At 59.3% G+C, this 57671-nt stretch carries 44 protein-coding genes and 1 pseudogene (2 of these 45 running past the window's edge); 24 read left to right on the plus strand and 21 right to left on the minus strand.

What is annotated here, in order from left to right; translation table 11 throughout:
• The 5 genes from ccoN (ACYZT2_RS10895) to ccoN (ACYZT2_RS10915) all read right to left on the minus strand — a co-directional run.
• Positions 1-1116: the 5' portion of a cytochrome-c oxidase, cbb3-type subunit I gene (gene ccoN, locus ACYZT2_RS10895; protein ID WP_461972005.1), read on the minus strand. The gene continues 327 nt to the left of window position 1, outside the view; only the first 1116 of its 1443 coding nucleotides appear in the window; the start codon lies at positions 1114-1116; the stop codon falls past the left edge of the window.
• Between the two features lie 482 nt (positions 1117-1598).
• A complete protein-coding gene (ccoP, locus tag ACYZT2_RS10900) occupies positions 1599-2552 on the minus strand; it encodes a cytochrome-c oxidase, cbb3-type subunit III (protein ID WP_461972007.1) in 954 nt (317 codons plus the stop codon).
• Positions 2549-2752 (minus strand): cbb3-type cytochrome oxidase subunit 3, encoded by a 204-nt coding sequence (locus ACYZT2_RS10905; protein ID WP_461973067.1) that lies wholly within the window; start codon positions 2750-2752, stop codon positions 2549-2551. Before ACYZT2_RS10905 ends, ccoP begins: the two co-directional genes overlap by 4 nt.
• Before the next feature lie 21 nt (positions 2753-2773).
• Positions 2774-3382 (minus strand): cytochrome-c oxidase, cbb3-type subunit II, encoded by a 609-nt coding sequence (ccoO, locus tag ACYZT2_RS10910; RefSeq protein WP_461972009.1) that lies wholly within the window; start codon positions 3380-3382, stop codon positions 2774-2776.
• A gap of 10 nt (positions 3383-3392) precedes the next feature.
• Complete coding sequence (ccoN, locus tag ACYZT2_RS10915) at positions 3393-4817, minus strand: cytochrome-c oxidase, cbb3-type subunit I (protein ID WP_305448961.1); 1425 nt, start codon at positions 4815-4817, stop codon at positions 3393-3395.
• Between the two features lie 95 nt (positions 4818-4912).
• Here ccoN (ACYZT2_RS10915) and ACYZT2_RS10920 point away from each other — a divergent pair, with 95 nt between their 5' ends.
• The gene (locus tag ACYZT2_RS10920; protein WP_461972012.1) at positions 4913-5590 is read left to right on the plus strand and encodes an alpha/beta family hydrolase; all 678 of its coding nucleotides are present in this window, start codon (positions 4913-4915) and stop codon (positions 5588-5590) included.
• A 185-nt stretch (positions 5591-5775) separates the two neighbouring features.
• Here ACYZT2_RS10920 and ACYZT2_RS10925 read toward each other — a convergent pair whose 3' ends face one another.
• From ACYZT2_RS10925 to acnA, 3 genes are all read right to left on the minus strand, one after another.
• The gene (locus tag ACYZT2_RS10925; RefSeq protein ID WP_461972014.1) at positions 5776-7341 is read right to left on the minus strand and encodes a methyl-accepting chemotaxis protein; all 1566 of its coding nucleotides are present in this window, start codon (positions 7339-7341) and stop codon (positions 5776-5778) included.
• Between the two features lie 104 nt (positions 7342-7445).
• Positions 7446-8237, minus strand: a complete 792-nt coding sequence (locus ACYZT2_RS10930; protein ID WP_461972016.1) for a lysostaphin resistance A-like protein — start codon at positions 8235-8237, stop codon at positions 7446-7448.
• A gap of 227 nt (positions 8238-8464) precedes the next feature.
• Positions 8465-11206: an aconitate hydratase AcnA gene (gene acnA, locus ACYZT2_RS10935; RefSeq protein ID WP_461972018.1), complete on the minus strand. Its 2742-nt coding sequence runs from the start codon at positions 11204-11206 to the stop codon at positions 8465-8467.
• A 222-nt stretch (positions 11207-11428) separates the two neighbouring features.
• Here acnA and rlmM point away from each other — a divergent pair, with 222 nt between their 5' ends.
• Both rlmM and tusA read left to right on the plus strand, forming a co-directional pair.
• The gene (gene rlmM, locus ACYZT2_RS10940) at positions 11429-12502 is read left to right on the plus strand and encodes a 23S rRNA (cytidine(2498)-2'-O)-methyltransferase RlmM (RefSeq protein ID WP_258621080.1); all 1074 of its coding nucleotides are present in this window, start codon (positions 11429-11431) and stop codon (positions 12500-12502) included.
• Positions 12503-12661: 159 nt separating this feature from the next.
• Complete coding sequence (tusA, locus tag ACYZT2_RS10945; RefSeq protein WP_007907805.1) at positions 12662-12913, plus strand: sulfurtransferase TusA; 252 nt, start codon at positions 12662-12664, stop codon at positions 12911-12913.
• Here the strand turns inward: tusA and ACYZT2_RS10950 are convergent.
• The gene (locus ACYZT2_RS10950; RefSeq protein WP_461972021.1) at positions 12910-14319 is read right to left on the minus strand and encodes an MATE family efflux transporter; all 1410 of its coding nucleotides are present in this window, start codon (positions 14317-14319) and stop codon (positions 12910-12912) included. The two genes, tusA and ACYZT2_RS10950, sit on opposite strands and share 4 nt — an antisense overlap.
• A gap of 295 nt (positions 14320-14614) precedes the next feature.
• Between ACYZT2_RS10950 and pdxB the strand changes: the two genes are divergently transcribed.
• Positions 14615-15757, plus strand: coding sequence for a 4-phosphoerythronate dehydrogenase PdxB (gene pdxB / locus ACYZT2_RS10955; RefSeq protein ID WP_461972023.1), 1143 nt, complete (start codon positions 14615-14617; stop codon positions 15755-15757).
• Positions 15758-15944: 187 nt separating this feature from the next.
• On the opposite strand, the gene ACYZT2_RS10960 is transcribed toward pdxB, so the two are convergent.
• Complete coding sequence (locus ACYZT2_RS10960; RefSeq protein WP_253552515.1) at positions 15945-16124, minus strand: PA1571 family protein; 180 nt, start codon at positions 16122-16124, stop codon at positions 15945-15947.
• A 266-nt stretch (positions 16125-16390) separates the two neighbouring features.
• On the opposite strand from ACYZT2_RS10960, the gene ACYZT2_RS10965 reads away from it, so the two are divergent.
• Positions 16391-18169: an ABC transporter transmembrane domain-containing protein gene (locus ACYZT2_RS10965; RefSeq protein ID WP_461972025.1), complete on the plus strand. Its 1779-nt coding sequence runs from the start codon at positions 16391-16393 to the stop codon at positions 18167-18169.
• Between the two features lie 4 nt (positions 18170-18173).
• Positions 18174-18482 (plus strand): annotated as a pseudogene (locus ACYZT2_RS10970) (Fic family protein); the annotation flags it as partial.
• Positions 18483-18674: 192 nt separating this feature from the next.
• Here ACYZT2_RS10970 and ACYZT2_RS10975 read toward each other — a convergent pair.
• Positions 18675-20603 carry a transglycosylase SLT domain-containing protein gene (locus tag ACYZT2_RS10975; protein ID WP_253552521.1) on the minus strand — a complete coding sequence of 643 codons (1929 nt, stop codon included), beginning with the start codon at positions 20601-20603 and terminating at the stop codon, positions 18675-18677.
• Positions 20604-20816: 213 nt separating this feature from the next.
• Here ACYZT2_RS10975 and ACYZT2_RS10980 point away from each other — a divergent pair, with 213 nt between their 5' ends.
• Positions 20817-22736, plus strand: coding sequence for an ATP-binding cassette domain-containing protein (locus ACYZT2_RS10980; RefSeq protein ID WP_461972028.1), 1920 nt, complete (start codon positions 20817-20819; stop codon positions 22734-22736).
• A 149-nt stretch (positions 22737-22885) separates the two neighbouring features.
• On the opposite strand, the gene ACYZT2_RS10985 is transcribed toward ACYZT2_RS10980, so the two are convergent.
• Positions 22886-23323 (minus strand): universal stress protein, encoded by a 438-nt coding sequence (locus tag ACYZT2_RS10985; RefSeq protein WP_030128421.1) that lies wholly within the window; start codon positions 23321-23323, stop codon positions 22886-22888.
• Positions 23324-23427: 104 nt separating this feature from the next.
• Here ACYZT2_RS10985 and ACYZT2_RS10990 point away from each other — a divergent pair, with 104 nt between their 5' ends.
• From ACYZT2_RS10990 to ACYZT2_RS11020, 7 genes are all read left to right on the plus strand, one after another.
• Positions 23428-23865 carry a hypothetical protein gene (locus ACYZT2_RS10990; protein WP_461972030.1) on the plus strand — a complete coding sequence of 146 codons (438 nt, stop codon included), beginning with the start codon at positions 23428-23430 and terminating at the stop codon, positions 23863-23865.
• Positions 23866-24509: 644 nt separating this feature from the next.
• Positions 24510-26657, plus strand: a complete 2148-nt coding sequence (fadB, locus tag ACYZT2_RS10995; RefSeq protein WP_461972032.1) for a fatty acid oxidation complex subunit alpha FadB — start codon at positions 24510-24512, stop codon at positions 26655-26657.
• Between the two features lie 30 nt (positions 26658-26687).
• Positions 26688-27863, plus strand: a complete 1176-nt coding sequence (gene fadA, locus ACYZT2_RS11000; protein WP_008007076.1) for an acetyl-CoA C-acyltransferase FadA — start codon at positions 26688-26690, stop codon at positions 27861-27863.
• A gap of 98 nt (positions 27864-27961) precedes the next feature.
• A complete protein-coding gene (locus ACYZT2_RS11005; protein ID WP_007907781.1) occupies positions 27962-28198 on the plus strand; it encodes a DUF1653 domain-containing protein in 237 nt (78 codons plus the stop codon).
• Positions 28199-28312: 114 nt separating this feature from the next.
• Entirely contained in the window at positions 28313-30940 is a 2628-nt protein-coding gene (gene topA, locus ACYZT2_RS11010; protein WP_461972035.1) for a type I DNA topoisomerase, read from the plus strand.
• A 138-nt stretch (positions 30941-31078) separates the two neighbouring features.
• On the plus strand, positions 31079-31603 hold the full coding sequence (locus ACYZT2_RS11015) for a DUF6586 family protein (RefSeq protein ID WP_461972037.1): 525 nt from the start codon (positions 31079-31081) through the stop codon (positions 31601-31603).
• A 141-nt stretch (positions 31604-31744) separates the two neighbouring features.
• A complete protein-coding gene (locus tag ACYZT2_RS11020; protein WP_008007084.1) occupies positions 31745-31978 on the plus strand; it encodes a hypothetical protein in 234 nt (77 codons plus the stop codon).
• Positions 31979-32071: 93 nt separating this feature from the next.
• Here ACYZT2_RS11020 and sulA read toward each other — a convergent pair whose 3' ends face one another.
• Both sulA and lexA read right to left on the minus strand, forming a co-directional pair.
• Entirely contained in the window at positions 32072-32545 is a 474-nt protein-coding gene (sulA, locus tag ACYZT2_RS11025; protein WP_460146908.1) for an SOS-induced cell division inhibitor SulA, read from the minus strand.
• Between the two features lie 10 nt (positions 32546-32555).
• Positions 32556-33164, minus strand: coding sequence for a transcriptional repressor LexA (lexA, locus tag ACYZT2_RS11030; protein WP_007907770.1), 609 nt, complete (start codon positions 33162-33164; stop codon positions 32556-32558).
• A gap of 229 nt (positions 33165-33393) precedes the next feature.
• Between lexA and ACYZT2_RS11035 the strand changes: the two genes are divergently transcribed.
• From ACYZT2_RS11035 to ACYZT2_RS11050, 4 genes are all read left to right on the plus strand, one after another.
• Positions 33394-34101, plus strand: coding sequence for a TetR/AcrR family transcriptional regulator (locus ACYZT2_RS11035; protein ID WP_461972040.1), 708 nt, complete (start codon positions 33394-33396; stop codon positions 34099-34101).
• Between the two features lie 170 nt (positions 34102-34271).
• On the plus strand, positions 34272-35270 hold the full coding sequence (gene nagZ / locus ACYZT2_RS11040; RefSeq protein ID WP_461973069.1) for a beta-N-acetylhexosaminidase: 999 nt from the start codon (positions 34272-34274) through the stop codon (positions 35268-35270).
• Positions 35271-35282: 12 nt separating this feature from the next.
• Positions 35283-36020 (plus strand): S-methyl-5'-thioinosine phosphorylase, encoded by a 738-nt coding sequence (locus tag ACYZT2_RS11045; protein WP_461972042.1) that lies wholly within the window; start codon positions 35283-35285, stop codon positions 36018-36020.
• A 42-nt stretch (positions 36021-36062) separates the two neighbouring features.
• The gene (locus ACYZT2_RS11050; RefSeq protein WP_461972044.1) at positions 36063-39368 is read left to right on the plus strand and encodes a DEAD/DEAH box helicase; all 3306 of its coding nucleotides are present in this window, start codon (positions 36063-36065) and stop codon (positions 39366-39368) included.
• A 141-nt stretch (positions 39369-39509) separates the two neighbouring features.
• On the opposite strand, the gene ACYZT2_RS11055 is transcribed toward ACYZT2_RS11050, so the two are convergent.
• The 3 genes from ACYZT2_RS11055 to mfd are packed head-to-tail and all read right to left on the minus strand — an operon-like array spanning position 39510 to position 46250.
• The gene (locus tag ACYZT2_RS11055) at positions 39510-42200 is read right to left on the minus strand and encodes an SNF2-related protein (protein WP_461972046.1); all 2691 of its coding nucleotides are present in this window, start codon (positions 42198-42200) and stop codon (positions 39510-39512) included.
• An 11-nt stretch (positions 42201-42211) separates the two neighbouring features.
• Positions 42212-42790 (minus strand): CsiV family protein, encoded by a 579-nt coding sequence (locus ACYZT2_RS11060; RefSeq protein ID WP_461972048.1) that lies wholly within the window; start codon positions 42788-42790, stop codon positions 42212-42214.
• 10 nt (positions 42791-42800) lie between these two features.
• Positions 42801-46250 (minus strand): transcription-repair coupling factor, encoded by a 3450-nt coding sequence (gene mfd, locus ACYZT2_RS11065; RefSeq protein WP_461972050.1) that lies wholly within the window; start codon positions 46248-46250, stop codon positions 42801-42803.
• 362 nt (positions 46251-46612) lie between these two features.
• Here mfd and ACYZT2_RS11070 point away from each other — a divergent pair, with 362 nt between their 5' ends.
• The 3 genes from ACYZT2_RS11070 (at position 46613) to sthA (ending at position 50896) form a co-directional block, all read left to right on the plus strand.
• The gene (locus ACYZT2_RS11070) at positions 46613-48076 is read left to right on the plus strand and encodes a glyceraldehyde-3-phosphate dehydrogenase (RefSeq protein ID WP_461972052.1); all 1464 of its coding nucleotides are present in this window, start codon (positions 46613-46615) and stop codon (positions 48074-48076) included.
• 232 nt (positions 48077-48308) lie between these two features.
• The gene (locus tag ACYZT2_RS11075) at positions 48309-49295 is read left to right on the plus strand and encodes an FAD:protein FMN transferase (protein ID WP_461972054.1); all 987 of its coding nucleotides are present in this window, start codon (positions 48309-48311) and stop codon (positions 49293-49295) included.
• 206 nt (positions 49296-49501) lie between these two features.
• A complete protein-coding gene (gene sthA, locus ACYZT2_RS11080) occupies positions 49502-50896 on the plus strand; it encodes a Si-specific NAD(P)(+) transhydrogenase (protein WP_007907752.1) in 1395 nt (464 codons plus the stop codon).
• 42 nt (positions 50897-50938) lie between these two features.
• Here sthA and ACYZT2_RS11085 read toward each other — a convergent pair whose 3' ends face one another.
• Positions 50939-51661, minus strand: a complete 723-nt coding sequence (locus tag ACYZT2_RS11085; protein WP_461972056.1) for a glycerophosphodiester phosphodiesterase — start codon at positions 51659-51661, stop codon at positions 50939-50941.
• Positions 51658-52257: a PilZ domain-containing protein gene (locus ACYZT2_RS11090; RefSeq protein ID WP_461972058.1), complete on the minus strand. Its 600-nt coding sequence runs from the start codon at positions 52255-52257 to the stop codon at positions 51658-51660. The genes ACYZT2_RS11085 and ACYZT2_RS11090 overlap by 4 nt, the downstream gene beginning before the upstream one ends.
• 94 nt (positions 52258-52351) lie before the next feature.
• Between ACYZT2_RS11090 and ACYZT2_RS11095 the strand changes: the two genes are divergently transcribed.
• The 3 genes from ACYZT2_RS11095 (at position 52352) to ACYZT2_RS11105 (ending at position 55603) form a co-directional block, all read left to right on the plus strand.
• A complete protein-coding gene (locus ACYZT2_RS11095) occupies positions 52352-53602 on the plus strand; it encodes a lipoprotein-releasing ABC transporter permease subunit (RefSeq protein WP_461972060.1) in 1251 nt (416 codons plus the stop codon).
• A gap of 7 nt (positions 53603-53609) precedes the next feature.
• Entirely contained in the window at positions 53610-54293 is a 684-nt protein-coding gene (gene lolD / locus ACYZT2_RS11100) for a lipoprotein-releasing ABC transporter ATP-binding protein LolD (RefSeq protein ID WP_020700644.1), read from the plus strand.
• Between the two features lie 65 nt (positions 54294-54358).
• Positions 54359-55603, plus strand: a complete 1245-nt coding sequence (locus ACYZT2_RS11105; RefSeq protein WP_461972063.1) for a lipoprotein-releasing ABC transporter permease subunit — start codon at positions 54359-54361, stop codon at positions 55601-55603.
• 124 nt (positions 55604-55727) lie between these two features.
• Here the strand turns inward: ACYZT2_RS11105 and ACYZT2_RS11110 are convergent, their stop codons facing one another.
• A complete protein-coding gene (locus ACYZT2_RS11110) occupies positions 55728-57077 on the minus strand; it encodes a heavy metal sensor histidine kinase (RefSeq protein ID WP_461972065.1) in 1350 nt (449 codons plus the stop codon).
• Positions 57077-57671: the 3' portion of a heavy metal response regulator transcription factor gene (locus tag ACYZT2_RS11115; RefSeq protein ID WP_461972067.1), read on the minus strand. The gene runs 86 nt beyond the window's last position; only the last 595 of its 681 coding nucleotides appear in the window; the start codon falls outside the window, past its right edge — the gene reads right to left on this strand; it ends in the stop codon at positions 57077-57079. Before ACYZT2_RS11115 ends, ACYZT2_RS11110 begins: the two co-directional genes overlap by 1 nt.

A 57671-nucleotide genomic window follows, 5' to 3' on the forward strand; every position in this document is an offset into this window, starting at 1 on the left:
ACCGAACAGTTTCGGGATCATGTGGTAGATCGCGCCAATCGAAATCATCGCTACCCAGCCAAGAGCGCCGGCGTGTACGTGGCCGATGGTCCAGTCGGTGTAGTGCGACAGCGAGTTGACGGTCTTGATGGCCATCATCGGGCCTTCAAAGGTCGACATGCCGTAGAACGCCAGCGATACCACGAGGAAACGCAGGATCGGGTCGGTGCGCAGCTTATGCCAGGCGCCCGACAGGGTCATCATGCCGTTGATCATGCCGCCCCAGCTGGGTGCCAGCAGGATGATCGACATCGCCATGCCCAGGGACTGAGCCCAGTCCGGCAGCGCGGTGTAGTGCAGGTGGTGCGGACCGGCCCAGATGTACAGGGTGATCAGCGCCCAGAAATGCACGATCGACAGACGATAAGAGTAGATCGGACGTTCGGCCTGCTTCGGAACGAAGTAGTACATCATCCCCAGGAAGCCGGTGGTCAGGAAGAAACCTACCGCGTTGTGGCCGTACCACCACTGGATCATCGCATCGGTCGCACCCGAGTAAGCCGAGTAGGACTTGAAGAAACTGACCGGCAGGGACGCGTGGTTGACGATGTGCAGCATCGCCGTCACGACGATGAAGGCACCGTAGAACCAGTTACCGACATAGATGTGCTTGGTCTTGCGCTTGACGATGGTGCCGAAGAACACCAGACCGTAGGTGACCCAGACAATGGCCAGCAGAATAGCCAGGGGCCATTCCAGTTCCGCGTATTCCTTGGTGGTCGTGAAACCCATCGGCAAGGTAATGATCGCGCCGACGATCACCGCTTGCCAACCCCAGAAGGTGAAGGCCGCGAGGCTGTCGGAAATCAGTCGCGTTTGGCAGGTTCGCTGCACGACGTAATAGGAAGTGGCAAACAGAGCACAACCACCGAAGGCGAAAATCACCAGGTTGGTGTGCAGCGGGCGCAGGCGTCCAAAGCTCGTCCATGCCAGACCGAAGTTCAACTCCGGCCAGACCAGTTGCGAGGCGATGAAGACACCGAGCCCCATGCCAAGGATCCCCCAGACCACCGTCATGATGGCGAACTGGCGGACTACCTTATAGTTATAAGCAGTCGGACTGATTGCTGTGCTCATTCTAAGGTTCCACGGTTTGGGTGTTTTATTAGGAGTAAAAATCGGCCGCAAGTATGTAGAAAGCGGGGGGTCATTGCAACGCGCCATGACGTGGGTCAATGCTTTCAAAAGCTGATTCTGCGGCCTTTCCATGCGCTGCGTAAGGACAAAATTGCGCTCGGACAAAATGTCGCAACGGATGAAAGAGGCGAGGGGTTCAGGTCAGTTGTAACGGGGTATGTTCAAACACGACGATCGGGTAACAGAGGGCAACGGGGACGATAGCCGGTGTCTACCAGCCTTTGCGGCCTGTCATCGAGCAAATTCGTCGAACACATCGGGTTGAATCGACCTGGAACCGGCGCTGGTCAGCACGCATCGCAGGACAGCTTAAACCTGAATCCGGCGAACCGAAAGGAAAGACAAGGGAGGGTGCGACAATGCGTCGCAAAGGGGCAGTGAACTGCCGCATCCGGGTGAATGCGGCGTTGCGCGGGCGAGATTTATTCGCTTTTGCCTTCAGCCTGCAAACGTTCTGTATTCAGACCATGCGACAGGCTGTACACATAAGCAGCCAACAATTGCACCTTGTCGTTGCCGAGCAGTTCGTTCTGCGCCGGCATATGACCCTCGCGGCCATGACGAATGGTTTGTTCAAGCTGCGTCAGGCCTGTTCCATAGATAAAACCGGCCGGTTGCGTCAGATTCGGCGCTCCCATGGCTTCAGTGCCTTGGCCGTTTGCCCCATGACAGGCTACGCAGGTGGTGCTGTACGCTTGCTGTCCGGCGTGCAGATCGGCTGTGCTGCCTTCCGGCAAGGGCAGGCCGGCCAGTTCATGACGCACATAAGCAGCGACGTTCTTCACCCCGGCGTCGCCGAGGATTTCTCCCCAGGCCGGCATCGCGGCCATGCGACCGCCCATGATTGTCGTTTTGATCATTTCGGCATCGCCGCCCCAGCGCCAGTTGCTGTCGGCCAGGTTCGGGAAACCAAACGCGCCTTTGGCATCCGAGCCGTGGCACACCGAGCAATTGGACGCAAACAGGCGACCGCCCATTTTCAGTGCTAGCGGATCCTTGGCCACTTCTTCGATGGGCATGGCGGCAAATTTGGCGAAGATCGGCCCGAACTTCGCGTCAGCCTTGTTCATCTCCTTTTCCCATTCGTGGACACCGGTCCAGCCGTCCTCATAACCGGGCAATATGCCTTTCCAGTTACCCAGGCCCGGGTAAAGGATCAGGTAGCCGACGGAAAACACCAACGTGCCGGCGAACAGCATGAACCACCACTGCGGCAGCGGGTTGTCGTACTCCTCGATGCCGTCGAAGCTGTGGCCCATGGTCTGGTCGGTGCTGCCCTTGGTTTCCCCTCGGCGCGTACCGATCAGCAACCAGGTCAGGCCGATCAGGCTGCCGATGGTCAGTACGCAGATCCACGTACTCCAGAAGGTGGTCATGGCCGGGTACTCCTTGTGGCGGATGCTTGTTGGGTGCTGTTTTCGGATGGCGGCTCGTCGGCGAACGGCAGCAGGCGCGCTTCGGCGAATTCCGGATTGCGCTTGCCGTTGAATACCCACAGCGTCAGGCCGACGAAGGCCACGAACACCACGACCGTGCCCAGGCCGCGGATCATTCCACTGCTCATTTCGCTAATTATTTCAAAGGGCATGGACATGGCTCACCTCTTGCTCTTGATCGCAGTGCCGAGCACTTGCAGGTAGGCGACCAGCGCATCCATTTCGGTTTTGCCCTGGAGCGAGGCGACTGAGCCTGCGATGTCGTCGTCGGTGTACGGCACGCCGAGGGTGCGCATGGCGCGGATCTTGGTTTCGGTGTGGCTGCTATCGATCTTGTTGTCGACCAGCCACGGGTAGGCCGGCATCTTCGATTCCGGCACCACGTTGCGCGGGTTGTACAAGTGCGCGCGATGCCAGTCCTCGGAGTAGCGACCGCCGACGCGCGCCAGGTCCGGCCCGGTACGCTTGGAGCCCCACAGGAATGGATGATCCCAGACACTTTCACCAGCCACCGAGTAGTGGCCATAGCGCTCGGTCTCGGCGCGGAACGGACGGATCATCTGCGAGTGGCAACCGACGCAGCCTTCGCGGATGTAAATGTCGCGACCTTCCAGTTGCAGCGCGGTGTAGGGCTTCATGCCTTCCACCGGTTTATTGGTCACGTCCTGAAAGAACAGGGGGACGATCTGGGTCAGGCCGCCGATGCTCACGGCGAACACCATCAGCAACATCAGCAGGCCGACGTTTTTTTCGATTGTTTCGTGTTTCATGGCGGACTCCTCAGGCTATCTGCGCGGCAGCGGCGGCTTCGGCAGGCTGCGAGGCCCGCACGGTGCGCCAAGTGTTGTAAGCCATCAGGAACATGCCACTGAGGAAGATCGCGCCGCCCACCAGTCGCACGACGAAGCCTGGGTGGCTGGCCACCAGGGTTTCGACGAAGGAGTAGGTCAGCGTGCCGTCCTCGTTGACCGCGCGCCACATCAGGCCCTGAGCGATGCCGTTGACCCACATCGACGCGATGTACAGCACGGTGCCGATGGTCGCGAGCCAGAAGTGCGCGTTGATCAAGCCGATGCTGTGCATCTGCGTGCGGCCGAAGATTTTCGGGATCATGTGGTACAGCGCGCCGATGGAAATCATCGCCACCCAGCCGAGCGCGCCGGCGTGAACGTGGCCAATGGTCCAGTCGGTGTAGTGGGAGAGAGCGTTGACCGTTTTGATCGCCATCATCGGCCCTTCGAAGGTCGACATGCCGTAGAACGCCAACGAGACCACGAGGAAGCGCAGGATCGGGTCGCTGCGCAACTTATGCCAGGCGCCCGAGAGCGTCATCATCCCGTTGATCATCCCGCCCCAGCTCGGCGCCAACAGGATCAGCGACATCACCATGCCCAACGACTGCGCCCAGTCCGGCAGCGCGGTGTAGTGCAAGTGATGGGGCCCGGCCCAGATGTACAGGGTGATCAGTGCCCAGAAGTGCACGATCGACAAACGATAGGAATACACCGGACGCTCGGCCTGTTTCGGCACGAAGTAGTACATCATTCCGAGGAAACCGGCGGTGAGGAAAAAGCCTACGGCGTTGTGTCCATACCACCACTGCACCATGGCATCGGTCGCACCGGCGTACACCGAGTAGGACTTGGTGAAACTCACCGGCAGCTCAAGGTTGTTGACGATGTGCAGGATCGCCACGGTGATGATGAATCCACCGAAGAACCAGTTACCGACATAAATGTGTTTGGTCTTGCGCTGCATGATCGTGCCGAAGAACACGACGGCATAGGCCACCCAGACGATAGTGATCAGGATGTCGATCGGCCATTCCAGTTCGGCGTATTCCTTGGAACTGGTGTAACCCAGTGGCAGGCTGATGGCCGCCAGCAGGATCACCAATTGCCAGCCCCAGAAGCAGAACGCGGCGATTTTTGGCGCGAACAATCGGGTCTGGCAGGTGCGTTGCACCGAGTAGAACGAACTGGCGAACAGGGCGCAACCGCCGAAAGCGAAGATCACCGCATTGGTGTGCAGTGGGCGCAACCGGCCGAAACTGGTCCACGGCAGGTTGAAGTTAAGTTCGGGCCAGACCAACTGGGCAGCGAGAAAAACCCCGAGCCCCATGCCGACGATGCCCCACACCACCGTCATAATGGCGAATTGGCGGACCACCTTGTAGTTGTAGGCGGTACTGATAGAAGTGTTCATGGTTCCCCATCCACGGTTCAGCCGAAGTGAGGGCGTTTGCGCAAGGCAACGCTCCCCTCGTCTGGAGTTATAGGCAGACTAAAAGCGAGGCAAGCATGGACAAAGAGCACAAGGCCAGTATTGACGGGGATCAATGGGCGCAGTGTGTGCGGGATCATGGGTGGATGTGGGATGCCGCTTCAGGGCCGGCTTCGGCGACGCTGATTCTCGCTCACGGTGCCGGTGCGCCGATGGACAGCGACTGGATGAGCGACATGGCTGCGCGCCTTGCCGCACAGGGGGTCAACGTATTGCGCTTCGAGTTTCCCTACATGGCGCAGCGGCGTATCGATGGCGGCAAACGCCCGCCGAACCCGGCACCGAAACTGCTCGAGTGTTGGCGTGAGGTGTATGCCGTGGTGCGACGCCATGTCGCTGGACGCCTGGCCATTGGTGGCAAGTCCATGGGCGGGAGGATGGCGAGTTTGTTGGCTGATGAGTTGGGCGCGGAGGCGCTGGTGTGCCTGGGGTATCCGTTTTATGCGGTGGGCAAACCGGAAAAGCCGCGGGTTGAGCATCTGGCTTCTTTGAAGACGCGGACGTTGATTGTTCAAGGCGAGCGGGATGCGTTGGGTAATCGGGCGGCCGTCGAGGCTTACACGTTGGCGCCGAGTATCGAGGTGTTCTGGCTGGAGACGGGGGATCATGATTTGAAGCCGCTGAAGGCTTCGGAGTTTACTCATGAGCAGCATCTGGCGGCTGCGGCGGGGAAGGTTGCGGCATTTCTTCCTTGAGATTTATGGTGGCCGTGGTGGCCTCATCGCGAGCAGGCTCGCTCCCACATGGGCCTTGCGAATACAGGTCCACTGTGGGAGCGAGCCTGCTCGCGATGCCGGTCTGACGGGCAGCACCACTTTAAGGTTGGCAATAAAAAACCCGGAGGTTTTCACCATCCGGGTTTTCGTTTTGCTATCACCAATCAGCGATTAAACCGCTCCACCAACGAATACTGAGTATTCGCGGTTTTGGTCAGCTCTTCACTCAACAACGCCGAGTGCTGTGCCTGTTCCGAGGTCTGGTCAGCCAATTGCGAGATGTTGCTGATGTTGCGGCTGATTTCTTCGGCCACTGCACTTTGCTCTTCGGTGGCGGCAGCGATTTGCGTGGTCATGTCGGTGATGTTGGCCACCGCTTCGCTGATGCCCACCAGTGCCTGGTCCGCTTCCAATACCCGCGCCACACCTTCTTCGGCCTGACGATGCCCGGCTTCCATGGTTTGCACCGCGGTGCTGGCGGTTTGCTGCAGCTTGGCGATCAGGGCGTGAATCTGCCCGGTGGATTCGCTGGTGCGTTGTGCCAGTTGACGTACTTCGTCGGCCACCACCGCAAAGCCACGACCCATCTCGCCGGCGCGAGCCGCTTCAATCGCGGCGTTCAAGGCCAGCAGGTTGGTCTGGTCGGCGATGCCTTTGATCACATCGACCACGCCGCCGATTTCGTCGCTGTCCTTGGCCAGTTGCGTGACCGTCAGGCCGGTTTCACCGACCACCACCGACAGACGCTGAATGGCTTCGCGGGTTTCCCCGGCGATGTCGCGACCGCGACCGGTCAGGCGATTGGCTTCCTGAGTGGCGTCAGCGGTGCGCTGCACGTGGCTGGCGACTTCCTGAGTGGTGGCAGCCATCTGATTCACAGCGGTCGCCACTTGCTCGGTTTCGACGCGTTGACGTTCCAGGCCGGTGGAGCTGTTGTGCGCCAAGGCGTCAGACTGTTTCGCTTGTTCGGTCAGGTGCTCGGCAGTGTCCTGCAGACGAGTCAAGCAGGTTTTCAGGCGTGCTTCCTGGCTGAGGATCGACATCTCCAAACGTGCCTGGGCGCCACGACTGTCGGTGTACATCTGCGCGATCAGCGGGTCGGACGTGGTCTGCTCGGCCAGGCGCAGCAGACGCTTGATACCGCGCTGTTGCCAGCTCAAACCCATCAGGCCCAACGGCACGGAAAGGCCGGCGGCGAGGGCGAAGCCCCATTGGGATGTGAGGGTGGCGCCGATCATGAAGCTCAACTGGCTGACCAGAATGAACGGCAGCCAGTCCTGAAGCACCGGCAGCCATTTGTCTGTAGAGGGAATTGCAGACTTGCCCTGGTTGATGCGTTGGTAGAGCGCTTCGGCACGGCGGATCTGTTCGGCGGTGGGTTTGACCCGCACCGACTCGTAACCGATCACCTGATTGCCGTCGAACACCGGTGTGACATAGGCGTTAACCCAGTAGTGGTCACCGGTCTTGCAGCGATTCTTGACAATGCCCATCCATGGCAAGCCTTGTTTCAATGTGCCCCACATGTGCGCGAACACCGCAGCCGGGACGTCGGGGTGACGGACCAGGTTATGCGGCGCACGGATCAGTTCCTCACGAGAAAACCCGCTGATTTCGACGAAGGCGTCGTTGCAGTAGGTGATCACGCCCTTGGCATCGGTGGTGGAAATCAACCGTTGCTGAGCCGGGAAGGTCCGTTCGCGTTGTGTAATGGGCTGGTTGTTACGCATGGCTTTTTCAATCCGCAAGGCTTTGAGAGGTTGTCGGCAATGTCAGGAATTTATTGAAGTGTTTTTTTCATTAATCAGTAACGCGTCGCAAAACGACTGTTGCGTCAGCCGGCAAGCATCGGATAGGTGAACAGCCCGAAATGCAGCAGATTCAAACCAAAGTGGGTGGCGATGGCCGCGCCCAATCCGCCGAAACGGTAGGCCAGGCCATAACCGACCCCCGCCAGGCCCGCCAGCAGCATCCATTGCCAGCCAGCGCCCAGATGCACGAGGCCGAACAGCATTGATGCGAGCAACAGGGCAAGATTTTCGCCATAAGGCAGGTGTTTGAACTGCCGGCTCAGACCGCCCTGGATGTAGCCGCGAAACAGCGCTTCTTCCACCAGCGTCACCAGCAACAGATTGTTCAGCACCCACAACCAGGCTTGATCCGGCCATTTCGGGGCCCAACTGATCACGCCCAGCAACAGCGCGCCACCCAAGGCCAGCACGGCGCTTACGGTCAGGCCGAGGGCGGTGGCATAAACGGACAGCTTCAACGAGCGCCGGCCGACAATCCATGGACAAACCAGCAACAGCCAAAAACCGATCAGCGGTTTGTCCTGATTCAGGTACATCGCAAATGGCACGGCATCGTCGGTGAAGCGCTGGGGATCAATGGCGCGACCGTTGTAGAAACCGGGAAGCCAGTGCATTGCCAGTGCCACCGCCAGGAAGATGAACAAGCCGTGGCCGAGGAAGCGGCCGATGGGAATCTGTTGTTGGCGAACGGCGAAACCGGCAAACAGCAGCAACGCGAAAGAGATAGCAGCCAGCCAACCGAGATGGCCGTAGATCAAAGCCAAGCCGTAGCCCATGGAGAGAAGTGTCAGATAAGTCCATGGCAGAGCGATCATGTTAAGTCCTTGTGTCTGAATTCTGCAGGTTGCCTCGGTCCATTGTGGGAGCGAGCCTGCTCGCGATGGGGTCATCACACTCACATCTGTGTTGCCTGACACTCCGCTTCGCGAGCAGGCTCGCTCCCACATTGGTTATGTGTCGTACGATTGGGCGCGCGATTATAGAGACGTACACCGCCTAAACAAAAACACCGCCCGAAGGCGGTGTCGTTGTCGGCAGGCTGTTACGAGGCAATCAACTGCCGCAACACATAATGCAAAATCCCGCCGGCCTTGAAGTACTCCACCTCATTGAGGGTATCGATCCGGCACAACACCTCGATCTTTTCCTTACTGCCGTCTTCACGGGTGACGACCAGTGTCAGGTTCATCCGCGGAGTCAGTTCGACGCCAGTGAGGCCAAGGATGTCCAGGGTTTCCTTGCCGGTGAGGTTCAGGCTCTTGCGGTTCTGATCCAGCTTGAATTGCAACGGCAATACGCCCATGCCCACCAGGTTGGAACGGTGAATCCGCTCGAAGCTCTCGGCGATGACGGCTTTGACTCCTAGCAGATTGGTGCCCTTGGCCGCCCAGTCGCGGCTCGAACCGGTGCCATATTCTTGCCCGGCGATCACCACCAGCGGCGTGCCCGATGCCTGGTAACGCATGGCCGCGTCGTAGATTGGCAGCTTCTCCCCGGTCGGAATGTAAATCGTGTTGCCGCCTTCTTCGCCGCCGAGCATCTCGTTGCGAATCCGGATGTTGGCGAAGGTGCCGCGCATCATCACTTGATGATTGCCGCGACGCGAGCCGTAGGAATTGAAGTCCCGCGGTTCCACCCCTTGCTCGCGCAGGTATTGGCCGGCAGGGCTGTCAGCCTTGATGTTGCCGGCCGGGGAGATGTGGTCGGTGGTCACCGAATCGCCAAGCAGCGCCAGGACTTTCGCCCCTTCGACATCTTTGACCACAGGTGCAGGGCCGCCGATGTCATCGAAGAATGGCGGATGCTGGATATATGTCGAATCGTTGTTCCAGACATAAGTCGCCGCCTGCGGCACTTCGATCGCCTGCCACTGTTCGTCGCCGGCAAACACTTCGGCGTACTCCTTGTGGAACATCGCGGTGTTCACCTGAGTTACCGCGTCGGCGATTTCTTTAGTGCTCGGCCAAATGTCTCGCAGATAAACCGGCTGGCCGTTCTTGTCGTTACCCAATGACTCGCTGCTGATGTCGATGCGCACCGTGCCAGCCAATGCATAGGCGACGACCAGAGGCGGGGAGGCCAGCCAGTTGGTTTTTACCAGCGGATGCACGCGACCTTCGAAGTTGCGGTTGCCCGAGAGCACCGAGGCGACGGTCAGGTCGGCATTCTGAATGGCTTTTTCGATCGGCTCCGGCAACGGTCCGGAGTTGCCGATGCAGGTTGTGCAGCCATAACCGACTAGCGCAAAACCGAGTTCATCAAGGTACTGGGTCAGGCCCGCTGCCTTGTAGTAGTCGGTGACCACTTTCGAACCGGGGGCCAGTGAACTCTTGACCCAGGGTTTGCGCTTGAGGCCTTTCTCTATGGCTTTCTTCGCCACCAGACCCGCGGCCATCATCACGCTGGGGTTGGAGGTGTTGGTGCAGGACGTGATGGCAGCAATCACCACCGCGCCGTTTTTCAGCCGATACGTACGGCCTTCGTGATGGTAGTCCGTTTCGCCGACCAGATCAGCGTTGCCCACGGCAACGCCTCCGCCACCCTCACTTTCGAGGCGACTCTCTTCCTTGGTGGAGGGTTTGAATTGCAGGCCGAGAAAGTCAGTGAACGCTTGCGCGACATTAGGCAACGAGACGCGGTCCTGTGGGCGTTTCGGCCCGGCGAGGCTGGCTTCGACGCTGCCCATGTCCAGGGCCAGGCTGTCGGTGAACTCCGGCTCCTTGCCAGGCAGGCGCCACAGGCCCTGGATCTTGCTGTAGGCCTCCACCAGTTTCACGGTTTGCGGTGTGCGGCCGGACAGGCGCAAGTACTCCAGTGTCACCTCGTCCACCGGGAAGAAGCCGCAGGTGGCGCCATATTCCGGGGCCATGTTGGCGATGGTCGCGCGGTCGGCCAGCGGCAGGTCGGCGAGGCCGTCGCCGTAGAACTCGACGAATTTGCCGACCACACCTTTCTTGCGCAGCATCTGGGTCACCGTCAGCACCAGGTCGGTGGCGGTGATGCCTTCCTTGAGCTTGCCGGTGAGTTTGAAGCCGATCACTTCCGGAATCAGCATCGACACCGGTTGGCCGAGCATTGCCGCTTCCGCTTCGATCCCGCCGACGCCCCAGCCAAGCACGCCGAGGCCGTTGATCATGGTGGTGTGGGAGTCGGTGCCGACCAAAGTGTCCGGGAAGGCATAGGTGCGCCCGTCTTCGTCTTTGGTCCAGACCGTGCGGCCCAGGTACTCGAGGTTGACCTGATGGCAGATGCCGGTGCCCGGTGGCACCACGCAGAAATTGTCGAAGGCGCTCTGGCCCCAGCGCAGGAAGGCGTAACGCTCGTGGTTGCGCTGCATTTCGATGTCGACGTTCTGTTCGAAGGCGCTTGAACTGGCGTACTTGTCGACCATCACCGAGTGGTCGATCACCAGGTCCACCGGCGACAGCGGATTGATTCGCTGCGGGTCGCCACCGGCCTTGGCCATGGCGGCGCGCATGGCGGCCAGGTCGACCACGGCGGGGACGCCGGTAAAGTCCTGCATCAATACCCGCGCAGGCCGGTACTGGATTTCGCGATCGGAGCGACGCTCCTTGAGCCAGGCGGCAATCGCCTTGAGGTCGGCGCCGGTAACGGTTTTCTCGTCCTCCCAGCGCAGCAGGTTTTCCAGCAACACTTTCAACGACATCGGCAGCTTATCGAGATCGCCCAGGCTTTTGGCGGCTTCGGGCAGGCTGAAATAGTGATAGGTCTTGTCGTCGACTTGTAAGGTTTTAAGGGTTTTCAGACTATCGAGGGACGGCATTGAAATGACTCCTTTAAATCCGCACGGCTACGGACTGAGGGAACGAACTGAGGCTTAAACCTAGTCCTGTTTGATGCTTAAGGCTAATTACTGGACTCTATGGAGAAGTCCAAGGTTCCGAACTCGGCTATCATGCGCCGGTTTTCGTGACAGGCTTTGCTTCAACGCAAGTCTGGGCATCGCGCAGTGGCTGAATTCTTCGCCAACTGCCCAGGAGTAAGAATGAACACCCTCTTTATGCATTGTCGGCCGGGCTTCGAAGGTGAAGTCTGTTCCGAGATTTCCGAACATGCCGCGCGGCTGAACGTGGCCGGTTATGCCAAGGCCAAGACCGCCAGCGCCTGCGCCGAATTTATCTGCACCGAAGAAGACGGCGCCGAGCGCTTGATGCGTGGCCAGCGTTTCGCTGACCTGATCTTTCCGCGCCAGTGGGCTCGCGGGATCTTCATCGATCTGCCGGAAACCGACCGCATCAGCGTGATCCTCGCGCACATGGCGGATTTCCCGCTGTGCGGCAGCCTGTGGCTGGAAATGGTCGACACCAACGATGGCAAAGAGCTGTCGAACTTCTGCAAGAAATTCGAAGGCCACCTGCGCAAGGCGCTGATGGCGGCCGGCAAACTGGTGGAAGATGCCCACAAGCCGCGGCTGTTGCTGACCTTCAAGAGTGGCCGCGAAGTGTTCATGGGCCTGGCGGAATCGAACAATTCGGCGATGTGGCCGATGGGCATTCCACGCCTGAAATTCCCGCGTGAAGCGCCGAGCCGTTCGACCCTCAAGCTGGAAGAGGCCTGGCACCATTTCATCCCCCGCGACCAGTGGGACGAGCGCCTGCACAGTGACATGACCGGTGTCGACCTGGGCGCTGCGCCCGGTGGCTGGACCTGGCAACTGGTCAACCGCGGCATGCTGGTGACCGCCATCGACAACGGCCCGATGGCCGAAAGCCTGATGGACACCGGTTTGGTGCAGCACTTGATGGCCGACGGTTTCACCTTCAAGCCCAAGCAACCGGTGGACTGGATGGTTTGCGACATCGTCGAGAAACCGGCGCGCAACGCGGCGATGCTGGAAGAATGGATTGGCGAGGGGCATTGCCGGGAAGCGGTGGTCAACCTCAAGCTGCCGATGAAACAGCGTTATGCCGAAGTGAAGCGCCTGCTGGAGCGTATTGCCGACGGGTTCAAGGCGCGGGGCATTCGGGTCGAGATCGGCTGCAAGCAGCTGTACCACGACCGTGAGGAAGTGACCTGCCATCTGCGCCGGCTCGACGTAAAGAAACCCAAGTCCCGCTGATTCACACGGACCCATGTGGGAGCGGGCTTGCTCGCGAAAGCGGTGGGTCAGTCGACATCAATGTTGAATGTTAGTCCGCATTCGCGAGCAAGCCCGCTCCCACAGGTGACCGAACACCCGGCAATGCGCGACAATGCCGGCAAGTTTCAGGAGTAAATCATGAGTGAAATGATCGATACGCCGGTAGACGGCACCCTCGACGCCACCGGCCTCAATTGCCCGGAGCCGGTGATGATGCTGCACCAGCACATCCGTGACCTGGTGCCCGGCGGCCTGCTGAAGGTGATCGCCACCGACCCGTCGACCCGTCGCGATATCCCCAAGTTTTGCGTGTTTCTCGACCACGAACTGGTCGCCCAGCACGAAGAGGCAGGCACCTACCTCTACTGGATCCGCAAGAAACTCGCTTAACCCGCGGAACGACTGATGCGGATCCGCTTGCGTGCACTGCGCGTCAGGCGGATCGACAGCATCAGTGCCGCGCAACTCAAGCCGACGATCAAACCCTGCCACAACCCGCTCGGGCCACTCGGTGCGCCGAACCAGTCGGTCAGGCCCAAGGCGTAACCCACCGGCAAACCAATCCCCCAGTACGCGAACAGCGTCAGGATCATCGTCACCCGCGTGTCCTGATAGCCGCGCAGTGCGCCCGCCGCCGTCACCTGGATCGCATCGGAAAACTGGAACAGCGCCGAATACACGATCAACATCGCGGCCACCTGAATCACCGTCGGGTCGGCGGTGTAAATCGCAGCGATGGGTTCACGCAGCAACAGCATCATGCTCGCCGACAGGCACGCATAAGCCAGGGCGGTGCCCATGCCGACACCAGCGGCGAAGCGGGCTTCGCGTGGTTCCTCTCGGCCGAGTGCCTGGCCGACTCGCACGGTCACGGCCATACCGAGGGAGTAGGGGATCATGAACACCAGCGAGCTGAAGTTCAGCGCGATCTGGTGCCCGGCGACCACGGTGGCGCCGAGGCTGCCGATCAGCAGGGCGATCACGGCGAAGATGCTCGACTCGGCGAACACCGCAATACCGATCGGAAGGCCGATGCCCAGCAAACGCTTGATCACCGACCACTGTGGCCAGTCGAAACGGCTGAACAACTGACTCGACTGATAGGCCGGCGCCCAGCGCTCCCAGCCGGCCATGCCCAACGCCATCACCCACATCACGATCGCCGTGGCCCAGCCGCAGCCGACGCCACCCATGGCCGGCACACCAAGGTGGCCATAGATGAAGATGTAGTTCAGTGGAATATTCAGCGCCAACCCACACAGGCCAAGGACCATGGCCGGGCGGGTGCGACCCAGGCCATCACTGAAGCAGCGCAGCACGTGATAGAGCGCGACGGCAGGCAAGCCGCTGGCGATGCCGTGCAGATATTGCATGCACGGGCCGATCAGCTCGGGGTCGACCTTCATGATGTGCAGGATCGGTTCGGCGCTGAACAGCATGCCGGTCGCCATCAAACCCACCACCAGCGCCAGCCACAACGCCTGACGCACGATCGGGCCAATCTCGCTGTGCGTGCCGGCGCCGAAGCGTTGGGCGACTTTCGGGGTGGTGGCCAGCAGTGTGCCGGTCATCAGCAGAAACACCGGGACCCAGATCGAGTTGCCCAGCGCCACGGCCGCCAGATCTCGAGGCCCGACACGTCCGGCCATCACCGCATCGACGAAGCCCATGGCAGTGGTCGCCAGTTGCGCGATCATGATCGGCAACGCCAGGCCGAGCAGGTTTTTCAGCTCCAGGCGAACCCGGGCCGGGCGGGTGAGGGAAATAGCGGCGGGGCGGTCAGTCACGGAATTCAAGGCGAAACGTCCAAAAGGTTTTGATGCGCAGGCGGCGCATTCTACGCCTTGACGCAGTGGTCAGGAAAAGATCCTGTGTTAGGGATTTGTAATCTCTCAATCCTGCGCACACCCTGTGTAGGAGCTGCCGAAGGCTGCGATCTTTTGATCTTCTCTTTTGGCTTGAAAGGTTTGGTTAGCTTTATTTAAAGACAAGATCAAAAGATCGCAGCCTTCGACAGCTCCTACGGGGGATCGGTGCTAGTCGTTTGGTGTCATCTGCGCCTAAACTGCCGATCCGCCAAAGGAACCTGCCATGCTGATTGTTGCCGACGAAAATATCCCGCTGCTCGATGCCTTCTTCGCAGGTTTCGGTGAAATCCGCCGGGTGCCGGGACGTGCCATCGACTGCGCCACTGTCGAGCAGGCCGATGTGCTGTTGGTGCGCTCGGTGACCAACGTCAACCGCGAATTGCTCGAAGGCAGCAAGGTGCGTTTCGTCGGCACGTGCACCATCGGCACCGATCACCTGGATCTGGATTACTTTCAACAGGCCGGCATCACCTGGTCCAGCGCGCCAGGCTGCAATGCCCGGGGTGTGGTCGATTACGTGCTGGGCAGTCTGCTGACCCTGGCTGAAATCGAAGGTGCCGACCTGACTCAACGCACCTACGGTGTGGTCGGTGCCGGCGAAGTGGGCGGGCGGCTGGTCAACGTTCTGCAAGGTCTGGGCTGGAATGTGCTGGTCTGCGATCCACCACGGCAAGCCGCTGAAGGCGGCGATTACGTCAGCCTTGAGCAGATCATCGAGCAATGCGACGTCATCAGCCTGCACACTCCGCTGGACAAGCAAGGCCCTCAGTTGACCTGGCATCTGTTCGATAAAAAACGATTGAACCAACTCAAGCCTGGCACTTGGCTGATCAACGCCAGTCGTGGCCCGGTCATCGATAACGCCGCCCTGCGCCAGGTGCTGCTGGAGCGTGAAGACCTGCAAGCGGTGCTGGATGTCTGGGAAGGCGAGCCTGAGGTCGATGTGACACTGGCCGAGTTGTGTGTGCTGGCGACGCCGCACATTGCCGGTTACAGCCTCGACGGCAAACAGCGCGGGACGGCGCAGATCTATCAGGCGTTTTGCGACTTCCTCGGGCAACCGGAACAGGTTCACCTGAGCGACTTGCTGCCAGCCCCTTGGCTGTCGGCAGTGACGCTGAACGCTGACAGCGATCCGGCCTGGGCGCTGGCGATGTTGTGCCGTGGCGTGTACGACCCACGCCGTGACGACGCGGATTTCCGTCGCAGCCTTGTAGGTAATGTGAGCGAGCAGCGTGCGGCGTTCGATGCGCTGCGCAAACATTACCCGCTGCGGCGTGAGATTGATGGATTGAAGGTGCGGCTCGAGGGGGATTCGCCGGCGTTGCAGCGGATTGTGGCGGCGTTGGGTGCTTCGGCTGTCTGAATACCGCGTTGGCTTTATCGCGAGCAGGCTCGCTCCCACAATAGATCTTCAGTGAATATAGGTTTTCTATACGACCGAGATTAGATGTGGGAGCGAGCCTGCTCGCGATGGCGCGCACCACCATTTCCGGATAAGCACCCATAAAAAACCCGGCCATCTGGGCCGGGTCAAGAAGACGGTGGCTATATCACTCTTCTTCGGCAGGCTTGACCAATCGCTTCTCCAGTTCGCGGCAAGCGTCCTGGATCATGTTTTCAGTGATCGGTACTTCGTGCCCATCCTTATCAATAATCGAGCAACCCAGAGACTGGTCTGGTTGCGTGCGGATCACTGGAATCTTGTCATCGCTGCTGTTTTGCAAGGACATGGCCTGTCTCCTCATCAGGTTGTGTGCTTACTGTAAAACCGCCAAGTGACCGGGCTGTGACAACTCCTGCGATCTTTCAGGTCGGCATCTTCAGTCCATCAGAAATACCCGGACGTTTCCACCCGGACTTTAGACCAATAATCTCTAGCCACTAGTCTTGGCGGTCATAATTAACCTGACTCATTATGATTTACAGCGTTCAATCCCGTTGACCGGTGTAGGCTTGGTCGGGTCAAAGCCATTGGTTGCGCCTTCGGATGATCTTCATGCTCTCTTCCCGTCACCGCCGCGCCATTCGTCTGGCCAGCCGTTTCCTCGCACCTTATCGCTGGCCGGCCTTCGGCGCTTTGCTGGCGTTGATCGTCACTGCCGGCATCACCTTGTCCATGGGGCAGGGTATTCGCCTGCTGGTGGACGAGGGTTTCATGACCCAGTCGCCGCATTTGCTCAACCGATCCATCGGCGTGTTCATGCTGCTGGTGGTTGGTCTGGCGATTGGCACCTTTGCGCGTTTTTACCTGGTGTCGTGGATCGGCGAGCGCGTTGTCGCCGACATCCGCCGTCGGGTGTTCAATCATCTGGTCTACCTTCATCCGGGGTTCTATGAAGACAACCGCAGCTCCGAGATCCAGTCGCGGCTGACCGCCGACACCACGCTGTTGCAATCGGTAATCGGCTCTTCGCTGTCGCTGTTCCTGCGCAATGGGCTGATGGTGATCGGCGGGATTGTCTTGCTGTTTATCACCAACCCCAAACTCACCAGTATCGTGGTGGTCGCGTTGCCGCTAGTGGTCGCGCCGATCCTGATTTTTGGTCGCCGGGTGCGCACCCTGTCGCGTCTGAGCCAGGACCGGATTGCCGATATCGGCAGCTATGTCTCCGAAACCCTGAGTCAGATCAAAACCGTGCAGGCCTACAACCATCAGGTTCAGGACGAGCAGCGTTTTGCCATAACCGTGGAAGAGGCTTTCGATACTGCCCGCAAGCGCATCTTCCAGCGGGCCTGGTTGATTACTCTGGTGATCCTGCTGGTGTTGGGCGCGGTCGGGGTGATGCTCTGGGTCGGCGGCATGGATGTCATCGCCGGGCGGATTTCCGCGGGTGAACTGGCAGCGTTCGTCTTTTACAGCCTGATCGTCGGCGGTGCCTTCGGCACATTGAGTGAAGTGATCGGCGAGCTGCAGCGAGCGGCGGGGGCGGCGGAACGAATTGCCGAGTTACTGCGTTCGGAAAACATCATCCAGCCACCGACCCAGGGCCTGGTGACTTTGCCTGAACGGGTGAAGGGCGATCTGGTGCTACACGATGTGCGCTTTTCCTACCCGTCGCGTCCACAAAGCTATGCCGTCGATGGTCTGAATCTGACGATCAACGCTGGCGAAACCCTTGCATTGGTCGGGCCGTCCGGTGCTGGCAAATCGACGGTGTATGACCTGCTGTTGCGCTTTTACGACCCCATCGAAGGACGCATCCTGCTGGACGGTGTGCCGCTGACTCAACTCGATCCTCTGGACCTGCGTCGCTGCTTCGCCCTCGTCTCGCAAACCCCGGCGCTGTTCTTCGGCAGCATCGAAGAGAACATTCGCTACGGCCACCCGACGGCGACTCTGGCTCAAGTCCAGGAAGCCGCGAAAATCGCCTATGCCCACGACTTCATCGAGCAAATGCCCAACGGTTACCAGACTCACCTCGGCGACGCTGGTCTCGGTTTGTCCGGCGGGCAACGCCAACGCCTCGCCATCGCCCGGGCGCTGTTGGTGGATGCGCCAATCCTGCTGCTGGACGAAGCCACCAGCGCCCTCGACGCCCAGAGCGAGCACCTGATCCAGCAAGCCCTGCCCAGCCTGATGAAAAATCGCACCACACTGGTCATCGCCCACCGACTGGCCACGGTGAAAAACGCTGACAGGATCGCAGTGATGGACCAAGGGAAACTGGTGGCGGTGGGGACGCATCAGGAGTTGATTGCGAGTAATGCACTGTATGCCCGGCTGGCGGCGTTGCAGTTCAATGACGGCAAGGCCGAAACCGATCTGCGAGTGTAGGAGTTGGCATCCGTTGATTGTCTGTTGCGTATTTCATTACGAGTTTGAATTCATCCATCCATTCGCTGATGGCAACGGGAGGATGGGGCGCCTTTGGCAGAACTTGATACTCAGTCAGTGGCGTCCAATGTTGGCCTATTTGCCGGTCGAATCGGTGATTCAAGAGCAGCAGAACGATTATTACGCAGCATTATCGGCTGCTGACCAATTTGCCGAATCAACTCCTTTTGTCGAGTTCATGCTGCAAGCATTGAGCGTCGCTCTTGGGGACGAACTTGGTAAAAAAACTGCGACATGGTCAAGGCCGGCGTAGGAGCTGCCGCAGGCTGCGATCTTTTGATCTTTCTTTTGAACAGTGAACAAAAATGCCCGCATCGATTGATGCGGGCATTTTTTTGGTGCTTTTAAAGAAGCGAAGATCAAAAGATCGCAGCCTGCGGCAGCTCCTACAGGTACCCGATGAAAGCTTGGTGGCGTTTCACCGGGCGGGACGGGATTAGAAGCTTCATTGATCGTCGAAATACCGCTCATGCCAATCCACCAACGGTTGTGGTGAGTTGAGTTTCTGGCCGTAGATCACCGAGTACGACAACACGTTTTGCACGTACTGGCGGGTTTCGTCGAACGGGATGCTTTCCACCCACACATCGAAGCTCAGGTGATCGGCGCCACGCAGCCATTGGCGTACGCGGCCGGGGCCGGCGTTGTAGGCGGCGGAGGCGAGGACGCGGTTGCCGTTGAACTGGCTGTGGACCTGGCTCAGGTAAGCGGCACCGAGCTGGATGTTCTTGTCCGGATCGAACACTTGCTGCGGTGACGCGAGGGGAATGCTGAACTTGCGCGCGGTTTCCTTGGCGGTGCCGGGCATCAGTTGCATCAGGCCGCTGGCCCCGACGCCGGAGCGTGCATCGGCCATGAAGGCGCTTTCCTGACGGGTGATGGCGAATACCCAGCTCGAGTGAAGTCCACGGACCTTGGCTTCACGGACCAGAGTTTCGCGGTGAGCCATCGGGAAGCGGATATCCAGGTCGTCCCAGTACTTCGCCTGACTGATGGTGCGGATCGCCGGGAAATACCATTTCAGGTCGTAAGCCAGTTTCGCCTGGGCGACCATTTCGTCACGGCTGAAGTGCCGGCTGACGTGGTACCACTCGCGACGACCGTCGACAATCTGCCCGCGAGCATGGAATTCCAGGGCGCGTCGTATGCCGGGGGTATTGCGTACCTTGTTGATCAGCGCCTGACTGAGCACCAGCGGTTTGTTGTTCAGCGAATAGGGGGATTGCGAGCGGTCGGCCGCCAGGAAGCCATAGAAGTCACGCTCGTTAGCCAGGTTCTTGTAAAGCGTCTGTGCTTCCGGATTCTGTGGCTGGGCCAGCTCCAGGCTGCGAGCCTGCCAGTAACGCCAGCGGTTGGTGGTGGCCAGGTCCTGGGGCAGGCGGCGGGTCAATTGATAGGCATCGTCCCAACGGGCCAGGCGCAATAGCAGGCGCAGGCGCCATTCGGAAACGGTGTTGTCCCGCAGTTCCGGGTCGTATTTGGTCATCACGTCCAGCGCGCGGCTGTCGAAACGACGAGCCAGGGTCAGCCCTATTTCCCGGGCAATCGCGACTTTTTCGTCACGGGAGAAGTGCATGCTGCTGGCGTAACCATCGAGCAGGGCCATGGCCTTGTCCGGATCCTGACGAGCCAGACGGCGCAGGCCGAGGCTGACGATGTCCGACATCGGCTCATCGGCCGGGGTGAAACGCGACGGCTGATTGAGCAACTCGGGTTTCTGCGCCACATCCACCAGCAGGCGACCGCGCGGGGCGAGAGTCGTCAGGCCATTGATCAGGCTGTTGGCGAGCGGATAGTTGCGCGCCTGGGCGGCGAGTTTGGTGCGCTCCCAGCGTTTCTGTTCGGTCAGTTGACCCTCGGCGGCCCACATGCCGAACAAACCATCGCAGGCGTCGGGCTGGGTTTTGCCGGTCAGCCAGAGCTTGTCAGCGTTGGCGTAGCCTTCGGTCTTGCGGTTATGGCTGATCTGATACTGCGCGTTCAGGCAGTCCAGTTCGGTGAAGTTGAGTTTGGGGTCATAATATTTGACGAAGGTTGCCCAATCGCCGCGTTCGGCCAGCCAGCGCAGCCAGCGCAACTTCATCCAGTTGGCTTGCGGCAGGTCACCGTGTTCGGCGAGGAATTTCTCGATTTCGGCGTTGCTCGCGGTTTTCAGACGCGCGGTCAATTCGTCATAAGCCAGATAGGGCTCCAGCGGATAATCGCGCAGGGCCTGGCTGTAACGAAAATAAGGGCCGGAATCGCCTTTGGCCAAGGCACGCTTGGCTTCATCGTAATACTGACGTTGGGTGGACAGGTCCACCGCCTGGGCGGATTGAGCGACAGCCGCTGTAAGAAGCAAACACGAAAAAAGATTGAAAAGGCGACTGCGCATGAGACGTCCGGGCAGAGAAATCATGACAAGTGCCAGCAAGCGCGGCACTGAATTGTCTGTAGCTTAGCCTTTTGCCAGCAAGGGGCGAAAGCTTTGCCGAGCTGTTGGCACAAGTTCGCAACAATTGTTGTGCAGAGTGCTTCGACATTGAAATTGCCGGCCTTCTGAAGCCTCAAGTCAGGTAGAATGCGCGCCCGGTTTTTGGAGAAGCTCATGACCCTGCTCAAATTCAGCGATGTGTCCCTTGCTTTCGGCGCTATGCCGTTGTTGGACAAGGTGTCCTGGCAGATCGCCCGTGGTGAGCGGGTGTGCATCATCGGCCGCAATGGCACTGGCAAGTCCAGCATGATGAAGCTCGTCAAGGGCGACCAGAAGCCTGATGACGGCTCTGTTTGGCGCGCACCTGGCCTCAAGATTGGCGAATTGCCGCAAGAATTGCCGGTAGCCGACGAGCGGACCGTGTTCGACGTGGTTGCCGAAGGCCTGGACGGTGTCGGCGAGCTGCTCGCGCAGTATCACCACCTGAGCCAGAACATCGTCACCGACGCCGATCTGGACAAACTGATGCACGTCCAGCACGACCTCGAAGCCCGCGACGGCTGGCGTTTGCAGCAGCTGGTCGACAGCACCTTGAGCCGCTTGCAACTGCCGGCCGACAAGACCCTCGCCGAATTGTCCGGCGGCTGGCGTCGCCGCGTCCTGCTGGCGCAGGCTCTGGTTTCCGAACCGGATCTGCTGCTGCTCGACGAACCGACCAACCACCTGGACATCGGTGCAATCGCCTGGCTCGAAGAAGCGCTGAAGGATTTCCAGGGCGCCGTGCTGTTCATCACGCACGACCGTTCATTCCTGCAGAACCTCGCGACCCGCATCCTGGAACTGGATCGTGGCGGCCTGATTGACTGGAACGGCGACTACGCGAGTTTCCTCGTGCACAAAGAGGCGTCTCTGGCTGCTGAAGAAACTGCCAACGCGCTGTTCGACAAGAAACTGGCCCAGGAAGAAGTCTGGATCCGCCAAGGCATCAAGGCTCGCCGCACCCGTAACGAAGGCCGCGTCCGCGCCCTGAAAGCCCTGCGCGTCGAACGCAGCGAGCGTCGTGAACGCACCGGCAAGGCCAACATTCAGTTGGATACCGCCGACAAGTCCGGCAAGCAGGTGATGGTCCTCGAGAACGTGAGCTTCGCTCACCCGGGTGGCCCGTTCCTGATCAAGGATTTCTCGATGGTCCTGACGCGCGGCGACCGTATCGGTCTGCTTGGCGCCAACGGTACCGGCAAGACCACGCTGCTGAAGCTGATGCTCAGCGGTCTGCAACCGACCAGCGGCAAAGTGGAAGAGGGCACGCGCATCGACGTGGCCTACTTCGACCAGTTGCGCCATCAGCTGGACCTGGAAAAGACCGTGATCGACAACGTGGCCGAAGGTCGCGATTTCATCGATATCGATGGTCAGAGCCGCCATGTGCTGAGCTACCTCGGCGACTTCCTGTTCAGCCCGCAGCGTGCCCGCACGCCGGTCAAGGCGCTGTCCGGTGGTGAGCGTGCCCGTCTGTTGCTGGCCAAGCTGTTCAGCAAACCGGCGAACCTGCTGGTACTCGACGAACCGACCAACGACCTGGACGTGGAAACCCTCGAGCTGCTGGAAGAGGTCTTGCTGACCTTCAACGGCACCGTGCTGATGGTCAGCCACGACCGGGCATTCCTCGACAACGTGGTCACCAGCACCTTGGTCTTCGAAGGCGAAGGCAAGGTTCGCGAATACGTCGGTGGTTATCAGGACTGGCTGCGTCAGGGCGGCTCGCCGCGCCTGTTGGGCGTGACCGAGAGCAAGTCCGGCAAGGCCGATCTGAGCTCGGCAGTTGTGACCGCCGAAGCTGCGCCAGTTGCTGCGGCAGTCGAAGCGCCGGTGGCAAAGAAGAAGCTCAGCTACAAGTTGCAGCGTGAGTTGGAAATGTTGCCGAGTCAGATCGAAGCCATGGAGCAGCAGATCGTGGTGGTCGAAGCGCAGATGGCGGATGCCGGCTTCTATCAGCGTCCTGCTGCTGAAACAGCTGCGGTGATCGCTCAGCTTGAGCAGTTGCAGGCTGAGCTCGACGTGATGGTCGAGCGCTGGGCCGAGCTGGATGCCTGATTGATCTGGCAATAAAAAAGCCCGACCTCGGTAACTCGAGTGTCGGGCTTTTCGTAGGAGCTGCCGAAGGCTGCGATCTTTTGACTTGTTTTTAAGGGCAAGATCAAAAGATCGCAGCCTTCGGCAGCTCCTACAGGGGTTTCGTGTTGTCAGCTTTTGATCAGGCGCACCGCCAGCACATCGCAAGGCGCGCCGTGCAGTACGTCATTGGCGGTGGAGCCGAGCAACAGCGCCAGACCGTGTCGGCCATGACTGCCCACCACGATCAGGTCGCACGTTTGCTCCTTGGCGAGGTGGTGAATCTCCTGACGCGGCTGGCCGTAGGTCAAGTGACTGTATTCCTTGGAAAGTTCCGGGTATTTCACGATCAGGCGCTCAAGGCGCTCTTTGGCCTGATCGAACTGTTGCTGTTGCAACTGGGAAAGGTCCATCGGCACGTCGCCGCCAAAGGCCATGGCCATCGGTTCGACGATATGCACCAGGGACAGCTTCGCGCCATTGCTCACCGAGAGTTCGCGAGCTCGGTGGATTACAGGATCGCACTCTTCGGTTAGATCTACAGCGACCAGAATATGGTGGTAGGGCATGAGGTGCTCCTCCTGAGGATTGGAATATTGATAAGTATGGCGGGTTTCAAGCGCATTGGTTTCAAAGTGACTCAATGGGCTCATCAAGAATCGGGAGTACACATATGACGGTCTGGATAGTGGTGTCAATCCTGCTGGTGGTCTTGAGCCCGCTGGCCTGGTTGCGACCCTCTCGTGCTCAGAGCGGGCGCATAGCCCTGCGCATGGAGGCGCGGCGCATTGGCCTTGCCATGCAGCTGGCGCCCCAGGAATGGCCACATTGGCTGAGCCAGGAGCCACCAAGCCCTTGCGCCCAGTACCATCGGCCGCGCCGTGGCACGCGCCCGGCGTGCTGGAGTTACTGGCAGAAGGCGCCGGGCGTGTGGGTCAATCAGTGGCAGGAGGTCTGTGAGGATGGAATGTTGCTGAATCATTTCGAAAAATTGCCTGCCAACGTCTATAAGGTCGAGGCAGACAAGCAAATGATTGCCCTGTATTGGGGCGAGAAGGGCGAGGCATCTGTTTTGCAACAAATCGACACCACCCTCAAAGCACTCGCCTGAACCCGATCCGTAGCAGCTGCCGAGCCTGCGAGGCTGCGTCCGGCTGCGAAGCAGTCGTAAATCGGGCGCCGTGGGTACATGAGGCTGATCGCGTGCTCAGGGTTTACGACGACTTCGTCGCCGGACGCAGCCTCGCAGGCTCGGCAGCTGCTACAGGTTTTGCAGGCAATAAAAAGCCCGACATCATCATCGGGCTGAGGTTGGCCAGGCAGGCCGGTAATTCTGTAGGGCTGATCTTACGCTGGGGCATTCGTCAAAGCGTTCAAATTTTTTCTTCAAGGTCCCGCCAGCGTAGCTTGTTACGGTAATTAGGGCGACTTTTCTAACTATTGATTCTATGAATGGCCTCACATGCATGAGCGTGTTGCAGGGCTTCGTCGTACGGAAGTGACCGGAAAGTCGCGTTTCAACCAGTATTTTGGGCGATTGACAATTGCCGGAAATTCCGTGAAGGTGACATACCCAAATCAAACGGGCGTATGAATTGAGCGTTTGTATTACAGAGCGCTCCTACAGAATCCCGACTATCGCGTTGGCGGGTGTGCCGGGTGAATTGGCGTAGCATCGACGATAAGCGTCCTTGCCGAGCCAGTTGCCTGCGTCCGACGTGTACTGTTCAGCTTCCATATCGTGGAGATCAGTTGATGATTTACGAAGGTAAAGCCATCACGGTTAAGGCTCTTGAAAGTGGCATCGTCGAATTGAAATTCGACCTCAAGGGTGAGTCCGTCAACAAGTTCAACCGTCTAACCCTGAACGAACTGCGTCAGGCTGTAGACACCATCAAGGCAGATGCTTCGATCAAGGGTGTGATCGTCAGCAGTGGCAAGGACGTGTTCATCGTCGGCGCCGACATCACCGAATTCGTCGACAACTTCAAGCTGCCGGATGCAGAGCTTGTCGCTGGTAACCTCGAAGCCAACAAGATTTTCAGCGATTTCGAAGACCTCAACGTCCCGACTGTCGCCGCGATCAATGGCATCGCACTGGGCGGCGGTCTGGAAATGTGCCTGGCGGCAGATTTCCGTGTCATGGCCAATACCGCCAAAATCGGTCTGCCGGAAGTCAAACTGGGCATCTACCCAGGCTTCGGCGGTACTGTGCGTTTGCCACGCATCATCGGTGCCGACAACGCTATCGAGTGGATTGCCGCCGGTAAGGAAAACCGCGCTGAAGACGCGTTGAAAGTCGGTGCCGTCGATGCCGTGGTCGCCCCGGAGAAATTGCAGGAAGCGGCTCTGAACCTGGTCAAAGCCGCCATTTGCGGTGAGTTTGACTACAAGGCCAAGCGTCAGCCCAAGCTCGAAAAGCTCAAGCTAAACGCCATCGAACAAATGATGTCGTTCGAAACCGCCAAGGGTTTCGTGGCCGGTCAAGCGGGCCCGAACTACCCGGCACCGGTTGAAGCGATCAAGACTATCCAGAAAGCCGCGAACTTCGGTCGCGACAAGGCGCTGGAAGTCGAAGCCACCGGTTTCGTCAAACTGGCCAAGACCTCTGCCGCGCAGAGCTTGATCGGTCTGTTCCTGAACGATCAGGAATTGAAGAAAAAGGCCAAGGCCTACGACGAAATCGCCAAGGACGTGAAGCAGGCTGCCGTATTGGGCGCCGGCATCATGGGTGGCGGTATCGCTTATCAGTCGGCCTCCAAAGGTACGCCGATCCTGATGAAAGACATCAACGAGCACGGCATCGAGCAAGGTCTGGCCGAAGCCGCCAAGCTGCTGGTGGGCCGCGTTGATAAAGGTCGCATGACCCCGGCGAAAATGGCCGAAGTGCTCAATGGCATTCGTCCGACGCTGTCCTACGGTGATTTCGGTCACGTCGACCTGGTCGTCGAAGCCGTTGTCGAGAACCCGAAGGTCAAGCAAGCCGTTCTGGCCGAAGTCGAAGACAAGGTCAAAGAGGACACCATCCTCGCGTCCAACACCTCGACCATTTCCATCACCTTGCTGGCCAAAGCCCTCAAGCGTCCGGAAAACTTCGTCGGCATGCACTTCTTCAACCCGGTGCACATGATGCCGCTGGTTGAAGTGATCCGTGGCGAGAAGTCCAGCGAAGTGGCCGTTGCCACCACCGTTGCCTACGCCAAGAAAATGGGCAAGAACCCGATCGTCGTCAACGACTGCCCGGGCTTTCTGGTCAACCGCGTGCTGTTCCCGTACTTTGGCGGTTTCGCCAAACTGGTCAGCGCCGGTGTGGACTTCGTTCGCATCGACAAGGTCATGGAAAAATTCGGCTGGCCAATGGGCCCGGCGTACCTGATGGACGTGGTCGGCATCGACACCGGTCACCACGGTCGCGACGTGATGGCTGAAGGCTTCCCGGATCGCATGAAAGACGACCGCCGTTCGGCCGTCGACGTGCTCTACGAAGCCAAGCGCCTGGGCCAGAAGAATGGCAAGGGCTTCTACGCCTACGAGACCGACAAGCGCGGCAAGCAGAAGAAAGTCGCCGATCCTTCGGTACTGGAAGTGCTCAAGCCTATCGTGTTCGAACAGCGCGAGGTCACTGACGAAGACATCATCAACTGGATGATGATCCCGCTGTGCCTGGAAACCGTGCGTTGCCTGGAAGACGGCATCGTCGAAACCGCCGCCGAAGCCGACATGGGCCTGGTCTACGGTATTGGTTTCCCTCCATTCCGTGGCGGTGCGCTGCGCTACATCGACTCGATCGGTGTTGCAGAGTTCGTTGCCCTGGCTGACCAGTACGCTGATTTGGGCGCGCTGTACCACCCGACCGCGAAGCTGCGTGAAATGGCCAAAAACGGTCAGAGCTTCTTCGGTTAAGCGCCCACACTAGAGCGAGAGTGAAAGTATATGAGCTTGAATCCTAGAGACGTCGTGATTGTCGACTTCGGTCGTACGCCGATGGGCCGTTCCAAGGGCGGCATGCACCGCAACACCCGCGCCGAAGACATGTCGGCGCACCTGATCAGCAAATTGCTGGAACGCAACGTCAAGGTCGACCCGAGCGAAGTCGAAGACGTGATCTGGGGCTGTGTGAACCAGACCCTGGAGCAGGGCTGGAACATCGCCCGCATGGCGTCCCTGATGACACAGATCCCGCACACCGCGGCCGGCCAGACCGTCAGCCGTCTGTGTGGCTCGTCGATGAGTGCTCTGCACACCGCTGCGCAAGCGATCATGACCGGTAACGGTGACGTGTTCGTGGTGGGTGGCGTCGAGCATATGGGTCATGTGAGCATGATGCACGGTGTCGATCCGAACCCGCACATGTCCCTGTATGCGGCGAAAGCCTCGGGCATGATGGGCCTGACCGCGGAAATGCTCGGCAAAATGCACGGCATTACTCGCGAACAACAGGACGCCTTTGGCGTGCGCTCCCACCAGCTCGCCCACAAGGCGACTCTGGAAGGCAAGTTCAAAGACGAAATCATCCCGATGCAGGGCTACGACGAGAACGGTTTCCTGAAACTGTTCGACTACGACGAAACCATTCGTCCGGAAACCACCCTGGAAAGCCTGGCGGCTCTGAAGCCAGCGTTTAACCCGAAGGGCGGCACCGTGACAGCCGGTACTTCGTCGCAGATCACCGACGGTGCTTCGTGCATGATCGTGATGTCGGCGCAGCGTGCCCAAGACCTGGGCATCCAGCCGATGGCGGTGATTCGTTCGATGGCAGTGGCAGGTGTGGACCCGGCGATCATGGGCTATGGTCCAGTACCGGCAACGCAAAAAGCACTGAAGCGCGCGGGTCTTGGTATCAACGATATCGACTTCTTCGAGCTCAACGAAGCTTTCGCCGCACAGGCGCTGCCAGTGCTGAAAGATTTGAAAGTGCTCGACAAGATGAACGAGAAGGTTAACCTGCACGGCGGCGCGATCGCCCTGGGTCACCCGTTCGGTTGCTCCGGTGCCCGTATCTCCGGCACTTTGCTGAACGTGATGAAGCAGAATGGCGGCACCTTCGGGGTGGCTACCATGTGCATTGGTCTCGGCCAAGGCATCTCCACCGTCTTCGAACGCGTTTAAGCGTTTCGCTGATGGAAGCCGGGGCCAAGTGCCCCGGTTTTTGTTTTTCCGGATTTATTTTGTTTTTATTTTGAAAAAATTTCAGTGAGGGCCAAAGCATGCCGATACAACCTGGGCTCTACGAACATTACAAAGGTCCGCAGTACCGCGTATTCGCTGTTGCGCGGCATTCGGAAACCGAAGAAGAAGTGGTCTTCTACCAAGCCCTGTATGGCGATTACGGCTTTTGGGTGCGTCCCTTGAGCATGTTCCTGGAGTCGGTCGAGGTTGACGGCGAACAGGTGCCACGCTTTGCTTTGGTGCAAGCCGAACCGAGCGTTTTTCCTCAGCCATAAGGGGAGTGCGCGCAGAACCCTGCGCTTGACCTCACCTTGTAGCCACTATATATAGCGGTGCCGCGTCAGGCGCCAACCGCCTTTCACTTCTAGAATTCAGGAATTTTCTGATCCATGGGCAAATCGCTGGTCATTGTGGAATCCCCGGCTAAGGCCAAGACCATCAACAAGTATCTGGGTAACCAATACGTGGTGAAGTCGAGTATCGGCCATATCCGAGACCTGCCCACCAGCGGTTCGGCTAGCGCCAGCAAAGAGCCTGCCGCCAAGCGCGGCAAGGCCGCCGCAGGTGAAGGTCCGGTGCTCACGCCGAAAGAGAAAGCGCGCAAGCAGCTGGTCTCGCGCATGGGTGTCGATCCCGATCATGGCTGGAAAGCCAAGTACGAGATCCTCCCGGGCAAGGAAAAAGTTATCGAAGAGCTGCGCCGGCTCGCCAAAGATGCTGACACCATCTATCTCGCAACCGACTTGGATCGCGAGGGGGAAGCCATAGCCTGGCACCTGCGCGAAGCCATCGGTGGTGACGACAGCCGCTACAAGCGCGTGGTGTTCAACGAAATCACCAAGAAAGCGATCCAGGAGGCCTTCTCCAAACCGGGCGAGCTGGACATCGATCGAGTAAACGCCCAGCAGGCGCGTCGCTTCCTCGATCGCGTGGTGGGTTACATGGTTTCGCCACTGCTGTGGGCCAAAGTCGCCCGTGGCCTGTCCGCCGGTCGCGTGCAATCGGTTGCCGTGAAGCTGGTGGTCGAGCGTGAGCGTGAAATCCGTGCGTTCAACCCGGAAGAGTACTGGGAAGTTCATGCCGACCTCGGCACCTCCAAGGGCGCGACCGTGCGTTTCGACGTGGCCCGCGAGAAAGGCGAAGCCTTCAAACCGCTGAACGAAGCCCAAGCCATGGCCGCGCTGGAAAAGCTCAAGGCTTCCAGCTACAGCATCGTCAAGCGCGAAGACAAACCGACCAGCAGCAAGCCGTCTGCACCGTTCATCACTTCCACCCTGCAACAGGCCGCGAGTAACCGCCTGGGCTTCGGCGTGAAGAAAACCATGATGATGGCCCAGCGTTTGTACGAAGCCGGCTACATCACCTATATGCGTACCGACTCCACCAACCTCTCGGCCGATGCCGTGACGATGGCGCGTACCTATATTGAAGGCGAATTCGGCAAGAAGTACCTGCCGGAAAATCCGAACGTCTACAGCAGCAAGGAAGGCGCACAAGAGGCTCACGAAGCGATTCGTCCGTCCGACGCCAATACCGAGCCAAGCAAGCTGTCGGGCATGGAGCGTGATGCCGAGCGGCTTTACGAGCTGATCTGGCGCCAGTTCCTGGCCTGCCAGATGCTACCGGCGCAATACCTGTCGACCACGGTCACCGTCGGTGCCGGTGACTTCGAGTTGCGTGCCAAGGGCCGCATTCTGAAGTTCGACGGTTACACCCGCGTCATGCCGCAAATTGCCAAGCCTGGCGATGACGACGTGCTGCCGGACATGGCCCAGGGCGACGCGATGAAGCTGATCAAGCTTGATCCGACCCAGCACTTCACCAAACCGCCGGCGCGTTACTCGGAAGCCAGCCTGGTTAAAGAAATGGAAAAACGCGGCATCGGTCGTCCTTCGACCTACGCGGCGATCATTTCGACCATCCAGGACCGCGGCTACGTGGCGCTGCACAACCGTCGTTTCTATTCGGAAAAGATGGGCGACATCGTCACCGAGCGTCTGGCCGAGAGCTTCTCCAATCTCATGGATTACGGCTTCACCGCCGGCATGGAAGAGAACCTCGATGACGTGGCTCAGGGCGAACGCGACTGGAAAAACGTGCTCGACGAGTTCTACGGCGACTTCAAGAAAAAACTCGAAGTGGCTGAAAGCGCCGAAGGCGGCATGCGCGCCAATCAGCCGGTGATGACTGATATTCCGTGCGTGTTGTGCGGTCGTCCGATGCAGATCCGTACTGCTTCGACGGGCGTATTCCTCGGTTGCTCGGGCTACAGCCTGCCGCCGAAAGAGCGCTGCAAAGCCACCGTCAATCTGGTGCCGGGCGATGAAATCGCCGCGGACGACGAGGGTGAGTCCGAGTCGCTGGTTCTGCGTGGCAAGCATCGCTGCCCGATCTGCAGCACGGCCATGGACGCTTACCTGCTTGACGAGAAGCGCAAGCTGCACATCTGCGGTAACAACCCGGATTGCTCTGGCTACGAAATCGAAGAGGGCACCTATCGCATCAAAGGCTATGAAGGTCCGAGCCTGGAATGCGATAAGTGCGGCAGCGAGATGCAGCTCAAGACCGGCCGTTTCGGCAAGTTCTTCGGGTGCACCAACGCCACGTGCAAGAACACTCGCAAGCTGCTGAAAAGCGGTGATGCGGCGCCGCCGAAGATGGACCCGGTGAAGATGCCTGAGCTCAAATGCGAAAAGGTCAACGACACCTACATCCTGCGCGACGGTGCTTCCGGCTTGTTCCTTGCGGCCAGCCAGTTCCCGAAAAACCGCGAGACCCGTGCTCCATTGGTCATGGAGATCGTGCCGCACAAGGATGAGATCGATCCGAAATACCATTTCCTTTGCGAAGCGCCGAAGAAAGATCCGGACGGCCTTCCTTCGGTGATTCGTTATAGCCGCAAAACCAAAGAGCAATACGTGCAGACAGAGGTTGACGGTAAGCCGACTGGCTGGAAGGCGTATTACGACGGCGGCAAGTGGACGGTTGAAGACAAGCGTCCATCAGCCAAGGCTTAAAGGCTGTACACAAAAGGCCGCATGACAACCCTCGGGTTTTCATGCGGCCTTTTTGTTTTGGGCTTGCGGGAAGCTCAGGTGATCCACGACACTGTCTGGCCTGTGTGAAGCAATTATTTCGTTGTGGAGGCTGCCGTCATGGCCCACGAACTCTATACCCGTACCAACCAGAAGATTTATTTCGCCGGCCTGTCGCTGGAAGCGCTTGCCAAGGCTGAAGAGGGGCGGGCGATGAACGCCCTGGCGCTGATTCAGGCCGGGCGCGAATCGGCGTTGTTTCACTTGTACGGTGCGCTGTTGGGGCTGTGCCATGAGATCGCCGGATTCTATCGCCTGCCTCAGGCCAATGCGCCGCGGGCAGAGATGCTGCTGACCCGCGAAGTGCTCGAAACCATCGCTATTCCGGAAATGGCCGAGATGGTCGAACTGGCCCAAAACCCTGAAACCTGGCTGGCCAAATTGCTGTCGGCACATGCCGCACTGTTTCAGCCGCCTCGCGCTCCGCACAAGCCCAAGGGCGATGTGACGCAGCCGCTAATCCAGGCCGTTAATCTGGATGAAGAAGAGGCGCCGCAAGAGCTGAGTCGGGAAGAGCTGGAGAGCTGGCGTCAGAACCTTAAAGGTCTGGCGATTCGGTTTCGCGAAGGGTTGAACGAGTGCTGAAGAATTGAGTGTTTAGAGAAGGGTCCGCTCAAGGAAGAGTACTGTCAGAGATTTCCCTTCATGATGGCATCTGGTCAAGATCCCGAGCGAAGCTTGGCTGATGTCTATATAATTCCCGCCTTTCGTGGAGAACAGACCTTTATGCCAACGTCCTTTCTAGAAATTGTCGAGTTACCAGACGGCCGAATCGAGCTGCGCAGGGCCGAGGACGAGGGTTCTCTGGTTACTTTGGATTTCTCCGAGGATGCCAAGGTTTTCCTGCAAGGCCAGCATGTGGAAGTCGCCAAGGCGATGTTGAGCGTCGGTGTTCAGATGGCAGGACGCCTGGTTGAAGGCGAATTTGATAAGGAAGAGGGGTCACGGGTTCTTCACTGATCCCGCCCGTCGGATTCTTCGGATACCTCTACAGATCGGCTTCTCTATCCCTGGAGAAGCCCCGCGCTGTTCAGCGCGCACAGTGTTTGTCAGTTAACCCAGTCGAATATTCAGACTTTGCGCATCCCCGATACGGGCGGCGCTGATCAACTGTTGCCGCGACGGTGTGCTCAGCGGGTTAAGCCAGCTGACGACCGTATGGCTGCGGCCAAGTCGCAAGGCTTCGCAGGTCAACTGCTGAGCGCTCTGCGTGCCGCGCGGTTGCAGGAGCAGAATGCGCTCACGGTTCAAACCGGCGTCGCGTAACCAGGCTTGTGTCAGGCTGGCGGGCGGGGCGATCAGTGTCAGCCAGCGTGCATCCTGATCCTGACTCAGTTCCCTGAGAATCGGTGCCAGAAGGTTCAGGCAGTTCCCGGCCGCGCCGCGCAGTGATAGCTCGCTGAAGACTTCAGGCTCGGCGCTCCAGGGCGATTCGACCACGTCTTTCAGGATCGGCGCCAATGGCTGTGCCATGAACGCCTCGAACAACGGCAGTTGGGCTTGCTGTGAGGTATGTGGGAACTGCATAAAGCCTCCTTTAGCGGCGAATCACGCCGACACTCAAGCCTTCGATAACCAGTTCCTGATCTTTCAGGTTGACTTCGATAGGGGCGAATTCAGGGTTCTCGGCAATCAACCAGACCTTGCTGCCGTCGCGCTTGAAGCGCTTGACGGTCACTTCGTCACCAATCCGCGCCACGACGATCTGGCCGTTACGGGCTTCACGAGTGGTATGGACGGCCAGCAGGTCGCCGTCGAAAATACCGACGTCCTTCATGCTCATGCCATGGACCCGCAGCAGATAGTCAGCGCGGGGATGGAAGAACGAAGGGTTGATGTTGCAGGATTCTTCGATGTGCTGCTGGGCGAGGATCGGCGCCCCGGCAGCCACCCGGCCGATGATCGGCAAGCTGGATTCGTCGGCCTTGGCTTCGAAACCGGGGATGCGAATGCCACGGGAAGCGCCCGGGGTCATTTCGATCGCGCCCTTGCGGGCCAGTGCCTTGAGGTGTTCTTCCGCCGCATTGGGCGACTTGAACCCCAGTTCCTGAGCGATTTCCGCACGGGTCGGCGGGTAGCCGTTGTCTTCGAGGCAACGTTTGATGAAGGCCAGAATCTCTGCTTGGCGTGGCGTCAGCTTTAGCATATTGATCGCTCTGTCTTTTTATACAGTGACTGGGATTATATACAGTGTACTGGTCTTGGCAATGCCCCTTTTTTTGTCGGCCGCTGGACGGTCATTTTGCTCGCTGATGGAAGCGGCATTGTTGTATGGTTAAATACCTGACCGACCATTCCCAAAACGAACCGCCAGACTTGACAAGGCCTGGGCTGAAACGTATGTTTCAAACAAGTGTTTGTCAGGCGGAGTAGCCATGGCCCAGTCGGAAACCGTTGAACGCATTCTCGATGCTGCCGAGCAGTTGTTCGCGGAAAAAGGTTTTGCTGAAACCTCATTGCGTCTGATCACCAGCAAGGCCGGTGTCAATCTGGCGGCGGTGAACTATCACTTCGGGTCGAAGAAGGCGCTGATTCAGGCGGTCTTCTCGCGTTTTCTCGGGCCGTTCTGCCTCAGTCTCGATAAAGAGCTGGAGCGCCGTCAGGCCAAGCCCGAGAACAAGCCGACCCTTGAAGAGCTGCTGGAGATTCTTGTCGAGCAAGCTCTGGTGGTGCAGCCACGCAGCGGCAATGATCTGTCCATCTTCATGCGTTTGCTGGGGCTGGCGTTCAGTCAGAGCCAAGGGCACTTGCGTCGTTATCTGGAAGATATGTACGGCAAGGTGTTTCGCCGCTACATGATACTGGTCAACGAGGCCGCGCCGCGCATTCCCCCGATCGAACTGTTCTGGCGTGTGCATTTCATGCTGGGTGCCGCGGCGTTCAGCATGTCGGGGATCAAGGCCTTGCGTGCGATTGCCGAGACCGATTTCGGCGTCAACACCTCCATCGAACAAGTGATGCGTCTGATGGTGCCGTTCCTGGCCGCGGGCATGCGGGCCGAAACCGGCGTCACCGACACTGCTATGGCCACCGCGCAGTTGCGTCCGCGCAGCAAATCGGCCCCGGTTGCCGCCAAGGTTTAACCGCACACGGGTGGGCGCGGCAGCTGACATCCGCTAAGCTAGCCGCCCATGCCGACTCTCGTTCTGAACCCGCTCCTCATTGATATCGCCGACCTGCCGGGCCCAGCCCATGGCGGCGAATTCGCGCGAGCCGGGTTTATCGTAATCAAGGAATCTCTATGACTGCTGGCCTGCAAGGCTCGTTGATGGTGGACGTCGCCGGTACCTGGCTGACGGCCGAAGATCGCCAATTGTTGCGCCAGCCCGAAGTGGGCGGCCTGATCATTTTTGCCCGCAACATCGAACACCCGCGCCAAGTGCGCGAGTTGAGCGCTTCGATCCGCGCCATTCGTCCCGATCTGCTGCTGGCGGTGGATCAAGAGGGCGGTCGGGTTCAGCGGCTGCGTCAGGGCTTCGTGCGACTGCCCGCCATGCGCGCCATCGCCGACAATCCGAATGCCGAATACCTGGCCGAGCAGTGTGGCTGGATCATGGCGACCGAAGTGCTCGCGGTCGGTCTCGACTTGAGCTTCGCCCCGGTGCTGGACCTGGATCACCAGCGCAGTGCGGTGGTCGGCACCCGTTCGTTCGAGGGCGATCCCGAGCGGGCAGCGTTGCTCGCCGGTGCATTCATCCGCGGCATGAACAGCGCCGGGATGGCCGCCACCGGCAAGCATTTCCCCGGACATGGCTGGGCCGAGGCCGATTCCCACGTCGCGATTCCCGACGACGAGCGTAGCCTCGACGAAATCCGTGTCAACGACCTGGTGCCGTTCGCGCGATTGAGCAAACAACTGGCCGCCGTCATGCCGGCCCACGTGATTTATCCGCAAGTCGATTCCCAGCCTGCTGGCTTCTCCCGTCGCTGGTTGCAGGACATCCTGCGCGGCGAGCTGCAGTTCGATGGCGTGATCTTCAGCGACGACTTATCCATGGCCGGTGCCCACGTGGTCGGCGATGCCGCCAGTCGTATCGAAGCGGCATTGACTGCCGGTTGCGACATGGGCCTGGTGTGCAACGATCGCGCAGCTGCCGAGCTGGCCTTGAGCGCCGCCCAGCGTTTGAAGGTCAAACCGTCGGCGCGTATTGCGCGGATGCGTGGGCAGGCGTACGCCAGCACCGAATACCGTCAAGATCCACGCTGGCTGGCGGCCATCGGCGCACTCAAAGAAGCTCAGTTGATCGATTAAGGACTTTCTTTTATGACGGTTTACGCGATTATCGGTGGCACCGGCCTGACTCAACTCGAAGGTCTGAGCATTCGTCAGTCATTGGCGGTGGACACGCCTTACGGCGCGCCTTCGGCCGAGGTACAGATTGGTGAGTATGCCGGCAAGGAAGTGCTGTTTCTCGCGCGTCATGGGCACCCACACCGTTTTCCGCCGCATCAGGTGAACTACCGCGCCAACCTGTGGGCCTTGAAACAGGCCGGTGCCGAAGCGATTCTCGCGGTCAACGCCGTGGGCGGGATTCACACCGTGATGGGCACCGGACATTTCTGCGTGCCACATCAACTGATCGACTACACCAGCGGTCGCGAACACACCTATTTCGCCGATGACCTGGAACAGGTCACACACATCGACTTCAGCTATCCCTACAGCGAACCCCTGCGTCAGCAATTGATCGCGGCGTTGGCGGCTGAAGGGGTTGGCTACAGCAGCCAAGGCGTGTATGCCTGCACCCAGGGACCACGACTGGAAACCGTCGCTGAAATTGCGCGGCTGGAACGTGACGGTTGCGACATCGTTGGCATGACCGGCATGCCGGAAGCGGCACTGGCGCGTGAACTGGAACTGGATTACGCCTGTCTGGCGCTGGTGGTGAACCCGGCGGCGGGCAAGTCAATAGCGGTGATCACCATGGCCGAGATCGAGCAGGCGTTGCATAACGGGACAGGCAAGGTGAAGTCGACGTTGGCGCGGGTGTTGAAAGGCTAAGACGTAACCCCACGTAACCCAATTATCAGAAGCGTTGAATTTATGCCGACAATCATTGAGCAACTTCATCAGATACCGTGGGCGGAAGGATTCAGTCGTCGCGCGCTGGATAAAGCACATAACTACGCCCATGAAAACCGGGTAAAGATACTCGAGCTTGATGATGTGATGGTTCAAGCAACCTGCAAAGGTTCCGAAAATTACATCTACGAACAATTCATTTATCTCGTCGAAAACCCTTATGGCGAATTTGAGCTTGATTGCACCTGCTCATGTCCCGTAGTGATCGATTGCAAGCACTGCGCAACGGTCATTTATCATCTGCAAGACCTTCCTGTGGAGTCGAGCGAGAGCTCTGCGCCGGTTAGCCTGAACCGCGATCTGGAACGCTGGCTCAATGACATTCCGCGCGAGACTTCAGATAGCGATGGAGCTGCGCAAAGCACCGGCACGTGTTGGGTGTACAAACTCAAACCCACGCCCACCGCAGGCAAGTGGCTGCTGGAAATTTGCAAGGCTCGTCAGCTCAAGGACGGCCGCTTGCAGGACATCAGATCTGTGTTTTCGCCGTCAGATGCACTGATGCGAGAGCCGGGCTATCTATCAGAGCTTGACCTGCGAATCGCCAGATTGCTGGTCGCAGTCCACTCCTCCCATTCTCATTACAGTGGGTACCCCTTGCAAGGCAGCAGCGGGGCCGAAGTCCTCGAGTTGGCGTTGAAAACTTCACGGCTGTTTCTCGATTTCGAGCAATTGCAGCCCTTGGCGCTTGGAATGAAGAGGTCTGCGCAGTTTGTCTGGGCTGAGCAAGGCAACGGCAGTTTCCGTCCGCAGTGGCGTAGTGATGAAGCCCCAGAGGAGACGATTCTGGCGCTGGAGCCTTTGTATTACCTGGACCGTGAAAGGATGGAGGTTGGACCGCTGCTGAGTGAGCTGGACAACAAACTGGCCAGACACTTGTCATTGGTTCCCGACATCCCGGCGCGGCAGGCGATGCAATTCAGTCATCGCATGAGCGCCGTGACTCGAGTAGCACCCTCGCCGCACGCGTTGACCGAGCGGATCGTCGATGACATTGAGCCCCAAGCCTTCCTGACGCTTGCCACTACCAAACGTTATACGAAGTGGAAGTACGAACCCGAGCACCGCGCAGCGCTGGCGTTCACTTACAACGGCCACATGGCCGCGGACAAAAAATCCACGGAGGTATCGGTGCTTTTCGGCACCGAAACCCAGCGCATTCAACGAAAACCGGCTGCCGAAAAAGCCCTGCGTCAGGCCTTGCAAAAACAAGGCTTCAAAAAGGCCACTCGTAAAAGTGATGCGTTACCTGATAACGCAGGCGAAATGTTCGACTTGCCGGATGAATCGGCATGGCTTGCTTTTGTGCAGTCTGGAGTGCCAGCGCTCAGAGACGCCAACTGGCAGATCAGTATCACTGACGGCTTTCATTTCAATTTGCAGTCTGTAGAAGAGTGGTATGCCGATGTCGAGGAATCGCCGGGCCGCGAATGGTTCGATCTGCAATTGGGCATCGTGGTCAATGGCGAGCGCCACAGCTTGTTGCCGATTCTGCTGCATTTGTTACGCAATCAGCCACAGTTGATGAACCCGGCTGAGCTAGCCCGCCGCGACGATAACGATCAGGTATTGATCGATCTCAATAGTGGGCAGTTCGGAGCGAAACCAGGTACGAAAGTCGCCCTGCCTCTCGGGCGGGTCAAGCCATTGATGGCTACGCTGGGTGAGTTGCATTTGAGTGTGAACAGCGGTAACTCGCTGCGCCTGAATGCTCCTGATGCGGCGCGCTTGAGTGAGCTGGAAGGGCTGCCACTGGTATGGCAGGGCGGCGAGCGTTTGCGCACTTTCGCGAAACGCTTGCGTGAATCGACTCATGCCCACGTTGCTGCTCCAGAAGGCCTCAACGCGGAACTGCGGCCGTATCAGCTCGAAGGCCTGAACTGGATGCAGACCCTTCGCGAGCTGGAAGTCGGCGGTATCCTTGGCGACGACATGGGCTTGGGCAAAACTCTGCAAACCCTGACTCATTTACTGCTGGAAAAACAGGCGGGACGTCTCGACTGCCCGGCACTTGCCGTGATGCCTACCAGCCTCATCCCCAACTGGCTCGACGAGGCGGCACGCTTCACTCCGCAGCTCAAAGTCCTGGCGCTCCATGGTGCCGCTCGGCAAAACGACTTTGCAAACCTTGCAGAATACGACCTGGTGTTGACGACTTATGCGTTGCTGCCGCGCGATCTGGAGGTTTTGCAGCCTCAGGTCTGGAGCGTGCTGATTCTCGATGAGGCGCAGAACATCAAGAACCCGCTCAGCAAAGCGGCTCAGTCGGCTCGACAATTAGAGGCTCGGCAGCGTTTGTGTCTTTCTGGCACGCCACTGGAAAATCACTTGGGCGAGTTGTGGTCGCTGTTTCACTTTTTACTGCCCGGTTGGCTCGGCGACAGTAAAACCTTCAATCGCGATTACCGTACCCCAATCGAGAAACACGGCAACAGCGAGCGGATGCAACACCTGACGGCCCGAATAAAACCCTTCCTGCTACGCCGCAAGAAAGAACAGGTCGCTACCGAACTGCCCCCCAAAACCGAGATCGTGCATTGGGTCGACCTTAGCGATGGGCAGCGGGATGTGTATGAAACCGTGCGTGTGGCGATGGACAAGAAGGTGCGTGATGAAATTGCCCGTAGCGGCGTCGGGCGCAGTCAGATCATCATCCTCGACGCTTTGCTCAAGTTGCGTCAGGTGTGCTGCGATCTGCGACTGATCAAAACGCCTCTGACGGCAAAAGTCCTTCGTTCGGGCAGCGGAAAACTGCTTAGCTTGATGGAGATGCTCGAAGAGTTGCTCAGTGAAGATCGCAAGATTTTGCTGTTCTCGCAATTCACCTCGATGCTGGCGTTGATTGAGCAGGAACTGCAGCAGCGCGGTATCGGCTACTCGTTGTTGACCGGTGACACCACGGATCGGCGCACTCCGGTAAAAGAGTTCCAGAGTGGCAAGGTGCCGTTGTTCCTGATCAGTCTGAAGGCCGGGGGGACCGGCCTCAACCTGACGGCGGCGGATACGGTGATTCACTTCGATCCGTGGTGGAACCCTGCGGTAGAAAATCAGGCGACCGACCGCGCCTACAGAATTGGCCAAGACAAACCGGTGTTCGTTTACAAAATGATTGCCCGCGGCACGGTGGAAGAAAAAATACAGGCGCTTCAACAGGAAAAGGCAGCGTTGACCGGGGCTGTCCTCGAAGGCGGAGCGAGTGCGGGTTGGAAGCTTGAGCAGCGTGATATTGAAGCACTGTTCGCGCCTTTGCCCGAGTCCCGGTCTTGATAGCTGATCTCTTCACTGAGTCTGCAGTGACGTCTTCGCGGGCAAGCCTCGCTCCTACACGTTTTGTGTTGATCACATCATTGTGGCCGCACATATTTCTGTAGGAGCGAGGCTTGCCCGCGAGCGATCTACCTATCGACGTTACTTATCAATTTTTTCCGGCAACGGCGCAAACAACGCTTCGATATCATCGCTCTGCAACTTCCAGTCCCCGGTCTTGCGCCCATCCAGCACGCCTGCGGCAAGATCGGACTTCTCTTTCTGCAGATGCTGAATTTTCTCTTCCACCGTACCCCTGGCAATCATCTTGTAGACGAATACCGGCTTCTCCTGACCAATGCGATAGGCACGATCCGTCGCCTGATTTTCTGTCGCCGGGTTCCACCAAGGGTCATAGTGAATCACCGTATCCGCTTCGGTCAGGTTCAGGCCCACACCGCCGGCCTTCAGGCTGATCAGAAAGATCTGACGCTGGCCGCTCTGGAACTCCTTCACTGGTGTGCGTCGGTCGCGGGTTTGTCCGGTCAGGATCGCATACGCCACGCCACGCTTTTTCAGCTCCTCCTCGATCAGCGAAAGCATTGAGGTGAACTGCGAAAACAGCAGAACCCGCCGACCTTCTTCGAACAACTCCTCCAGCATTTCCATCAGGCTATCGAGTTTGCCGGAAGTGCTGCCACGCGCGGGTAGGGCAGCGTCGTTGACCAGACGCAAGTCGCAACACACCTGACGCAGCTTTAGCAACGCCTCAAGAATGATGATCTGGCTGCGCGCCACGCCCTTGCGGGTGATTTCGTCGCGGACTTTCTTGTCCATGGCCAGGCGCATGGTTTCATACACGTCGCGCTGGGCTTCGTTGAGTTCGACCCAATGGATGATCTCGGTTTTCGGCGGCAGTTCGGTGGCCACCTGTTCCTTGGTCCTGCGCAGCAGGAACGGTTTGATCCGACCGTTGAGGTGTTGAAGTCTTACTTCGCTGGCGCGCTTTTCTATCGGTACGCGGTAATCGCGGTTGAAGCTTTTCACGTCACCGAGCCAGCCAGGCAGCAGGAAGTGGAACAGCGACCACAACTCGCCGAGGTGGTTTTCCAGCGGTGTGCCACTCAGGCACAGGCGCTGGCGAGCGTTCAGCTCACGGGCTGCATGGGCGGCCTTGCTGTTGGGGTTCTTGATGTACTGCGCTTCATCCAGCACCAGTACATGAAACGGTTGCGCGGCCAGGCGTTCGACGTCCTTGGGCAGCAGCGCATAGGTGGTCAGAATCAGGTCGTAATCGGCCAGGTTCTCGAAATGCTTTTTGCGACTGGCACCGTACAGCGCCAAAACGTTGAGCTGCGGCGTGAAGTGCGCGGCTTCGTCGAGCCAGTTGGGGACGAGGCTGGTGGGCATGACCACCATGCACGGCCGATCGAGGCGCCCGGCGTTCTTCTCGCTGAGAATGTGCGCCAGGGTCTGTAGGGTTTTGCCCAAGCCCATGTCGTCTGCGAGAATCCCGCCGACTTCCAGTTGTCGTAACGACTGCATCCAGCTCAGGCCTTCCAGCTGATACGGGCGCAAGGTGGCATTCAACCCTTCGGGTGCCGTCGCGGTATGGTCTTTGATGTCGCGCAGACGCTGGGCAAAGGTGCGGATCTGCTCGCCACCTTCCCAGAGCAACGGCAGTCCTTCCAGCGGATGCAATCGTGTGGCGTCGGCCTTGCTCAGGCGTAGCGTGGTTTCGCCGGGCTCTTGCAGATAAAACTCGCCGAGGGTGGCCAGCACCGGTTTCAAGCGGCCGAAGGGCAGGGCGACCTGCAACGAACCTTGGTCGGTGCTGCGGCGTTGCGGGATGTTCACCAGGATCAGTTCGTCGTCGCGACGTCGGGCAAGCCGTTCCGGGTTGAGGAGCTCGGTGTGGGAGCGCATCAGGTTCAACAGGATCGGCAGCAGACTCAGCCGTTCGCCGTTGACGATTATCCCCAGTTCCAGGTCGAACCAGTCGCGCTCCGGTGCCTGCTCGACGGTGGCGTACCAGTCGTCCACGGCGGTCAGGTCGAAGCCGAAGTCCTCGTCGATCTGCAACTCCCAACCCTGGGTGCGCAGCTTCGGCAACTCGTTGAGGGTGAAGGTCAGCCAGGCGCTGTCGTTGACCATTTCGTAGAGTTCGCCGGCGCTTTCGGGCAGGGCCTTGCTTTGTCGGGTGGCAATCTTGAAACCGAGGATTCGCAACTGTTCCCTGTAGGCCTGTTCGACTTCCGGGTGGCGTTTTATCCGTAGCGTCTGCGTCTCTTGGCGAATCAGGATGTCAGTGTTTTTCTGTCCACTGACGTATTCATCCAGATAGCTGAAGGACAGCGCCGCGCGATGCTGGATGTACCGCTGCATCTTGCCGTTGCGCGGTTCGAAGGCGCTGAACTCGATGCTCGCCAGCCACAGGCGCGGCACCGGTTGCACGTTGTCCACCAGGACTTGCGGCGGCGCTTTCGGGCTGCGGTTCTCCAGAACAGCCTGAAGCTTTTGCAGTAACTCGGCGTCTTGCGCGGCAGCGGGATAGGTCAGGGTTTCCTGGACCTTCAGCAGTACCGCTGCGCAATGTTTACAGTTGCTGCGCACCGGGCAGGTGCAGGTGGCATCGACCATCAGCAATGTAGCTTTGGCTGACTCGCGCAGGCGAATGGTCTGACGGTAAACGTTACCGCCGGACCCTTCGCATGCAGCGACGATGGTGGCATCCCCGACTTCGACAATCCTGACGCGGTTCTCCAGAGCGTAGCGACGGCCACGCTCCAGGCTCTGTTCCTTGAATCGGCTGACCCAGGATGTTGCCAGGGGTTTGCTCAGGGTCGCGGACATGGGGGCTTCGATCAGTCCGGGACGACTTCAGGGGCTTCCCGGGGGGCGGGCGCCGTCAACGAAGTGATCTTGATCAGCAGGCCGAGATGGCCGGCGTCGAGGAAGTTCAACTGTCCGTTCTTGGTATGGCTTTCGGTCTTCAGGCGTTCGCTGGCGGTGACCAGGCCGTTGGCATCAATCTTATTGACCCAGAAGTCGGCGTCGACGTCGGTGAAACGCCCCAGTTTCAGGCTCAACGTACCTTCGATCGGGAACTGCCCGAACTGTTCGGTGCCTTCGCTGATCGCGACTTTGCTGACTTCTTCGCCGAGCTTTTGTTGCCAGGCCTTGTGCAGCAACACCGTGTATTGGTTACTGGCGGTGAGCTTTTCCACCTCGGGATTAAGGCTTGGTGTGCGAAAGCTGTCGGGGCTGATGCGTTGAGCGCCGGCATCCCAGTCTTCCGGCGCGGCGCGGCTGACGACCGCGGGCACGGTGTTTTGCCGCACCAGAATCATTTCAACCTGATACAGATCATCAGCAAACGCCGTGGGGGCGAGCAGCATCGTTATTAACATCGTCAACAAGGTCAGTGAGCGAAACAGGCGCATGAGGCGTCCTTCAAGCAGTTGTCGGAATGAGGCGCTCGAACAGCGCCTCTACAGTGTTAAAGCGCTCTTGCGGGCTTTCCATCGGCACCTGGAATTTGAACATCGTGGCGCCTTCGAATTTGTAGCGTTTGGGCTGGCTCTGGATCAGTTTGATCAGTGTCAGGGGGTCGACCGGTGTCTGCGCCGCGAACTCGATACGACCGCCTTGCGGGCCGCCGTCGACTTTCTTGATGCCCAGTTGTTCGGCCTGCAATTTCAGCGCCGTGATCCGCACCAGGTTCTTGGTCGGCTCCGGCAGCAGACCGAAACGGTCGATCATCTCCACTTGCAGGTCCTTGAGGCCTTCCTCATCGGTGGCCGAGGCAATGCGTTTGTAGAGAATCAGTCGAGCGTGCACATCCGGCAGATAGTCCTCGGGAATCAATGCCGGCACACGCAGATTGACTTCCGGACCACCGCCCAGCGGCTGGTCCAGGTTCGGCTGTTCGCCCTTGCGGATCGACTTCACCGCGCGTTCGAGCATTTCCATGTACAGCGTGAAACCGACGGCCTGGATCTGCCCGCTCTGACCGTCGCCCAGCAGTTCGCCGGCGCCACGGATTTCCAGGTCGTTGGTGGCGAGCACGAAGCCCGCGCCGAGGTCCTGGGTATTGGCGATCGCTTCCAGGCGTTTTTCCGCGTCGGCAGTGATTTGCTGGCGCGGCGGTGTCAGCAGGTAAGCATACGCCTGGTGGTGGCTGCGACCGACGCGGCCACGCAACTGGTGCAACTGTGCCAGGCCAAACTTGTCGGCGCGCTCGATGATGATGGTGTTGGCGCTCGGCACGTCGATGCCGGTCTCGATGATGGTCGAGGCGATCAGCACGTTGAAACGCTTGTGGTAGAAGTCGCTCATCACTTGTTCGAGATCGCGTTCACGCATCTGCCCGTGGCCGATGCCAATCCGCGCTTCCGGCACCAGTTCAGCGAGGTCGGCGGCGCATTTCTCGATGGTCTTCACGTCGTTGTGCAGGTAGTAGACCTGACCGCCACGCAGCAACTCACGGAGCAGGGCTTCTTTGACCGTGCTCTTGTTCTGCTCCATGACAAACGTGCGCACCGACAGGCGACGGGCCGGTGGCGTGGCGATGATCGACAGGTCACGCATGCCCGACACCGCCATGTTCAGCGTGCGCGGAATCGGCGTGGCGGTCAGCGTCAGGATGTCGACTTCACTGCGCAGTGCTTTGAGCTGTTCTTTCTGACGGACACCGAAACGGTGCTCTTCGTCGATGATCACCAGCCCGAGGTTTTTGATCTTGACGTCGTCTTGCAGCAGCTTGTGCGTGCCGATGACGATGTCGATCTTGCCTTCGGCCAGGTCCGCGACCGCAGCGTTCACTTCTTTGGTCGACTTGAAGCGGCTCATCACTTCCACGCTCACCGGCCAGTCGGCGAAGCGGTCGCGGAAGCTGTTGTAATGTTGCTGGGCGAGCAGGGTGGTCGGCACCAGAATCGCCACCTGACGACCGCCATGCACCGCAATGAACGCCGCGCGCATCGCCACTTCGGTCTTGCCGAAACCGACGTCGCCGCAGACCAGGCGATCCATCGGTTTTGGCGCGAGCATGTCGGCGCGCACCGCGTCGATGGTGGTCTGCTGGTCCGGGGTTTCTTCGAACGGGAAACCGGCGCTGAAGGTCGCGTAATCGGCTTTGGGGTCGGCGAAGGCATAACCCTCGCGAGCGGCGCGGCGGGCATAGATGTCGAGCAACTCGGCGGCCACGTCGCGCACCTGTTCGGCGGCTTTGCGCTTGGCTTTCTGCCAGGTCTCGGAGCCGAGGCGGTGCAGCGGCGCCAGGGCATCGTCGCTGCCGGTGTAACGGGCGATCAAATGCAGGTTGGCTACCGGGACGTACAGCTTGGCGTTCTCGGCATATTCAAGGGTCAGGAATTCGGCGGCTTGATTGTCGATTTCCAGAATCGTCAGCCCCAGATAGCGGCCGACACCATGATCGATGTGCACCACCGGCGCGCCTTCGCGCAGCTCGGTGAGGTTTTTGATCACTGCATCGTTGTTGGCATCGGCGCGTTTCTCGCGACGACGGCGCTGCATCACGCGCTGCCCGAACAACGGGCTTTCGGCGACCAGGGCCAAGGCTGGATTGTCCAGCAACAGGCCTTCGTCGAGCGGTGCGATGGTGATCGCCAAGCGCTCCTTGCTCGCAACAAAGTCTGGCCAGCTGTCGACGGTTTTCGGTCGCAGCTTCAGGCGTTCCAGCAACTCCAACAGCACTTCACGACGGCCCGCGGACTCGGCGGTAAACAGCACGCGGCCGGGGAACTCGTCGAGGAAACCGGCCAGCGCCGCCAACGGCTGAGTGGCCTTGGCTTCGATGGCCAGGTTCGGTAGCGGCTGAGCCGGGAAGCGCTCGCGACCGACACCGGTTTCCACGTCCTGTTGACTGGCAACCACACGGGGCCAGCTCTTCAGGCGGGCAAAGCAATCTTCCACGGGCAAGAACAGCTCGGCCGGTGGTAATAAAGGACGGGATGGGTCGACGCGGCGCTCTTCGTAACGATTGCGCACGTCGTTCCAGAAATTCTCCGCAGCCTGTTCGATGCCCGGCAAAGAGAACACTTGCGTTTCCTGGGGCAGGTAATCGAACAGGGTAGAGGTTTCATCGAAGAACAGCGGCAAGTAGTACTCGATACCGGCCGGTGTAATCCCGCTGCTCAAATCCTGAAAGATCGGGCAGCGACGGAAGTCGACATCGAAGCGCTCGCGAAAGCGCGCCTTGAAGCGGGTGACCGCGTCCTTTTGCAGCGGGAATTCCCGCGCCGGCAGCAGGCGAACAGTGTCCACCTTGTCGATGGAGCGCTGGTTTTCCGGATCGAAGGTGCGCAGGGTTTCGATTTCGTCGTCGAACAGATCGATGCGGAAGGGCAGTTTGCTGCCCATCGGGAACAGATCGATCAGCGAGCCGCGCACGGTGAATTCGCCGTGCTCGTACACTGTATCTACGTAGCGATAGCCAGTGGCTTCAAGCCGACTGCGCATTTGCTCGACATCGAGCTTCTGGCCGACGTCCAGCACCAGGCTGCTGCCGAGCAGGAATTTGGTCGGCGCCAGGCGGTGCAGGGCTGTGGTGATCGGCACGACCAGCACGCCATGCTCCAGCTCCGGCAACCGATACAGGCTGGAGATGCGCTGAGAGATGATGTCCTGGTGTGGCGAGAACAGGTCGTAGGGCAGGGTTTCCCAGTCGGGGAAATGCAGGACAGGCAAATCCGGGGCGAAGAAACTCAGCTCCTGTTCCAGCCGTTCGGCACTCTGGCTGTCGGCGGTCAGTAGCAGGGTAAAGCGCTTGGCAGCGCTGGCGGCCTCGGCGATGGCCAGGCTCAGGGCGGCACCGGGCAGGTTGCCCCAGTGCTGTTTACCTGCCGCGGCAGGGAGAAGCGGTAGACGCAGAACGTGCACGGAAGGTTGAGCTCCAAGCGTTGCGACAAAGTCGACAATTGTAACGGCCTCAGGTGCCGGCTGTCAGTTGCAGATATGTCTATTACGCGGGTTGGGCAAAATGTAGTGGTAATGACAAAATCGAGCGGTTTTTTAGTGAAAATTACTGATTATGTAGTGGCAAAACGAACGCGTGTTACGGATGGTTACGGACAAGGCGTCGATATCTCCAAAAAATTGACGATGCTGGAGGCCCCGGTTTTACTGGGCTGGAGCGGGGCGTAATTTTTTTGAACGGGATTCTGTTACCGCCCGTGCGACAGGCGCGCATTGCTACGGGAGGCACTCGGCGGCATAATGTAGCCCCTTTTTTCTGCCCCTACATGTGGAAGGTTCCCGTGACTCAGAAGCCCGACCAGTGTCTTGGTGAATGGATCGACCGTGAAGCACTCGCAGAAGCGATGATTCCGCTTATCGGTCAGCTCTACCGCAATAACAACGTGGTGAGCTCGATCTATGGCCGCAGCCTGATCAATCGTTCAGTCATCGCGATTCTCAAAGCTCACCGCTTTGCTCGCCATCGCCAATCCGATGCCAGCGAATTGTCCGTCCACGAAACATTCCCGCTGCTCAAAGCAATGAGCGAGCTCAAGCTCGGCGCAGCTTCGGTAGACTTGGGCAAGCTGGCCGTCAAGTTCAAGGCCGAAGGCAATGGCCGCAGCGCCGAAGAGTTCGTCCGTGACGAACTGGCCGATGTGGTCGGCAAGCAAAATGGTTCCGGTCGCACAGGCACCGACGTTGTTCTGTACGGCTTCGGTCGTATCGGCCGTCTGCTGGCGCGCATCCTGATCGAAAAAACCGGTGGTGGCGACGGCCTGCGTCTGCGCGCCATCGTGGTCCGCAAGGGCGCCGAGAACGATCTGGTCAAACGTGCCAGCCTGTTGCGTCGTGACTCGGTACATGGTCCATTCGATGGCACCATCACCATCGATGAAGCCAACAACACCATCACCGCCAACGGCAACCTGATCCAGGTTATCTACGCGAAGAACCCGGCCGAAGTGGACTACACCCAGTACGGCATCAAAGATGCGCTGCTGGTGGACAACACCGGTGTATGGCGTGACGCCGATGGCCTGGGCCAGCACCTGGCATGCCCGGGTATCGACCGCGTTGTTCTGACCGCGCCTGGCAAAGGCAAGCTGAAGAACATCGTTCACGGCATCAACCACGGTGAAATCACTGCTGACGACAAGATCGTGTCCGCCGCTTCCTGCACCACCAACGCCATCGTGCCGGTGCTGAAAGCTGTGAATGACAAGTTCGGCATCATCAACGGTCACGTCGAAACGGTTCACTCGTACACCAACGACCAGAACCTGATCGACAACTTCCACAAGGGTGATCGTCGTGGCCGTAGCGCCGCGCTGAACATGGTCATCACCGAGACCGGTGCTGCCACCGCTGCTGCCAAGGCCCTGCCTGAGCTGGCCGGCAAGCTGACCGGTAACGCAATCCGTGTTCCGACGCCGAACGTGTCGATGGCCATTCTCAACCTGAACCTTGAGAAAGCCGCCACCCGTGAAGAGATGAACGAGTACCTGCGCTACATGGCGCTGCACTCCGATCTGCACAAGCAAATCGACTACGTCAATTCGCAGGAAGTGGTTTCCACCGACTTCGTAGGCTCGCGCCACGCAGGCGTGGTGGACGCTGAAGCGACCATCGTTCAGGACAACCGCGTTGTTCTGTACGTCTGGTACGACAACGAGTTCGGTTACAGCTGCCAGGTAGTTCGCGTGATGGAAGACATGGCTGGTGTAAACCCGCCAGCATTCCCGCGCTAAGCCTTAGCCGCAAATAAAAACGCCCCGACTTTGTTTGGGGCGTTTTTGTTTGTGCAGTTTGTCAGCTATAGATGTCGCGTCAGGGCCGGCCTCATCGCGAGCAGGCTCGCTCCCACAGTGGATCTGTATCGGTCCAATGTGGGAGCGAGCCTGCTCGCGATTGCGGTCTGTCAGTCAACATCAATGTTGGGGGAGGCAGGATTTGTTAAGCAGGCGGTTGGGTGTTGTCGTGATGTTGGTGAGTATGTTGTCCGGCTGCGGCAATGGCGACTCCATGGAAAGTTTCGGCGGTCCGACCATGGGCAGCACCTATTCGATAAAGTACGTGCGTCATGCTGGTCTTCCCGCGCCGGCAGAAGTCCGCGTCCAGGTCGAAAAAATTCTCGCTGAAGTCGATCAGCAGATGTCGACCTATCGCAGCGACTCCGACATCGAACGCTTCAATGCTCTTCCCGCCAACCACTGTCAGACAATGCCCGCGCCGATCCTCGAATTGGTCCGCGTCGGCGAGCGATTGTCTTCGCTGAGTGAAGGCTCCTTCGACCTGACGGTGGAGCCGCTGCTCAACCTCTGGGGATTCGGTCCGCAGGCGCGAGAGGAAAAAGTCCCAAGCACCGAAGCGCTCGCCGAGGTGCAGCAACGCGTCGGCTACAGCCACTTGCGCATCGACGGTGATCAGTTGTGCAAGGACGCCGCGGTCGAGGTCGACTTCAACAGCATCGCGGCCGGTTACGCGGTCGACACGATTGCCGCAAAACTCGAAGCGCTAGGCATCTATAACTACCTCGCTGAAGCCACCGGCGAACTCAAGGCCGCCGGCAAAAAGCTCGACGGTTCACCCTGGCACATCGCGTTAGAAGAGCCTCGGGACGACCAGCAAGTCGCGCAAAAAATCATCGCCGTCGACGGCTACGCTGTGTCCACCTCCGGCGACTACCGCAATTATTTTCAGCAAAACGGCCGGCGCTATTCCCACACCTTCGATGCCCGTACCGGAGCGCCAGTCCTACACGCCCTGGCGTCAGTCACAGTGATTCATCCTTCAGCGTTAATGGCCGATGGCCTATCGACGTTGTTGCTGATTCTCGGTCCTGAACGGGGTTGGGACTATGCCCAAACCCATGACATTGCTGCATTCTTTGTGATTCGTGCCGATACAGGTTTCGTCACACGTACCAATCAGGCTTTTGAACGCCTGGCAGGTGAAAAAACCAAGTGATTGCGGCATCAAAAGCATTTTTGATGGCGTTGTAGTGCAGGCAAAACTAGCCTACGACGCGACCAAGGGTTAATGTGCCCGGCGTTGACGCTTCTATAGACTGTGTCCGGGTTCTGCACTGGCCCCAAATTGTTCCTTCACGCCGCAGATCGGCGTGATTTAGCCGCAGGTGCCGAGGGCGCCGCGGCCTGTTCTGAGGAGTATGCATGGCTGTCTACAACTACGACGTGGTGGTGTTGGGTTCTGGCCCGGCGGGAGAAGGCGCGGCAATGAATGCCGCCAAAGCAGGACGCAAGGTGGCGATGGTCGATAGTCGTCGCCAGGTCGGCGGCAACTGCACCCACCTGGGCACCATCCCGTCCAAGGCCTTGCGTCACTCGGTCCGGCAGATCATGCAGTTCAACACCAACCCGATGTTCCGGGCGATTGGTGAGCCGCGCTGGTTCTCGTTCCCGGACGTTTTGAAAAGCGCCGAAAAAGTCATCTCCAAACAAGTCGCTTCGCGCACCGGCTACTACGCCCGTAATCGCGTCGACGTGTTCTTCGGCACCGGCAGCTTCGCTGACGAGCAAACCATCGAAGTGGTCTGCGCCAACGGTGTGGTCGAAAAACTGGTGGCCAAGCACATCATCATCGCCACCGGTTCGCGCCCGTATCGCCCGGCGGACATCGATTTCCATCACCCGCGTATCTACGATAGCGACACCATCCTCAGCCTCGGCCACACCCCGCGCAAACTCATCGTTTACGGCGCAGGCGTGATCGGTTGTGAATACGCCTCGATCTTCAGTGGTCTGGGTGTGCTGGTCGAGTTGGTGGACAACCGCGGTCAGTTGCTGAGCTTCCTCGACTCGGAAATTTCCCAGGCCCTGAGCTACCACTTCAGCAACAACAACATCACGGTTCGCCACAACGAAGACTACGACCGCGTCGAAGGCGTGGACAACGGGGTGATCCTGCACCTGAAGTCCGGCAAGAAGATCAAGGCCGACGCCTTGCTCTGGTGCAACGGCCGTACCGGCAACACCGATCAGCTGGGTCTGGAAAACATCGGCGTGAAGGTCAATAGCCGTGGCCAGATCGAAGTCGACGAAGCCTACCGCACCTGCGTACCGAACATTTACGGTGCCGGTGACGTGATCGGCTGGCCGAGCCTGGCCAGCGCCGCGCACGATCAGGGCCGTTCGGCCGCTGGCAGTATCGTCGATAACAATAGCTGGCGCTTCGTCAACGACGTGCCAACCGGCATTTACACCATTCCGGAGATCAGCTCGATCGGCAAGAACGAGCAAGAGCTGACTCAGGCCAAGGTGCCGTACGAAGTTGGCAAGGCGTTCTTCAAGAGCATGGCGCGTGCGCAGATTGCCGGCGAGCCTCAGGGCATGCTGAAAATCCTGTTCCACCGCGAAACGCTGGAAGTGCTGGGCGTTCACTGCTTCGGTTATCAGGCGTCGGAGATCGTGCATATCGGTCAGGCGATCATGAGCCAGCCGGGCGAGCTGAACACCCTGAAGTACTTCGTCAACACGACGTTCAACTACCCGACCATGGCTGAAGCCTATCGGGTAGCGGCGTACGATGGCCTCAACCGGCTTTTTTGAGCGGCTCCGGCCGGTGGCCTGAGCCGGCCGGGGAGACCGATTTCAGCAATTCTCGAGCGTGGCAGTGGCCAAACCGGGAAAGTCTGTAATCAGGCTGTCAACGCCGAAGTCGGCGAGTCTGCGCATCAGCGCGGGCTCGTTGACTGTCCACACCGACACATGCAGCCCCTGACGCTGCGCCTTCTGCAGGCGTTCCGGCGTGCACAGGGTCCAGTTCAGCGCCAGAATCTCACAGCCATAGTTTTGCGCGACCTTCAGCGGGTCGAGCCAGGCGTACTCGGCCACCAATCCGCGAGACACGTCCGGCACCAGGTCCAGCGCGGCTTTCAATACTTCGCGTGAACTCGACGTAATCGTAATCTTGTCCCGCATACCGAAACGCTGAGCCATTTCGCGAATCGCCAACACGGTGGTCGCGGCACGGGTGCGTGAAGCGCTTTTGACCTCCAGCTGCCAGTGATCGAAGTCGCATTGCTCGAACAGTGCTTCCAGCGTTGGAATCGTGCAGGGTTTGATCCAGCCCGGGCCGCCCTTGCGTGCGTCGTAGGTCACCAGCTCCGCGGCGGTATGTTCGACTACTCTGCCGCGACGCTCGGTGGTGCGTTTGAGGGTCGGGTCGTGGATCACCATCAACTCGCCATCCTTGGACAGGTGCAAGTCCAGTTCGCAACGGCGTACGCCATGCTTGAGGCATTCCTGAAAGCTGGTCAGGGTGTTTTCCGGTGCTTCGCCCTTGGCGCCGCGATGGCCGTAGATGAGAGTCACGGTTCTTCCTTAAATTTAATGCCTGATTCGTTTTGTTCGCGGGCCAGGCGTCGTTCTTGCGCCTGTCGCTGCAAGATGTAGCGGGCCAGCAATTGCCGCTGGGCATCGGACAGGTATTCGAACTCGGTGCCAATGTCGTAGCCGTCGCCTTTGCGGTCGCAATGGGTAACGCGGGCCCGCAGCAGCAGGCCAAGGGCTTGCGGCATGAGTACCAGCTTGACCGACAGGTGCGCGCCAGTGGCGATGGGCGTCGGATGCTGAAAGTCGATGCCTCCTTCGGAGAGGATCACCGGCTGCGGCTCGCCGATCTGTCCGAGCGCGGTCAGGGCAACCACCTGACTCAGCAGATCGATGCGTTTGTTCTGGGATTTCAGGAACGCGGCGATGGTCCGGTCACGTTCGCTGATCTGTCGCAGCAGGTGTTGCGACTCGAATTCGCTCAGGTGCAGTTCGCTGAGCAGGTTGAATAGAGGGGAAGCATCCTGCAACACTTCCTGGCCTGCGGCTTCGGGAGCAGACAGGGGCCTAATTTCCAGTGCGATCGTGTCCTCGATACGGTAGTATTCGCGGCGATCTTCTTCATCTAATGTCGACATGGCGAACCCATGGTAGCGGCGGTGGTCTGAGTGTAAAGCTGGTTATCGACCCCCGCCACAAGGACGTTCCTTTTCCCTCCGAACAAGCCCCGACATGTTCAGACCTCTCTTCGTATTTATTGGCACGCGTTATACCCGTGCAAAGCGTCGCAATCATTTTGTGTCATTCATTTCCCTGACCTCGATGATCGGACTCGCCCTCGGCGTGGTCGTGATGATCGTCGTGCTGTCGGTCATGAACGGCTTCGATCATGAAATGCGCACCCGCGTGCTGGGCATGGTGCCCCACGCGACCATCGAGTCCGGTGAGCCGATCAGCGACTGGCAAAGCCTGGCCGCCAAGGTCAAGCAGAACCCGCAGGTGACGGCGGTTGCGCCCTTCGTCCAGATGCAGGGCCTGCTGACCAACAACGGCAAGGTCTCCAAAGTGCTGCTCAATGCCATCGACCCGGTGCAGGAACGGCAGGTGTCGATCATTGATAACTTCATGCAGCAGGGCAAACTCGATGACCTGGCGCCGGGCAGTTTCGGCATCGTCATCGGCGACAAGGCCGCGGCCAAGCTTGGCGTGGCGGTCGGCGACAAGCTGACATTTGTCGCGCCGGAAGTCACCGTGACCCCGGCTGGGATGTTCCCGCGCATGAAACGCTTTACCGTGGTCGGCATCTTTCATGTCGGCGCCGGTGAGATCGACGGCTATCTGGGCATCACCAACCTGCAGGATCTGGCGAAGCTGCATCGCTGGAAACCGGATCAGGTCCAGGGCTTGCGCTTGAAGTTCGACGACTTGTTCCAGGCGCCGCGCACCGCGTGGACCATCGCTCAGCAACTCGGCGAAGATCGTTATTACGCCCGCGACTGGACTCGCACCCACGGCAATCTGTATCAAGCGATCCGCATGGAAAAAGCCATGATCGGCCTGCTGTTGCTGCTGATCGTCGCCGTTGCGGCGTTCAACATCATCTCCACGCTGGTGATGGTGGTGAACGACAAGAAGGGCGACATCGCAATCCTGCGCACCCTTGGCTCTACGCCAGGGCAGATCATGGCGATCTTCATGGTCCAGGGCACGGTCATTGGCGTGGTCGGTACGCTGATCGGCGCTGTGGTCGGGATCTTCGCCGCGCTCAACGTCAGCGCCGCGATTTCGGCCCTTGAAGGGCTGATCGGCCATAAATTCCTGAACGCTGACGTGTATTTCATCGATTACCTGCCGTCGCAAGTGCAGAGCCAGGACGTGTTGATGGTCTGCGCCGCCGCGTTGGTTCTGAGTTTCCTCGCCACCCTGTATCCAGCCTGGCGTGCCGCGCGCACCCAGCCTGCGGAGGCGCTACGTTATGAGTGAGTCGGGCATGAGTGATAAAGCAATCTTGAGCTGCCGCAACTTGGGCAAATCCTACGTGGAAGGCCCGGAATCGGTAGAGGTTCTGGCCGGTCTGCAACTGGAGCTGCACCCAGGCGAGCGCGTGGCGATCGTCGGTACCTCGGGTTCGGGCAAAAGTACCTTGCTCAACCTGCTGGGCGGCCTCGATACGCCGACCAAGGGCAGCGTCTGGCTGGCCGGTGAAGAGCTCTCGGCACTGAACGAAAAGGCCCGTGGCCTGCTGCGCAATCGGTCGCTGGGTTTCGTTTACCAGTTCCACCACTTGCTGCCTGAGTTCACCGCGCTGGAAAACGTCTGCATGCCGCTGCTGATCGGCAAAACCGCGATCCCGGAAGCGCGTCAGCGTGCGACGGCGTTGTTGGAGCGGGTAGGGCTGGGTCATCGTCTGGAGCACAAACCGGCGGAATTGTCCGGTGGCGAACGCCAGCGTGTGGCCATCGCGCGTGCCCTGGTGAACAAGCCAGGCCTGGTGATGCTCGACGAGCCGACCGGCAACCTCGACTCTCACACCGCACAGGGCATTCAGGACTTGATGCTGGAGCTCAGCACCTCGATGCGCACGGCGTTCCTGGTGGTGACCCACGACATGAACCTGGCTCGCCAGATGGATCGCGTCCTGCATTTGCAGGAAGGTTACCTGACACCCATCTGATTGACCGAAACCCGGCGTACTGAACAGTGCGGCGGGTCTTTTATTTTTATACGGTGCCCCAGCGAATGTTCAGACCGTTATCGATCTTTATCGGCACGCGCTATACCCGCGCCAAGCGCCGCAATCGCTTTGTTTCCTTCATCTCGATGACCTCGATGATCGGCCTCGCCCTGGGCGTGCTGGCGATGATCGTGGTGTTGTCGGTGATGAACGGCTTCCAGCGCGAAATGAGCTCGCGCATCCTCGGCATGGTGCCCCACGCGACCATCGTCGGCGTGAACCCTATCGACGATTGGCTGCCGGTGGCCGCCGCGGCGATGAAGAATCCTGCAGTAACGGCGGCGGTGCCGTTTACCGAGATGGAGGGCATGCTGTCCTACAAGGGCACGATGCAGCCGATCCAGGTCAGTGGTGTCGACCCGGCACTGGAAGGCAAGGTGTCGATCGTTGCCAAGCACATTGTTCAGGGGCGTCTCGACGCCTTGAAGCCGGGCGAGTTTGGGGTGGTGATCGGTGAGATCACCGCACGGCGCTTTCGCTTGAACGTCGGCGACAGGATCACCCTGATCGTGCCGGAAATCAGCACCGCACCGGGCGGGATTACCCCACGCATGCAGCGGCTGAACGTGGTGGGCGTGTTCAAGGTGGGTGCCGAGCTGGACGGCTCGATGGCGCTGATCCACCTCGCCGATGCCGCGCAGATGCAGCACTGGCAGCCGAACCAAGTGCAGAGCGTGCGCCTGGCGGTGAAGGACCTGTACGCCGCGCCGCAAGTATCGAGCGACATCGCGACGGGCCTGGGCGCTGCCTACAAGGCTGACGACTGGACCCACACCCAAGGCAGTCTGTTCAGCGCGATGAAGATGGAAAAAACCATGATCGGCCTGCTGTTGCTGATGATCGTTGCGGTGGCTGCGTTCAACATCATCGCGACCCTGATCATGGTGGTGAACGATAAGGGCGCGGACATCGCAATCCTGCGCACCATCGGCGCGACGCCTCGGCAGATCATGGCGATCTTCATGGTGCAGGGCACGGTGATCGGGGTTGTTGGTACTTTGATTGGCGGCGTGCTGGGCGTGATCGCCGCGTTGAACGTCAGTGAGCTGGTGGGGTGGATGGAGCGGGTCAGCGGGCAGCATATCTTCAGTTCCGATGTGTACTTTGTCAGTAACTTGCCATCGGAGCTGCAGGGCGCGGATGTGTTGTTGATCTGTTCCGCCGGTTTCATCATGAGTTTTTTGGCGACGGTGTATCCGGCGTGGCGGGCGGCGAAAGTCGAGCCGGCTACTGCGTTGCGGTATTCGTAAGTCATTACATCGCCTTCGCGGGCAAGCCTCGCTCCTACAGGATCTATGTCGATTGCATCATTTGCGTTCGACACAAAACCCGTAGGAGCGAGGCTTGCCCGCGAAGAGGCCGGTCCTGCTGGCCTCAATCCCCCTTCGGCAACTCGATCACAAACCGCGTCCATCCCTTATCCGATTTGCAACGAATCTGCCCGCCATGGGCGCGGATGATCGACCGGGTGATCGCCAATCCCAGCCCCGCATGCTCACTGCTACCTTCACGACGTGCCGGGTCTGCCCGGTAGAAGCGGTCAAACAAGCGCGGCAACAAATCTTCAGAAATCCCTTCACCACTGTTTTCAACCGTCAGGCTCAAGCCATTTGGCTGCTCGATAATCCGCACCCGAACCTCGCCACCGACCGGGGTAAACCGCAGTGCATTGTCCAGCAAATTGGACAGTGCCCGACGCAACATGCTGCGGTCGCCCTGCATGCGCGCGCTGCCGTCACGACTCAACTTCACCTGAGCGTCCTCGGCCAGCGGCGCAAAGAACTCCAGCAGCACATCGGTTTCTTCTGCCAGTTCCAGCGCTTCGCGCTTGGGCATCAGCAAGCCATGGTCAGCTTTGGCCAGGTACAACATGTCGTTGACCAGTTGCGCCATCCATTGCAGTTCTTCGAGATTGCTGTGCAGCGCTTCGCGGTAATCCTCGATGGGGCGCGGGCGGGTGAGGGTGACCTGGGTGTGGGTCAGCAGGTTCGACAGCGGTGTGCGCAGTTCATGGGCGATGTCGGCGGAAAACGCCGAGAGACGCTGAAAAGAGTTGTCGAGGCGTCCGAGCATGGCGTTGAAGCTGTAAGCCAATTCCTCGAGCTCTGGCGGCATGTCTGCTTCCGGCAGGCGAGCATTGAGCGATTGCGCCGATACGCCGCTGGCGACCGCACTCATGCGCCGCAACGGGCGCAAACCACTGCGCGCTGCCCAGGCACCGAGTAGGGCGGTAGCCAGCGCCGACAAACCGACCGTCAGCCAAATCAGATGCTGCATGCGCTGCAGAAAATGTTGGTGATGGGTGATATCCAGCAGCAGGGTCAGTTGCGGTGAATCGGGTTTGTCTGGGAACAGGGGGGCATTCAGGACGCGGTAGTCGGTGCCGTCGTCGCTCATCGTCGACAGGCCTGGTTGGCGCGGCAAGTCTTTGGGTAAACGGGCCGAGCTGTCGTACAAGCGTTGCCCGTCATTGCCGATGATGCGCAGGGACAGATCGGCCTGTCGGCTCAACTCATCGGCCAGTTTGGTCTCGCTTTCGCTGGACTGAATGTCATCCAGCGCCCGCCGTAAACCAATCAGTTTGCCGTCGAGCAATTGCTGGTCCAGTTCAACAAAATGCGCCTCGCTGGCGCGGCTGAACAACACTCCGGCGAACAACGACACCACGGCAGTGCAAGCTGCGAACAGCAACGCCAGGCGATTGCTTAGTGAAAGTCGGCGCATCAGGCAGGGCGCTCTTCAAGGACGTAGCCCATGCCGCGCACGGTGTGGATCAACTTGTTCGGGAAATCGTCGTCGATCTTCAGGCGCAAACGGCGGATCGCCACTTCGATAACATTGGTGTCGCTGTCGAAATTCATGTCCCACACCTGGGAAGCGATCAGCGACTTTGGCAGAACTTCACCCTGACGTCGTAGGAGCAATTCCAGCAGAGCGAATTCCTTGGCAGTCAGGTCTATGCGCTGACCGTTGCGCTCGACCCGGCGGCGGATCAGGTCCAGGCGCAAGTCGGCCAGTTGCAGGCTGGTTTCCTGAGGTGTGGCGCTGCCGCGACGCAGCAGACTGCGAACCCGCGCCAGCAGTTCGGAGAAGGCGAACGGTTTGACCAGGTAGTCGTCGGCCCCCAGCTCCAAACCGTGGACCCTGTCCTCCACCGCGTCTCGGGCTGTAAGAAACAGTACGGGAGTGTCCAGGCCGGCACTGCGCACCGCTTGCAGAATCTGCCAGCCATCGCGACCGGGCAGCATCACATCGAGGATCAACAAGGCGTAATCGCCGCTCAACGCCAGTTGCTGGCCGGTGCTGCCATCGGCCACC

This window comes from Pseudomonas sp. MDT1-85 (assembly GCF_054898065.1).

What these genes read in the sequence shown, in the direction of transcription:
- ccoN (WP_305448961.1), bottom strand. Translation starts at nt 4,817, where the DNA reads ATGAACACTTCTATCAGTACCGCCTACAACTACAAGGTGGTCCGCCAA.
- sthA (WP_007907752.1), top strand. Translation starts at nt 49,502, where the DNA reads ATGGCTGTCTACAACTACGACGTGGTGGTGTTGGGTTCTGGCCCGGCG.
- ACYZT2_RS11020 (WP_008007084.1), top strand. Translation starts at nt 31,745, where the DNA reads ATGCCAACGTCCTTTCTAGAAATTGTCGAGTTACCAGACGGCCGAATC.
- rlmM (WP_258621080.1), top strand. Translation starts at nt 11,429, where the DNA reads ATGAACACCCTCTTTATGCATTGTCGGCCGGGCTTCGAAGGTGAAGTC.
- ACYZT2_RS11070 (WP_461972052.1), top strand. Translation starts at nt 46,613, where the DNA reads ATGTGGAAGGTTCCCGTGACTCAGAAGCCCGACCAGTGTCTTGGTGAA.
- ACYZT2_RS10975 (WP_253552521.1), bottom strand. Translation starts at nt 20,603, where the DNA reads ATGCGCAGTCGCCTTTTCAATCTTTTTTCGTGTTTGCTTCTTACAGCG.
- ACYZT2_RS10920 (WP_461972012.1), top strand. Translation starts at nt 4,913, where the DNA reads ATGGACAAAGAGCACAAGGCCAGTATTGACGGGGATCAATGGGCGCAG.
- ACYZT2_RS11015 (WP_461972037.1), top strand. Translation starts at nt 31,079, where the DNA reads ATGGCCCACGAACTCTATACCCGTACCAACCAGAAGATTTATTTCGCC.
- fadB (WP_461972032.1), top strand. Translation starts at nt 24,510, where the DNA reads ATGATTTACGAAGGTAAAGCCATCACGGTTAAGGCTCTTGAAAGTGGC.
- ccoP (WP_461972007.1), bottom strand. Translation starts at nt 2,552, where the DNA reads ATGACCACCTTCTGGAGTACGTGGATCTGCGTACTGACCATCGGCAGC.
- ACYZT2_RS11005 (WP_007907781.1), top strand. Translation starts at nt 27,962, where the DNA reads ATGCCGATACAACCTGGGCTCTACGAACATTACAAAGGTCCGCAGTAC.
- ACYZT2_RS10990 (WP_461972030.1), top strand. Translation starts at nt 23,428, where the DNA reads ATGACGGTCTGGATAGTGGTGTCAATCCTGCTGGTGGTCTTGAGCCCG.
- ACYZT2_RS10960 (WP_253552515.1), bottom strand. Translation starts at nt 16,124, where the DNA reads ATGTCCTTGCAAAACAGCAGCGATGACAAGATTCCAGTGATCCGCACG.
- fadA (WP_008007076.1), top strand. Translation starts at nt 26,688, where the DNA reads ATGAGCTTGAATCCTAGAGACGTCGTGATTGTCGACTTCGGTCGTACG.
- ACYZT2_RS10965 (WP_461972025.1), top strand. Translation starts at nt 16,391, where the DNA reads ATGCTCTCTTCCCGTCACCGCCGCGCCATTCGTCTGGCCAGCCGTTTC.
- sulA (WP_460146908.1), bottom strand. Translation starts at nt 32,545, where the DNA reads ATGCAGTTCCCACATACCTCACAGCAAGCCCAACTGCCGTTGTTCGAG.
- ACYZT2_RS10985 (WP_030128421.1), bottom strand. Translation starts at nt 23,323, where the DNA reads ATGCCCTACCACCATATTCTGGTCGCTGTAGATCTAACCGAAGAGTGC.
- ACYZT2_RS11090 (WP_461972058.1), bottom strand. Translation starts at nt 52,257, where the DNA reads ATGTCGACATTAGATGAAGAAGATCGCCGCGAATACTACCGTATCGAG.
- ACYZT2_RS10925 (WP_461972014.1), bottom strand. Translation starts at nt 7,341, where the DNA reads ATGCGTAACAACCAGCCCATTACACAACGCGAACGGACCTTCCCGGCT.
- ACYZT2_RS11095 (WP_461972060.1), top strand. Translation starts at nt 52,352, where the DNA reads ATGTTCAGACCTCTCTTCGTATTTATTGGCACGCGTTATACCCGTGCA.
- pdxB (WP_461972023.1), top strand. Translation starts at nt 14,615, where the DNA reads ATGCTGATTGTTGCCGACGAAAATATCCCGCTGCTCGATGCCTTCTTC.
- tusA (WP_007907805.1), top strand. Translation starts at nt 12,662, where the DNA reads ATGAGTGAAATGATCGATACGCCGGTAGACGGCACCCTCGACGCCACC.
- lolD (WP_020700644.1), top strand. Translation starts at nt 53,610, where the DNA reads ATGAGTGATAAAGCAATCTTGAGCTGCCGCAACTTGGGCAAATCCTAC.
- ccoO (WP_461972009.1), bottom strand. Translation starts at nt 3,382, where the DNA reads ATGAAACACGAAACAATCGAAAAAAACGTCGGCCTGCTGATGTTGCTG.
- lexA (WP_007907770.1), bottom strand. Translation starts at nt 33,164, where the DNA reads ATGCTAAAGCTGACGCCACGCCAAGCAGAGATTCTGGCCTTCATCAAA.
- ACYZT2_RS11045 (WP_461972042.1), top strand. Translation starts at nt 35,283, where the DNA reads ATGACGGTTTACGCGATTATCGGTGGCACCGGCCTGACTCAACTCGAA.
- ACYZT2_RS11055 (WP_461972046.1), bottom strand. Translation starts at nt 42,200, where the DNA reads ATGTCCGCGACCCTGAGCAAACCCCTGGCAACATCCTGGGTCAGCCGA.
- ACYZT2_RS10980 (WP_461972028.1), top strand. Translation starts at nt 20,817, where the DNA reads ATGACCCTGCTCAAATTCAGCGATGTGTCCCTTGCTTTCGGCGCTATG.
- ACYZT2_RS11105 (WP_461972063.1), top strand. Translation starts at nt 54,359, where the DNA reads ATGTTCAGACCGTTATCGATCTTTATCGGCACGCGCTATACCCGCGCC.
- ACYZT2_RS11110 (WP_461972065.1), bottom strand. Translation starts at nt 57,077, where the DNA reads ATGCGCCGACTTTCACTAAGCAATCGCCTGGCGTTGCTGTTCGCAGCT.
- ACYZT2_RS10930 (WP_461972016.1), bottom strand. Translation starts at nt 8,237, where the DNA reads ATGATCGCTCTGCCATGGACTTATCTGACACTTCTCTCCATGGGCTAC.
- ACYZT2_RS11050 (WP_461972044.1), top strand. Translation starts at nt 36,063, where the DNA reads ATGCCGACAATCATTGAGCAACTTCATCAGATACCGTGGGCGGAAGGA.
- ACYZT2_RS11060 (WP_461972048.1), bottom strand. Translation starts at nt 42,790, where the DNA reads ATGCGCCTGTTTCGCTCACTGACCTTGTTGACGATGTTAATAACGATG.
- topA (WP_461972035.1), top strand. Translation starts at nt 28,313, where the DNA reads ATGGGCAAATCGCTGGTCATTGTGGAATCCCCGGCTAAGGCCAAGACC.
- acnA (WP_461972018.1), bottom strand. Translation starts at nt 11,206, where the DNA reads ATGCCGTCCCTCGATAGTCTGAAAACCCTTAAAACCTTACAAGTCGAC.
- ACYZT2_RS11075 (WP_461972054.1), top strand. Translation starts at nt 48,309, where the DNA reads ATGTTGGTGAGTATGTTGTCCGGCTGCGGCAATGGCGACTCCATGGAA.
- ACYZT2_RS11035 (WP_461972040.1), top strand. Translation starts at nt 33,394, where the DNA reads ATGGCCCAGTCGGAAACCGTTGAACGCATTCTCGATGCTGCCGAGCAG.